The organism is Agromyces albus, from assembly GCF_004134825.1.
GTDB classification, from domain to species: Bacteria; Actinomycetota; Actinomycetes; order Actinomycetales; family Microbacteriaceae; genus Agromyces; species Agromyces albus.
In genome coordinates this window covers 1-54,355 of sequence record NZ_SDPN01000025.1, presented here as the reverse complement: position 1 = coordinate 54,355, position 54,355 = coordinate 1, and the positions used below count along the sequence as shown (strand labels likewise).

55 protein-coding genes and 2 pseudogenes are annotated in these 54,355 nt (G+C 70.2%); 22 read left to right on the top strand and 35 right to left on the bottom strand.

The features are described from left to right. A pseudogene (locus ESP51_RS20645) lies at nucleotides 1-352 on the top strand (hypothetical protein); the annotation flags it as partial. Between the two features lie 29 nt (nucleotides 353-381). Here the strand turns inward: ESP51_RS20645 and ESP51_RS13370 are convergent. From ESP51_RS13370 to ESP51_RS13345, 6 genes are all read right to left on the bottom strand, one after another. Then, nucleotides 382-654 (bottom strand): hypothetical protein, encoded by a 273-nt coding sequence (locus ESP51_RS13370; protein ID WP_129521391.1) that lies wholly within the window; start codon nucleotides 652-654, stop codon nucleotides 382-384. A 2-nt stretch (nucleotides 655-656) separates the two neighbouring features. Then, nucleotides 657-1,163 carry an NUDIX hydrolase gene (locus tag ESP51_RS13365; protein ID WP_129521390.1) on the bottom strand — a complete coding sequence of 169 codons (507 nt, stop codon included), beginning with the start codon at nucleotides 1,161-1,163 and terminating at the stop codon, nucleotides 657-659. A 19-nt stretch (nucleotides 1,164-1,182) separates the two neighbouring features. After that, a complete protein-coding gene (purL, locus tag ESP51_RS13360) occupies nucleotides 1,183-3,516 on the bottom strand; it encodes a phosphoribosylformylglycinamidine synthase subunit PurL (protein WP_129521389.1) in 2,334 nt (777 codons plus the stop codon). Nucleotides 3,517-3,631: 115 nt separating this feature from the next. Further along, the gene (locus ESP51_RS13355) at nucleotides 3,632-5,062 is read right to left on the bottom strand and encodes an HNH endonuclease signature motif containing protein (protein WP_129521388.1); all 1,431 of its coding nucleotides are present in this window, start codon (nucleotides 5,060-5,062) and stop codon (nucleotides 3,632-3,634) included. A gap of 91 nt (nucleotides 5,063-5,153) precedes the next feature. Next, nucleotides 5,154-5,645 (bottom strand): cupin domain-containing protein, encoded by a 492-nt coding sequence (locus ESP51_RS13350; RefSeq protein WP_129521387.1) that lies wholly within the window; start codon nucleotides 5,643-5,645, stop codon nucleotides 5,154-5,156. 89 nt (nucleotides 5,646-5,734) lie between these two features. Beyond that, nucleotides 5,735-6,574: a helix-turn-helix transcriptional regulator gene (locus tag ESP51_RS13345; protein ID WP_129521386.1), complete on the bottom strand. Its 840-nt coding sequence runs from the start codon at nucleotides 6,572-6,574 to the stop codon at nucleotides 5,735-5,737. A 175-nt stretch (nucleotides 6,575-6,749) separates the two neighbouring features. Here ESP51_RS13345 and ESP51_RS13340 point away from each other — a divergent pair, with 175 nt between their 5' ends. Further along, a complete protein-coding gene (locus ESP51_RS13340; RefSeq protein WP_206737311.1) occupies nucleotides 6,750-7,796 on the top strand; it encodes an aldo/keto reductase in 1,047 nt (348 codons plus the stop codon). A gap of 34 nt (nucleotides 7,797-7,830) precedes the next feature. Here ESP51_RS13340 and ESP51_RS13335 read toward each other — a convergent pair whose 3' ends face one another. Continuing rightward, nucleotides 7,831-8,646 carry a shikimate 5-dehydrogenase gene (locus ESP51_RS13335; protein ID WP_129521385.1) on the bottom strand — a complete coding sequence of 272 codons (816 nt, stop codon included), beginning with the start codon at nucleotides 8,644-8,646 and terminating at the stop codon, nucleotides 7,831-7,833. 69 nt (nucleotides 8,647-8,715) lie between these two features. Further along, entirely contained in the window at nucleotides 8,716-9,177 is a 462-nt protein-coding gene (locus ESP51_RS13330) for a DUF3817 domain-containing protein (protein WP_129521384.1), read from the bottom strand. Nucleotides 9,178-9,265: 88 nt separating this feature from the next. Here ESP51_RS13330 and ESP51_RS13325 point away from each other — a divergent pair, with 88 nt between their 5' ends. Beyond that, complete coding sequence (locus ESP51_RS13325) at nucleotides 9,266-9,799, top strand: adenine phosphoribosyltransferase (RefSeq protein ID WP_129521383.1); 534 nt, start codon at nucleotides 9,266-9,268, stop codon at nucleotides 9,797-9,799. A gap of 29 nt (nucleotides 9,800-9,828) precedes the next feature. Here the strand turns inward: ESP51_RS13325 and ESP51_RS13320 are convergent, their stop codons facing one another. Then, the gene (locus tag ESP51_RS13320; protein ID WP_129521382.1) at nucleotides 9,829-10,368 is read right to left on the bottom strand and encodes a tetratricopeptide repeat protein; all 540 of its coding nucleotides are present in this window, start codon (nucleotides 10,366-10,368) and stop codon (nucleotides 9,829-9,831) included. A 124-nt stretch (nucleotides 10,369-10,492) separates the two neighbouring features. On the opposite strand from ESP51_RS13320, the gene ESP51_RS13315 reads away from it, so the two are divergent. The 4 genes from ESP51_RS13315 (at nucleotide 10,493) to ESP51_RS13300 (ending at nucleotide 14,301) form a co-directional block, all read left to right on the top strand. After that, nucleotides 10,493-10,933, top strand: a complete 441-nt coding sequence (locus tag ESP51_RS13315; RefSeq protein WP_129521381.1) for a Fur family transcriptional regulator — start codon at nucleotides 10,493-10,495, stop codon at nucleotides 10,931-10,933. 89 nt (nucleotides 10,934-11,022) lie between these two features. Continuing rightward, the gene (locus tag ESP51_RS13310; RefSeq protein ID WP_129521380.1) at nucleotides 11,023-12,525 is read left to right on the top strand and encodes a catalase; all 1,503 of its coding nucleotides are present in this window, start codon (nucleotides 11,023-11,025) and stop codon (nucleotides 12,523-12,525) included. 149 nt (nucleotides 12,526-12,674) lie between these two features. Beyond that, nucleotides 12,675-12,917: a hypothetical protein gene (locus tag ESP51_RS13305; protein ID WP_129521379.1), complete on the top strand. Its 243-nt coding sequence runs from the start codon at nucleotides 12,675-12,677 to the stop codon at nucleotides 12,915-12,917. Between the two features lie 115 nt (nucleotides 12,918-13,032). Then, nucleotides 13,033-14,301: a mechanosensitive ion channel family protein gene (locus ESP51_RS13300; protein ID WP_129521378.1), complete on the top strand. Its 1,269-nt coding sequence runs from the start codon at nucleotides 13,033-13,035 to the stop codon at nucleotides 14,299-14,301. Here ESP51_RS13300 and purQ read toward each other — a convergent pair whose 3' ends face one another. From purQ to kynA, 6 genes and pseudogenes are all read right to left on the bottom strand, one after another. Beyond that, a complete protein-coding gene (gene purQ / locus ESP51_RS13295) occupies nucleotides 14,302-15,000 on the bottom strand; it encodes a phosphoribosylformylglycinamidine synthase subunit PurQ (RefSeq protein WP_129521377.1) in 699 nt (232 codons plus the stop codon). Nucleotides 15,001-15,131: 131 nt separating this feature from the next. After that, nucleotides 15,132-15,365, bottom strand: a pseudogene (gene purS, locus ESP51_RS13290) (phosphoribosylformylglycinamidine synthase subunit PurS); the annotation flags it as partial. A 172-nt stretch (nucleotides 15,366-15,537) separates the two neighbouring features. Then, complete coding sequence (locus ESP51_RS13285) at nucleotides 15,538-15,933, bottom strand: hypothetical protein (RefSeq protein WP_129521376.1); 396 nt, start codon at nucleotides 15,931-15,933, stop codon at nucleotides 15,538-15,540. Between the two features lie 124 nt (nucleotides 15,934-16,057). After that, nucleotides 16,058-17,281, bottom strand: coding sequence for a kynureninase (locus ESP51_RS13280; protein ID WP_129521396.1), 1,224 nt, complete (start codon nucleotides 17,279-17,281; stop codon nucleotides 16,058-16,060). Nucleotides 17,282-17,313: 32 nt separating this feature from the next. Beyond that, nucleotides 17,314-18,387 carry an amidohydrolase family protein gene (locus ESP51_RS13275; protein WP_206737310.1) on the bottom strand — a complete coding sequence of 358 codons (1,074 nt, stop codon included), beginning with the start codon at nucleotides 18,385-18,387 and terminating at the stop codon, nucleotides 17,314-17,316. Between the two features lie 3 nt (nucleotides 18,388-18,390). After that, entirely contained in the window at nucleotides 18,391-19,290 is a 900-nt protein-coding gene (kynA, locus tag ESP51_RS13270) for a tryptophan 2,3-dioxygenase (RefSeq protein WP_422386849.1), read from the bottom strand. Nucleotides 19,291-19,479: 189 nt separating this feature from the next. On the opposite strand from kynA, the gene ESP51_RS13265 reads away from it, so the two are divergent. Continuing rightward, nucleotides 19,480-20,112: a TetR/AcrR family transcriptional regulator gene (locus tag ESP51_RS13265; RefSeq protein ID WP_164990514.1), complete on the top strand. Its 633-nt coding sequence runs from the start codon at nucleotides 19,480-19,482 to the stop codon at nucleotides 20,110-20,112. A gap of 6 nt (nucleotides 20,113-20,118) precedes the next feature. Here ESP51_RS13265 and ESP51_RS13260 read toward each other — a convergent pair whose 3' ends face one another. From ESP51_RS13260 to purD, 3 genes are all read right to left on the bottom strand, one after another. Then, a complete protein-coding gene (locus tag ESP51_RS13260; protein ID WP_129521394.1) occupies nucleotides 20,119-20,961 on the bottom strand; it encodes a VOC family protein in 843 nt (280 codons plus the stop codon). A 99-nt stretch (nucleotides 20,962-21,060) separates the two neighbouring features. Further along, nucleotides 21,061-22,005, bottom strand: coding sequence for a phosphoribosylaminoimidazolesuccinocarboxamide synthase (locus ESP51_RS13255; RefSeq protein WP_129521374.1), 945 nt, complete (start codon nucleotides 22,003-22,005; stop codon nucleotides 21,061-21,063). 74 nt (nucleotides 22,006-22,079) lie between these two features. Continuing rightward, entirely contained in the window at nucleotides 22,080-23,393 is a 1,314-nt protein-coding gene (gene purD / locus ESP51_RS13250) for a phosphoribosylamine--glycine ligase (RefSeq protein WP_129521373.1), read from the bottom strand. Between the two features lie 105 nt (nucleotides 23,394-23,498). Here purD and ESP51_RS13245 point away from each other — a divergent pair, with 105 nt between their 5' ends. The 4 genes from ESP51_RS13245 (at nucleotide 23,499) to ESP51_RS13230 (ending at nucleotide 25,303) form a co-directional block, all read left to right on the top strand. After that, nucleotides 23,499-24,065: a signal peptidase II gene (locus tag ESP51_RS13245; RefSeq protein WP_241843160.1), complete on the top strand. Its 567-nt coding sequence runs from the start codon at nucleotides 23,499-23,501 to the stop codon at nucleotides 24,063-24,065. A gap of 34 nt (nucleotides 24,066-24,099) precedes the next feature. Beyond that, entirely contained in the window at nucleotides 24,100-24,480 is a 381-nt protein-coding gene (locus ESP51_RS13240; protein ID WP_129521371.1) for a sterol carrier family protein, read from the top strand. 23 nt (nucleotides 24,481-24,503) lie between these two features. Continuing rightward, entirely contained in the window at nucleotides 24,504-24,881 is a 378-nt protein-coding gene (locus tag ESP51_RS13235) for a hypothetical protein (RefSeq protein ID WP_129521370.1), read from the top strand. A gap of 62 nt (nucleotides 24,882-24,943) precedes the next feature. Beyond that, nucleotides 24,944-25,303, top strand: a complete 360-nt coding sequence (locus ESP51_RS13230; RefSeq protein WP_241843159.1) for a hypothetical protein — start codon at nucleotides 24,944-24,946, stop codon at nucleotides 25,301-25,303. Nucleotides 25,304-25,337: 34 nt separating this feature from the next. Here the strand turns inward: ESP51_RS13230 and ESP51_RS13225 are convergent, their stop codons facing one another. The 3 genes from ESP51_RS13225 to ESP51_RS13215 all read right to left on the bottom strand — a co-directional run bounded on the left by ESP51_RS13225 (nucleotide 25,338) and on the right by ESP51_RS13215 (nucleotide 28,603). Then, nucleotides 25,338-26,228 (bottom strand): alpha/beta fold hydrolase, encoded by an 891-nt coding sequence (locus tag ESP51_RS13225; RefSeq protein WP_129521369.1) that lies wholly within the window; start codon nucleotides 26,226-26,228, stop codon nucleotides 25,338-25,340. Nucleotides 26,229-26,295: 67 nt separating this feature from the next. Then, on the bottom strand, nucleotides 26,296-27,753 hold the full coding sequence (gene purF, locus ESP51_RS13220; protein WP_129521368.1) for an amidophosphoribosyltransferase: 1,458 nt from the start codon (nucleotides 27,751-27,753) through the stop codon (nucleotides 26,296-26,298). A 118-nt stretch (nucleotides 27,754-27,871) separates the two neighbouring features. Continuing rightward, the gene (locus ESP51_RS13215; RefSeq protein ID WP_129521367.1) at nucleotides 27,872-28,603 is read right to left on the bottom strand and encodes a glutamine amidotransferase; all 732 of its coding nucleotides are present in this window, start codon (nucleotides 28,601-28,603) and stop codon (nucleotides 27,872-27,874) included. A gap of 239 nt (nucleotides 28,604-28,842) precedes the next feature. Between ESP51_RS13215 and ESP51_RS13210 the strand changes: the two genes are divergently transcribed. Continuing rightward, nucleotides 28,843-29,793: a trypsin-like serine peptidase gene (locus tag ESP51_RS13210; protein ID WP_129521366.1), complete on the top strand. Its 951-nt coding sequence runs from the start codon at nucleotides 28,843-28,845 to the stop codon at nucleotides 29,791-29,793. Nucleotides 29,794-29,868: 75 nt separating this feature from the next. On the opposite strand, the gene ESP51_RS13205 is transcribed toward ESP51_RS13210, so the two are convergent. Together ESP51_RS13205 and ESP51_RS13200 are read right to left on the bottom strand one after the other, a co-directional pair. Then, on the bottom strand, nucleotides 29,869-30,303 hold the full coding sequence (locus ESP51_RS13205) for a hotdog fold thioesterase (protein ID WP_129521365.1): 435 nt from the start codon (nucleotides 30,301-30,303) through the stop codon (nucleotides 29,869-29,871). 13 nt (nucleotides 30,304-30,316) lie between these two features. Then, entirely contained in the window at nucleotides 30,317-30,928 is a 612-nt protein-coding gene (locus tag ESP51_RS13200; protein ID WP_129521364.1) for a zinc-binding alcohol dehydrogenase, read from the bottom strand. Between the two features lie 69 nt (nucleotides 30,929-30,997). Here ESP51_RS13200 and purM point away from each other — a divergent pair, with 69 nt between their 5' ends. From purM to ESP51_RS13185, 3 genes are read left to right on the top strand one after another with little or no spacing between them, the layout of a single operon-like run. Next, nucleotides 30,998-32,104, top strand: a complete 1,107-nt coding sequence (purM, locus tag ESP51_RS13195) for a phosphoribosylformylglycinamidine cyclo-ligase (protein WP_129521363.1) — start codon at nucleotides 30,998-31,000, stop codon at nucleotides 32,102-32,104. A gap of 4 nt (nucleotides 32,105-32,108) precedes the next feature. Next, nucleotides 32,109-32,864: an LLM class flavin-dependent oxidoreductase gene (locus ESP51_RS13190; RefSeq protein ID WP_129521362.1), complete on the top strand. Its 756-nt coding sequence runs from the start codon at nucleotides 32,109-32,111 to the stop codon at nucleotides 32,862-32,864. Continuing rightward, a complete protein-coding gene (locus tag ESP51_RS13185) occupies nucleotides 32,861-33,286 on the top strand; it encodes a hypothetical protein (protein WP_129521361.1) in 426 nt (141 codons plus the stop codon). Before ESP51_RS13190 ends, ESP51_RS13185 begins: the two co-directional genes overlap by 4 nt. A gap of 45 nt (nucleotides 33,287-33,331) precedes the next feature. On the opposite strand, the gene ESP51_RS13180 is transcribed toward ESP51_RS13185, so the two are convergent. Beyond that, nucleotides 33,332-33,532, bottom strand: coding sequence for a DUF3073 domain-containing protein (locus tag ESP51_RS13180; RefSeq protein WP_129521360.1), 201 nt, complete (start codon nucleotides 33,530-33,532; stop codon nucleotides 33,332-33,334). Nucleotides 33,533-33,758: 226 nt separating this feature from the next. Here ESP51_RS13180 and ESP51_RS13175 point away from each other — a divergent pair, with 226 nt between their 5' ends. Further along, the gene (locus ESP51_RS13175) at nucleotides 33,759-34,934 is read left to right on the top strand and encodes an NAD(P)-binding domain-containing protein (protein ID WP_129521359.1); all 1,176 of its coding nucleotides are present in this window, start codon (nucleotides 33,759-33,761) and stop codon (nucleotides 34,932-34,934) included. A gap of 12 nt (nucleotides 34,935-34,946) precedes the next feature. Here ESP51_RS13175 and ESP51_RS13170 read toward each other — a convergent pair whose 3' ends face one another. Next, nucleotides 34,947-35,381: a DUF1801 domain-containing protein gene (locus tag ESP51_RS13170; protein ID WP_129521358.1), complete on the bottom strand. Its 435-nt coding sequence runs from the start codon at nucleotides 35,379-35,381 to the stop codon at nucleotides 34,947-34,949. Between the two features lie 9 nt (nucleotides 35,382-35,390). Beyond that, a complete protein-coding gene (locus ESP51_RS13165; RefSeq protein WP_241843158.1) occupies nucleotides 35,391-37,499 on the bottom strand; it encodes an APC family permease in 2,109 nt (702 codons plus the stop codon). A gap of 306 nt (nucleotides 37,500-37,805) precedes the next feature. Here ESP51_RS13165 and ESP51_RS13160 point away from each other — a divergent pair, with 306 nt between their 5' ends. After that, complete coding sequence (locus ESP51_RS13160) at nucleotides 37,806-38,483, top strand: copper resistance CopC family protein (protein WP_129521357.1); 678 nt, start codon at nucleotides 37,806-37,808, stop codon at nucleotides 38,481-38,483. Nucleotides 38,484-38,533: 50 nt separating this feature from the next. On the opposite strand, the gene crcB is transcribed toward ESP51_RS13160, so the two are convergent. From crcB to ESP51_RS13135, 5 genes are all read right to left on the bottom strand, one after another. Beyond that, on the bottom strand, nucleotides 38,534-38,902 hold the full coding sequence (gene crcB, locus ESP51_RS13155) for a fluoride efflux transporter CrcB (RefSeq protein ID WP_129521356.1): 369 nt from the start codon (nucleotides 38,900-38,902) through the stop codon (nucleotides 38,534-38,536). Beyond that, the gene (locus ESP51_RS13150) at nucleotides 38,899-39,318 is read right to left on the bottom strand and encodes a fluoride efflux transporter FluC (RefSeq protein WP_129521355.1); all 420 of its coding nucleotides are present in this window, start codon (nucleotides 39,316-39,318) and stop codon (nucleotides 38,899-38,901) included. The genes crcB and ESP51_RS13150 overlap by 4 nt, the downstream gene beginning before the upstream one ends. Before the next feature lie 9 nt (nucleotides 39,319-39,327). Further along, entirely contained in the window at nucleotides 39,328-39,843 is a 516-nt protein-coding gene (locus tag ESP51_RS13145) for a GNAT family N-acetyltransferase (protein ID WP_129521354.1), read from the bottom strand. Nucleotides 39,844-39,919: 76 nt separating this feature from the next. After that, the gene (locus ESP51_RS13140) at nucleotides 39,920-40,534 is read right to left on the bottom strand and encodes a PadR family transcriptional regulator (protein ID WP_129521353.1); all 615 of its coding nucleotides are present in this window, start codon (nucleotides 40,532-40,534) and stop codon (nucleotides 39,920-39,922) included. Next, complete coding sequence (locus ESP51_RS13135) at nucleotides 40,531-41,394, bottom strand: DUF4097 family beta strand repeat-containing protein (protein ID WP_129521352.1); 864 nt, start codon at nucleotides 41,392-41,394, stop codon at nucleotides 40,531-40,533. The genes ESP51_RS13140 and ESP51_RS13135 overlap by 4 nt, the downstream gene beginning before the upstream one ends. 340 nt (nucleotides 41,395-41,734) lie before the next feature. Here ESP51_RS13135 and ESP51_RS13130 point away from each other — a divergent pair, with 340 nt between their 5' ends. Continuing rightward, nucleotides 41,735-42,496, top strand: coding sequence for a MerR family transcriptional regulator (locus ESP51_RS13130; protein ID WP_129521351.1), 762 nt, complete (start codon nucleotides 41,735-41,737; stop codon nucleotides 42,494-42,496). 227 nt (nucleotides 42,497-42,723) lie between these two features. Here ESP51_RS13130 and yczE read toward each other — a convergent pair whose 3' ends face one another. After that, nucleotides 42,724-43,443 (bottom strand): membrane protein YczE, encoded by a 720-nt coding sequence (gene yczE / locus ESP51_RS13125; RefSeq protein WP_206737309.1) that lies wholly within the window; start codon nucleotides 43,441-43,443, stop codon nucleotides 42,724-42,726. A gap of 61 nt (nucleotides 43,444-43,504) precedes the next feature. Here yczE and yczR point away from each other — a divergent pair, with 61 nt between their 5' ends. Continuing rightward, nucleotides 43,505-44,950, top strand: coding sequence for a MocR-like transcription factor YczR (yczR, locus tag ESP51_RS13120; protein WP_129521350.1), 1,446 nt, complete (start codon nucleotides 43,505-43,507; stop codon nucleotides 44,948-44,950). Nucleotides 44,951-44,963: 13 nt separating this feature from the next. Here yczR and ESP51_RS13115 read toward each other — a convergent pair whose 3' ends face one another. Continuing rightward, the gene (locus ESP51_RS13115; protein WP_129521349.1) at nucleotides 44,964-46,481 is read right to left on the bottom strand and encodes an MFS transporter; all 1,518 of its coding nucleotides are present in this window, start codon (nucleotides 46,479-46,481) and stop codon (nucleotides 44,964-44,966) included. A 100-nt stretch (nucleotides 46,482-46,581) separates the two neighbouring features. Here ESP51_RS13115 and ESP51_RS13110 point away from each other — a divergent pair, with 100 nt between their 5' ends. After that, nucleotides 46,582-47,229: a TetR/AcrR family transcriptional regulator gene (locus tag ESP51_RS13110; protein WP_129521348.1), complete on the top strand. Its 648-nt coding sequence runs from the start codon at nucleotides 46,582-46,584 to the stop codon at nucleotides 47,227-47,229. A gap of 511 nt (nucleotides 47,230-47,740) precedes the next feature. On the opposite strand, the gene ESP51_RS21090 is transcribed toward ESP51_RS13110, so the two are convergent. Further along, nucleotides 47,741-49,681 carry a beta strand repeat-containing protein gene (locus ESP51_RS21090; RefSeq protein ID WP_241843157.1) on the bottom strand — a complete coding sequence of 647 codons (1,941 nt, stop codon included), beginning with the start codon at nucleotides 49,679-49,681 and terminating at the stop codon, nucleotides 47,741-47,743. 86 nt (nucleotides 49,682-49,767) lie between these two features. Further along, on the bottom strand, nucleotides 49,768-50,916 hold the full coding sequence (locus tag ESP51_RS20635) for a hypothetical protein (RefSeq protein ID WP_164990513.1): 1,149 nt from the start codon (nucleotides 50,914-50,916) through the stop codon (nucleotides 49,768-49,770). 118 nt (nucleotides 50,917-51,034) lie between these two features. Between ESP51_RS20635 and ESP51_RS13100 the strand changes: the two genes are divergently transcribed. Beyond that, on the top strand, nucleotides 51,035-54,343 hold the full coding sequence (locus ESP51_RS13100; RefSeq protein WP_129521347.1) for an efflux RND transporter permease subunit: 3,309 nt from the start codon (nucleotides 51,035-51,037) through the stop codon (nucleotides 54,341-54,343). Nucleotides 54,344-54,355: the final 12 nt, after the last annotated feature.

The following is a 54,355-nucleotide window of genomic DNA, read 5'->3' as shown; positions in this document are numbered from 1 at the left end:
CCTCGGTGCGCTGCTGGTCACGAGCGAAGGGGCGCTGCTCGCCGCCGGCCGGGTGATCCGCGCCGAGCGGCCGGCGCGGCGGAGCGTCACGGCGAACGCCGTCGCCGAGCAGCGGGCGTACCGCGCCGCTGCCGTGGCCGGCGGGTTCGCCGAGGGTGAGACGGTGAACTTCGATGCGCGCCCGATCGAGCTCGACGCGACGGCGCTCGCCGAGGCATCCGACCCCCTCGTGCTCGACTCAGGCGAGGTGTTCGTGCGCTGGAGCGCCGCGCAGCCCGACGCGCTCACGCCGCTCGAGCGCTACCTCGCCGATCGGGTCGACCTGCTGGTGAACCCGCCGTCGGGTGCGTGAGCCGCGACAGCCTGCCGTCGGATCGGCCTTCAGCGTTCGCCGGGCGTGCCCGCTTCGGCGCCGCCGACCTCCTGCTCCTGCACCGACTCGATGATCGAGTCCTGAAGGCCGCGCTGGCCGGTGTGCAGCTCCTGGTACTTCTCGCCGGCGCTCATGATCGGCCCGAACGCGTGCCGGAAGCGCGACCGGGTGCCGCGCGGGGCGCGGACCCAGCGCACGATCACGCCGATGACGATCGCGAGGCCGAACAGTGCGATGGGCACCATGAAGACGACAGCCGGGAACTGGAGCTCGGATGCCATCTTCAGAACCCGTAGGGGGTGATCGGGGCGAGCGTGCCACGGCGCATCGCATCGAGCACGGCGAGCTCGTGCGGCACGACCGGCTCGGGCAGCGCGTCGAGCGGGAACCAGCCGAGCTCGGCGGCCTTGTCTTCGAGCGGGCGCGGCTCGCCGACCCAGGCGGTGGCCGAGAAGAACACGTCGAGGCGCTCCTCGATGGCTCGGGCTCGACCCCTCACCCCGCCGGTGCGGTGCATCACCGTGAGGGTCGTGAGCGTGGCCGGGTCGACGTCGACGCCGAGCTCCTCACGCGTCTCGCGAACCGCCGCCGTGAGCAACGACTCGCCCTGCTCGACGTGCCCGGCTGCACCGCACGCCCAGTGCTCGTCGAAGTACCCGGTGCCGCGACGGAGCTGGAGGAGCACCTCGTCGCCGCGACGGAGCACGACGTAGACCGCGGGGATCAACGAGAACCGACCGTGCGACGCGGCGTACTCCTCGGTGTAGGAGACGCCATCGGAGACGGTCACGGTCGCGGCATCCGCTCGCTCAGTACCCGACGACCGGGCCGAACGCGTCGGAGAGGGTCGCACGGTTCGCGCCGCGCAGTTCGTCGATGCTCACCGTGAAGAGGCCCTGCACCTCGAGCGCGCCCGACGTGGCATCGGTCACGCCGATGCGGCGAACGGGGTAGTCGCGGCCGTCGCAGAGGCCGCGGAACTTCACGTCGTCTTCGCGCGGCACGGTGACGATGACGCGGCCGGCGGACTCGGAGAAGAGTGCGGTCGCGGCGTCGATGCCGGCGTCTTGCGTGACCTCGTCGAGCACGACCCGGGCGCCGACGCCGAAGCGCGAGACGGCTTCGGCGAGGGCGATCGCGAGGCCGCCGTCGGAGAGGTCGTGCGCCGAGTCGATGAGGCCCTCGACCGCCGCGGCGTTGAGCAGGCCCGCGAGGCGCTGCTCGCCGGCGAGGTCGACGAGCGGCGGGTGGCCGCCGAGGTGGTCGTGTACGAGGCCCGCCCACGCGGAGCCGTCGAGCTCGGCGCGGGTGTCGCCGAGCAGGTAGATGTTGTGGCCGTCGTCCTGCCAGCCGCTCGGAACGCGGCGAGCCACGTCGTCGATGACGCCGAGCACGGCGATGACCGGCGTCGGGTGGATCGGCAGGTCACCGGTCTGGTTGTAGAAGGAGACGTTGCCGCCCGTGACGGGGATGCCGAGCTCGAGGCATCCGTCGCTCAATCCCTCGACGGTCTCGGAGAACTGCCACATGACCTCGGGGTTCTCGGGGGAGCCGAAGTTCAGGCAATCGGAGACCGCGGCCGGCACGGCGCCCGTGACGGCGACGTTGCGGTACGCCTCGGCGAGGGCGAGCTTCGCGCCCTGGCGCGGGTCGAGCTGCGAGTAGCGGCCGTTCGCGTCGGTGGCGATCGAGACGCCGAGCCCCGACTCCTCGTCGACGCGCACCATGCCCGCGTCGTCGGGGTAGCTGAGTGCCGTGTTGCCGAGCACGTACTTGTCGTACTGGCTCGTGACCCACGCGGCATCCGCCTGGTTCGCCGAGCCCACGAGCCGCAGGAACTGCTCGCGGATCTCGTCGGGAGAGGCGGGGCGATCGAGGTTCGCGGCGGTGTCGGCCTGCAGCGCGTCGATCCACGTGGGGTAGCTGACTGGCCGCTCGTACACGGGGCCGTCAACTGCGACGGTGCGCGGGTCGACGTTCACGATCTCCTCGCCGTGCCACATGATCGACAGGCGCCCGGTGGTGGTGACCTCGCCGAGCACGCTCGTCTCGACGTCCCACTTCTTGACGACCTCGAGGAAGCCGTCGAGCTTCTCAGGACGCACGATGGCCATCATGCGCTCCTGGCTCTCGCTCATGAGGATCTCTTCGGGCGTGAGCGTGGGGTCGCGCAGGAGCACGTCGTCGAGCACGATCGCCATGCCGCCGTCGCCGTTGCTCGCGAGTTCGGAGGTCGCGCACGAGATGCCGGCGGCGCCGAGGTCTTGGATGCCCTCGACGAGGTCGCCCGCGAAGAGCTCGAGGCAGCACTCGATGAGCACCTTCTCGGCGAAGGGGTCGCCGACCTGCACGGCGGGGCGCTTCGTGGGGCCGCCCTCGGCGAAGGTGTCGGACGCGAGGATGGATGCGCCGCCGATGCCGTCGCCACCGGTGCGGGCTCCGAAGAGCACGACCTTGTTGCCGGCGCCCTTCGCGTTGGCGAGGTGGAGGTCTTCGTGGCGCATCACGCCCACGGCCAAGGCGTTCACGAGGGGGTTCGCCTGGTAGATCGGGTCGAACCAGGTCTCGCCGCCGATGTTCGGCAGGCCGAGGCAGTTGCCGTAGAAGCTGATGCCCGACACGACGCCGTGCACGACGCGCGCGGTGTCGGGGTGGTCGATCGCACCGAAGCGCAGGGCGTCCATGACCGCGACCGGCCGCGCACCCATGGAGATGATGTCGCGCACGATGCCGCCGACGCCCGTGGCCGCGCCCTGGAACGGCTCGATGTAGCTGGGGTGGTTGTGGCTCTCGATCTTGAACGTGACCGCCCAGCCCTCGCCGATGTCGATGACGCCGGCGTTCTCGCCCATGCCCACCATCAGGTTCTTCTTCATCTCGGGCGTGACCTTCTTGCCGAACTGGCGAAGGTAGATCTTGCTCGACTTGTAGGAGCAGTGCTCGCTCCACATGACCGAGTACATCGCGAGCTCGGCGCTCGTGGGCCGGCGACCCAGGATGTTGCGGATGCGCTCGTACTCGTCGGGCTTGAGCCCGAGCGCGGCGTACGGCTGCTCCTTCTCGGGCGTGGTCGCGGCGACCTCGACGGTGTCGAGCCGGGTCGTCGCGGGCGCAGGAGTCGTGGCGGGAGTCTGAACGGTCACAGGTGGCGAACTCCAGAGAAGGGCGGCGAGGCGGATGCCGCGGGCGGATGCCTGACCGTGCAAGTCTACCGGGCGGCGAATGAGCGCAGACCGGGTGCGTGCCCGACCACGCGGGTCATGCCGCACGGTGTGCCAGAAGGTGCCGGGCCGCGACGTTGCCGGGCCGCGGTCTCTGCTCGGGATCGAGGTGCGGCGGAGGGATGAACCAGCTGCGACGATCGCGAATGACGATGCGCCACCCGTCGTCGTGCACTCGATGATGATGATGACTGCAGAGCATGATGCCGTTCGCGAGATCGGTGGGGCCTGAGTCGCGCTTCCACCACGCGATATGGTGCGCTTGGGTATGCGATGGCGGCCGATGGCAGCCGGGCCATGCGCAGCCACCATCGCGCTCGACGAGCGCGATCTTCTGGGCCGGCGAGAACAACCGAGCGGTGCGGCCGAGATCGAGCACTTCGCCAGTGCCACTCAAGATCATCGGAGTCACACCCGCCGAAGCGGCGATCTCGCGAGCGGTCGAGGCGGAGACCGGCTGGTCGATGCCATCTATCGTGGCGTGACCGTGGCCCGACTCGAGCGCATCGAGGTCGATCCTCGTGATGACGACGGCGGTGCGGAGCGCCGGCGGTGCGTCGGCACTCGAGAGCGAGAGCCGTGCGATATCAGCGAGGGCGTCGGCGTTCAGCTGCGCGATGGTGCGATCCTCTGCTGGAACGCGATCGTCGCCGGCCTGAGCCCCGTCGGCGGTATCGGTATCGAACGGCCGCTTCGCGTCGCGAGCCCGGTGGAGCTCGGCGCCCACTAACGCCTCGATGGCGAGCTTGATCGGGGCGCCGTTGGCGGGATCGAACGCGCCGCGAAGGTTGATCATCCCCGCGGCGTCTTCCCAGATCGCGAGTGAGCGGCGAGCCCGGAGCTCATCTTCACGCGGCTTCACGCCGTCGGGGTCGAGATGGGCCTCGAGCTGCTTGATCAGGCGCCCCAACCCGTCGATTCCGACGATGGGCGCCCGATCGACGAGGAGCTGCTCCGCCGCATCGAGCGCGTCACGGGCGACTCCCGGCGTGATGCGGTCGAGGAAGCGCCGGATCAGGTCGGCCGCGCCGACGCAGAGCACGCCCGACTCCAAGGAGCCGGCAATATGAGGATGGCGAGGCGGAAGGGATGCGCCAGAAAAAGAGGCGCGCCGCGCCGTTGCCTCTCCGACAGCGACGAGCCGTGCGGCATCCGAGTGCCTTCCGCCCGTCGCCTGTGCGATGAGTCGCTCGGCCGATCCGAAGCCGTGCTGTCGCGCGAGATCTGGCCCTTCGATGCCGCCGCGGGAGCGCTCGGCAACCCCGGCCGCGCATCGGGCCTGCAATGCCTCGACGCGCCGACCGAGACGAGCCAGCGCTTCGGTCGCGCGCACGAGGCCGTCGTCGCCCATGGCGCTGACATCAGCCTCGGGATCTTGCGAAGGGCGGAGGAGTGCTCCCGCCCACGCGTCGAGCACATCGCCGCACGCAACCTCCAATTCGCGGAGGGCGGCGGGCGCTTCGGGCATAGCCCAATTCTAGCGGAAAATGAGCCGAGATTCGAACGTATGTTCGAATAAATTCATCCAGTGAAGTGAGCCGTGTGGGCCCCGCACCCGGTCAGAACACCAGCCCGTGCCGCTCGACCAGCGGCATCGTCGCCTCGAAGTCCACCTCGGCGCCGTACTCGGCTGCGAGAGCGGGAAGCGTGTCGGGGGAGTACTCGCCGCCGGGCTCGGCGAGGCGGCGGAACATCGTCTCGATGCCGCCGGGCACGATGATCTCGAGCACACGGAGCTCGTCGTCGCCGGCATTCCAGAAGGTGTGCCAGCGTCCGCGCAGCTTGGTGATGAGATCGCCCGGCGACGCCGTGATCTCGATTCCATCCTCGATCACCCCGAGGGTGCCCGCCAACACGAACGTGTATTCGTCTTCTCGGCTGTGCCGGTGCATCGGGGCAGCCAACGACTTCGGGCCCAGCACGTGCTCGACGAGCGCAAGGCGGCCGCCGGAGCCCGCGCTCTCGAGGAGGTACCGGTCGAGCAGTCCGGGCTCGCCGGTGACGTCGCCTTCACCTGCGCGGACGATGCGGGGCCCTGCTGGCGTGTCCATACCGCCGATGATATGGCTGGGGCATCCGCGCGGCACCACGTTTCGTTCGAATCGCGCTACTCCGCCCCCGAGAACGCCGACGCCCGCGGCTACCAGCTGCTGAGCAGGCGAAGCGCCGAGTCCGATGCGGATCCCTCCTCTGCCGTGTAGGTGATGAGCACTTGATCGGGGTCACCGGGAATGTGGAAGCTTTCGTGGTCGAGCACGAGCTCTCCGACGAGCGGATGCCGCAGCCACTTGCGCCCGTGGGTCTTCTCCAGCACGTCGTGGCGACGCCACCACTCCCGGAACGCTTCGCTGCGCTGCTGGAGCTCCTCGACGAGCTCGGAGAGTTCGTCGTCGTGCGGATGCCGCGCCCGGGCCATGCGGAGGTAGGCGACCGTCTCCATCCCCTTGATCGTCCAATCGGCGTAGAGGGCCTGCACGTCGGCGTGGAGGAAGATCAGCCGCCCCCAGTTGCGCTCGCGGTCGGGGAGGAGTTCGAAGTCGACGAAGACATTGCGTGCCATGCGATTCCAGGCGATGACGTCGCAGCGTCGGCCGACGACGTAGCCCGGAACCGTGGTGGCGCAATCGAGCAGCCGCTGCAACGTGGGCCGCACTCGCTCGACCGTGCCCGACTGGGCTTCGGGCGAGCGCTCGCGTGCCGGAGCGCTGCTCACGAGCTCGCGGAGGTAGCTCCGCTCGGCGGTGTCGAGCCTGAGCGCCAGCGAGATCGCGTCGAGCACGGGCTCCGAGACGTTGCCCACTCGCCCCTGCTCGAGCTTCGTGTAGTAGTCGACGCTCACCCGGGCCAGCTGTGCGAGCTCCTCGCGCCGGAGGCCCTTCACGCGCCGAGCACCCTCGAAACGCTCGAGGCCCACGTGTTCGGGCTGCAGTCGCTCGCGTCTGCTCCGGAGGAACTCGGAGAGCTCGGACCGTCGATTCATACGGTCGATTCTCCGGCAGGCCGCCGACAACAGCGTGGCTCTCCCGGTACCACCCATGTGCCGCACGGGCGTGGCTCTCTCCCGGTACCAGCCATGTGCGCCACGAGGGTGGCTCTCCGAGTCCCCGGTTCGACGCGGTCTGGCTGGGCCACCGCGCCGTTCCTAGCGTCGAAGCATGACCAATCACATCGCAGACATGCCCATCAGTCGCCTCGGCTTCGGCGCCTGGGCCGTGGGCGGGGCCGGCTGGCGCTACACCTGGGGCCCCACGGACGATGCCGAGTCGATCGCGGCGATCCACGCCGCCGCCGAGCACGGCGTCACCTGGATCGACACCGCCGCCGTCTACGGGCTCGGCCATTCGGAGGCGCTCGTCGGTCGAGCGGTCGCCGCGCTCGCCGAGGCGGACCGTCCGTTCGTGTTCACCAAGGCGGGACTCGTCTGGGACGACGCACATCCGGATGCCGCACCCAGCCGTGTCATGCGGCCCGAGAGTCTCCGCCGCGAGGTCGACGGCTCGCTGCGCCGGCTCGGCGTCGATCGGATCGACCTCTACCAGGTGCACTGGCCGGACACGGGCGAATCCCTCGATTGGAACGGCGACGGCGGGTCGGCGTCGCCCAACGCGACGCCGCTCGCGGAGTACTGGGCCGAGATGGCCGCATTGCGGCAGGAGGGCAAGGTGCGCGCGATCGGGCTCTCGAACCACGACGTCGCGCAACTGGATGTCGCACACGCGATCGCCCGGATCGACGCGATCCAGCCGCCGTTCTCCGCCCTGGACCGGAGCGCGGCCTCGGAGGTGCGCTGGGCCGCGGAGCACGATGTCGCCGTGATCACGTACTCGCCGATGCAGTCGGGCCTGCTCACCGGCGCCTTCTCGGCCGAACGCGTCGCCGCCCTCTCGCCCGACGACTGGCGACGCGGCAACCCGGCGTTCACGGTCGAACTCGAGCGGAACCTCCGCGTCGTCGAGGCACTGCGACCCATCGCGGCCCGCCGCGGGGTCTCCATCGGCGCGGTCGCGGTGGCGTGGGTGCTCGCGTGGCCGGGCATCTCGGGGGCGATCGTCGGCGCGAAGACCCCCGCGCAGGTCGCCGAATGGGCCCCCGCAGCCCGGCTGGAGTTGGATTCCGCCGAGCTCGCGTCGATCGCCGCCGCGCTCGTCGGCTCCGAGGCCGGGATCGGCCCGGTGGGTCCCGCGGCGACGCCGGCGGTGTGAGCAGTCGCGCGTTCACCGGAGGCCCGCCCCGGCGCTACTCCGCCCGCGAGAACGCCGACGCCCGCTCCACCTGCTCGCGCGTGAGCGGCACCCCCGTGTACCGCTCGAACTGCCGGGCCGCCTGCAGTGCGATGACCTCGGCACCCGAGATCACGCGCTTGCCGGCCGCGCGGGCGGCGGTGACGAGCGGCGTCTCTGCAGGGAACGCCACGACGTCGAACACCGTCGAGGCCCGCTCGATGAACTCGGGCGAGAAGGCCTGGGCGTGGGCCTCGGCACCGTGCATCCCGATCGGGGTGACGTTCACGATGACGTCGAACGACGGCGCCGGGTCGTCGGCGACCCAGTCGTACCCGTACTTCGCCGCAAGCGCCGGCCCGGCCTCGGCGTTGCGCGCCAACACCGTGACGTCCGAGAACTCGGCGCCGCGGAACGCCGCGACGACCGCCTTCGCCATACCTCCCGAGCCGCGCACCAACACTCGCGAGGCCGGATCGAGCCCGTGCTCGGCGATGAGCGCCGCGATCGCCTCGTAGTCGGTGTTCGAGGCCGTGAGCCGGCCGCCGTCGTTCACGATCGTGTTCACCGACTCGATCGCCGCAGCAGACGGCTCGATCTCGTCGACGAGCGGGATGACCGCTTCCTTGAATGGCATCGACACGGAGCATCCGCGGATCCCGAGGGCACGGATGCCGCGCACGGCACCCTCGAGATCGTCGGTCGTGAAGGCCTTGTAGATGAAGTTCAGGCCGAGCTCGTCGTAGAGGAAGTTGTGGAAGCGCGTGCCGAGGTTCGACGGGCGGCCGGCGAGCGAGATGCAGACCGACATGTCCTTGTTCAGGATGGGCATGTCATCAATGGTGCCGGATGTCGCGCCGCGACGGTGACTCCGGATGCTGCGGCTGCAGCATCCGCTCGCTTACGCCTCGCGACCGCCGGGCGGGCCGATCACGAGCAGCGCGGTGAACACCGCGGCGATGCCGAGCACCGCGACCACGGTCAACAGCACCGGACGCGCGAGGAACCAGCGCAACAACGTGTTCACCCAGTTGCCGTCGGCCGGGTGGTCGGTGCGCTCGTCGCGCCAGCCGCCCTCGAGCCGGCCGCGGCGAACGAGCCACAGGTCGAACGGAACGGTCGCGTAGGGCACGACCGCGGTGACGACGGCGACGGCGACGAGGCCGACACTCCAGCGCTGGTTCACGCCGACGAGCACCGCCGAGAACGCGTACGCGAGGAACACGAAGCCGTGGATCGACCCGCCCACGAGCACCGCGGCATCGAAGCCCGCCGCGTACTTCAGGATCATCGCGACGATGAGGATCGTCCACGTGACGGCCTCGGCGATGGCGAGGATGCGGTAGAGGCGCTTCGGTGACACGGATGCTCCAGGGGTCGGCGTTCGCGTCCGTCAATCCTCGCAGGCGCCGAGCGCCGGTCGCGCCGGTCGCGCGCGATACTCTGAGCCGGTGATCGAGCAGTCAGCAGGCGAGCTCGTCGCGAGCCGCATCGCGACCATTCCAGACTTCCCCGAACCGGGCGTGACGTTCCGCGACCTCACTCCCGTATTCGCGAGCGCGCCCGCACTGCATGCGCTCGCCACGGGCCTGACCGACCCTTTCGCGGGTCGTTTCGACGAGATCGGCGGGGTCGAGGCGCGCGGATTCCTCATCGCGGGCGCGGCCTCGGCCCTCACCGGGGCCGGCGTGCTCACGGTGCGAAAGGCCGGCAAGCTCCCTCGCGCCGTGCTCCGCGAGGAGTACGACCTCGAGTACGGGCGCGCGGCGCTCGAGGTGCACGAGGGTGAGCTCGCTCCCGGAGCCCGGGTGCTCATCGTCGACGACGTGCTCGCCACCGGCGGCACGGTCGCCGCGGCGGCGCGCCTCGTCGAGCGCGCGGGCTGGCAGGTCGCGGGCATCTCGGTCGCCCTCGAGCTCACGGCGCTCGGCGGTCGCGCCGCGCTCGGCGATCGCTACGAGATCTTCTCGCTGCTGCAGTACTGAACCGAACGGAGGCCGCGGCTGCGCCCAACTCAGCCGGCCCGGCGCTCCGCGTCGAGCTGCTTGAGGTAGGCGGCGTTGCCGCGCAGCGCGGCCTCGTACCTCACCACCTCGGGAATCCGCAGGCCGTCGGCGACGAGCTCGAGCAGCTCGCCCACGGCGCCGTCGCTGCGGCCCGCCGCGTGCAGGGCGAGGGCGTGGAACGCCCGCACCGAGGCGGAGTCGGGATACTCGGCGAGCGCCCGATCGAGCGCCACGAGCGATTCGTCGTAGCGGCCGAGGATGCGCAGCGTGCTGCCATATTGCATGAGGCACTTCCGCAGCGAGTCGCCCGAGAGGCCGGCCGCCATCGCGGCCTCGTAGTAGCCGAGCGCCGTCTGCTCCTCGCCCGCGGTGTCGTACGATCCGCCGACCTCGTAGAGCACCTCTGGGTGACCCGGGTGCTCGGCGAGGAGCGCGAGGAACGCGTCGATCGTCGGCTGCATCTCGTCGCGGTCGCGGCGGTCGAAGATCTGACGGATGGTGGACTCGAGTTCGGGCGTGAGGGGTTCAGGCGTCAACGGGTCGGTCATTGCTCCATCATCGCGCCGGGGACGCGTGGTTTCGATACGCGTCGGGCTTCGCCCGGCGCTACTCGACCACCGGAGGTTCCCTCAGTTGTTTTGAGTAACTCAAAACAACTGCTACCGTGGGGACATGTTGACCGACGTCGCTCCCGACCGCCAGGAGGCGGCCGCCCACCTGCGGGAGGCCGGCCTCAAAGTCACCGAGCCGAGGCTCGCGGTGTTCGGCGCCATCGAGCTCGGTGAGCACATCGATGCCGACGAGATCTTCCGCCGCGTCACGCGCGAGCTGCCCAACACGTCGCTGCAGACGGTCTACGGCGTGCTCGCTGCGCTGAGCGGTGCCGGCATCCTGCGCAAGATCGAGCCGGCCGGGTCGCCTGCGCTCTACGAGAACCGCATCGGCGACAACCACCACCACCTCGTCTGCACGAGCTGCAACGCCGTGGTCGATGTCGGCTGCGTCGTCGGCGAGGCCCCGTGCCTGACGCCGTCCGAGACCCACGGGTTCCAGATCGCGACGGCCGAAGTCACCTTCTGGGGCCTGTGCCCCGATTGCCGCGCCCTCACCTGACCGATCCGCCCCGAACCGGCCGACCAGCGCCGGTCCATCCGCCGACCTGTCGAACGACGGCGGTCGAACACCGAAGAGAGAAGGAAGCAATGGCCGAACACACGACCACGCAGACGGGAACCCCCGTCGCGAGCGACGCCCACTCGCTGACCGTCGGCGCCGACGGCGCCACCGTGCTCCACGACCGCTACCTCGTCGAGAAGCTCGCGCAGTTCAACCGCGAGCGCATCCCCGAGCGCATCGTGCACGCCAAGGGCGGCGGTGCCTTCGGCACCTTCGAGGTGACGGCGGATGTCTCGGCCTACACTCGAGCCGCCGTGTTCCAGCCCGGCTCGACCGTCGAGACCCTCGCGCGCTTCTCGAGCGTGGCCGGAGAGCAGGGCTCGCCCGACACCTGGCGCGACGTTCGCGGATTCTCGGTGAAGTTCTACACGACCGAGGGCAACTACGACATCGTCGGCAACAACACGCCGGTCTTCTTCATCCGCGACGCCATCAAGTTCCCCGACTTCATCCACTCGCAGAAGCGCCTGCCGGGTTCGGGCCTGCGCGACGCCGACATGCAGTGGGACTTCTGGACCCTCTCGCCCGAGTCCGCGCACCAGGTGACGTACCTCATGGGCGACCGCGGGCTTCCCAAGTCGTGGCGCGAGATGCAGGGCTACGGCTCGCACACCTACGAGTGGATCAACGCCGCGGGCGAGAAGTTCTGGGTCAAGTACCACTTCCGTTCGCAGCAGGGCGACCTGCACCTCGACGCCGAGACCGCCGAAGCGATCGCCGGCGCCGACGCCGACTACTACCGTCGCGACCTGCACGACGCGATCGAAGCAGGCAACCACCCCGCGTGGGACCTCCACGTGCAGGTCATGCCTTATGACGACGCGAAGCAGTACCGCTTCAACCCGTTCGACCTCACCAAGGTCTGGCCGCACGCCGACTACCCGCTGATCAAGGTCGGCACGCTCACGCTCAACCGCAACCCGCAGAACTTCTTCGCCGAGATCGAGCAGGCCGCCTTCTCGCCGGCGAACACCGTGCCGGGCATCGCGATCAGCCCCGACAAGATGCTCATGGCCCGCGTGTTCTCCTACCCCGACGCGCAGCGCTACCGCGTCGGCACGAACTACAACCAGATTCCCGTGAACGCGCCGCACGCGGCATCCGTGCACAACTACTCGCAAGACGGCGCCCAGCGTCACCACTACAACGCGCCGAGCGCGCCGGTCTACGCGCCGAACTCCTTCGGCGGCCCCGTGGCCGACGCCGAGCGAGCGGCCGAGGGCGGCTGGGAGAGCGACGGCGAGCTCGTGCGCACGGCCTACACGCTGCGTTCCGACGACAGCGACTTCGGCCAGCCCGGAACGCTCTACCGCGAGGTCTACGACGACGCGGCCAAGGCCCGCCTGCTCACGACCCTCGCCGGCCAGGCCAGCGCGATCACGATCGACGAGATCCGCGAGCGCTTCTTCCAGTACTGGACGAACGTCGATGGCGGCCTCGGCACCGCGCTTCGTGCGGCGTATGCCGCGGGCGTGAACGCCGACGCGCCGCAGCAGCCCGAGGCCGACGACGACGACGCCGCCGCGTAGTCAGACCGAACCTCTCCGATCGGGCGGGTGCCCGGGTTGCGCGGATGTCGCGGCTCGGGTGCTCGTCTGGTCGGAAGACGCGATGCCGGGGTGGCAGCCCCGGCATCGCAACGACCCAGATCCCCGAACTCCCGACCAAGGAAGCACCGATGAACCACGGATCCGCTCCAGCCTACGCCTCCGCCCACCTCCAGACCGCGACGACGACGGCCCCGCCCGCCTCGCCGTCCGGGCGATTCCCCCAGCCCGTATTGGGTCACTACGTCTCGGGCGTCACGCCCGCCGAACCCGGCTTGTACGTGTCGGGCGTCGTGCCCGGCACGCCCGCGTCCTACGTGACGGGCGTCCGCGCTGATCATGCCCCGGGGTGCTACGCCGATCGCCACGCCTGACGGAACGCTCTGAAGGGCGCGGGACGGGGCGGGGCGGCTGACCGGCCGCTCCGCCTCGCCTGTCAATCGGCTGGATCTGCTTGGCCTCGGCCGAGGGCTTCGCAAGGCTGGAACGATGTCACCCACCTGGCAGTCCTGGTCGGCCTTCGCGATCGCCCTGCTCGCGGTCGTCGCGGCGGTGCTGATCATCTCCGCGATCGCCTCAGCGATCGTCCGCGCCATCGCGCGTCGTCGCGACTGGGCGAAGATCCTCATCCGGCGCGTCCGCTGGCCGTTCCGAGTGATGCTCCTCGTCGTCGGGCTCTGGATCGCCGTGGCGGTCTCCTTCGCCGGTCAGGAGTGGCGCCCGGGCGTCGACCACGCCCTGCTCATCGCGGTCATCGCCGTCGGCGGATGGCTCGCGTGCCAGGTGTTCCTGCTCCTGACCGACCTCGGCATGCAGCGCTACCGCGTCGACGTCGCCGACAACCGCGTTGCCCGCCGCGCGAGAACGCAGCTGGCGGTCCTCCGTCGCCTCGTGGTCGTGATCGTCGTGGTGATCGCGCTCGGCGTCATCCTGTTCACGTTCGACAGCGTCCGCGCGCTCGGCGCATCCGTGCTGGCCTCGGCCGGCATCATCTCGATCGTCGCGGGCCTCGCCGCGCAGTCGGTGCTCGCGAACCTGTTCGCAGGCATCCAACTCGCGTTCAGCGACGCTATCCGGGTCGACGACGTCGTGGTCGTCGAAGAGGAGTGGGGTCGCATCGAGGAGATCACCCTCAACTACGTCGTCGTCGGCCTGTGGGACGACCGGCGGCTCGTGCTGCCGTGCACGTACTTCACCTCGCAGCCCTTCCAGAACTGGACCCGCACGACGAGCCAGCTCCTCGGGTCGGTCGAGCTCGACCTCGACTGGCGCGTCTCCCCTGCGGCGATGCGCGACCACCTCGACGCCATCCTCGAACGTACCGACCTGTGGGACGGCCGGGCGAAGGTGCTGCAGGTGACCGACGCCGTCGGCGGCCTCGTGCGGGTGCGGATCCTCGTGACGGCGATCGACGCACCGACCCTGTTCGACCTGCGCTGCTACGTGCGCGAGGAGTTGGTCCACTGGATCCAGCGGACGCACCCCGAGGCCGAGCCTGCGCAGCGGATGCTCCTGCAGCGCGGCGGCGAGACGGGGCGAACGGATGCCCCGCCGAAGCCCGAATCGGCGCCGGCATCCGATCACGGCGCAGGCGACGGCGATCGCTCGGGACTGTTCACCGGAACGCGCGAGGCGGAGGAGCGAGCGGCCCAGTTCACGCAGGCGATCCCGGTCGTGAACCCGCCGTCGGCCGACGAGCCGGCCCGTTCGACGATCGAGACCACCGAGGAGTGGCCGCGCGCGGTTCGTCGGCCGTGACTACGCCTCGACGAGTGCCTTGCGCACGACGCTCGTGAAGAACCCGAGCCCGTCGACGCCCGAGCGCATCGCGAGCGACGTGTCGGGGCCGAAGCCGGGTTCGACGGCATGCTCGGGGTGCGGCATGAGGCCCACGACATTGCCGCGTTCGTTCGAGATGCCCGCGATGTCGCGGAGCGAGCCGTTGGGGTTCACGTCGACGTAGCGGAACACCACGCGTCCTTCGCCCTCGAGCCGGTCGAGCGTGTCATCCGACGCGATGAACCCGCCCTCGCCGTTCTTCAGGGGGATCGTGATCTGCTGGCCGGCCTCGAAGTCGCTCGTCCAGGCGGTGTCGGCGTTCTCGACCGAGAGCGCCTGGTCGCGGCAGATGAACGAGCCGTGGTCGTTGCGGATCAGTCCGCCCTCGAGCAGGTGCGCCTCGGCGAGCATCTGGAAGCCGTTGCAGATGCCGAGCACGGGCATGCCGCTGTTCGCGGCATCCACGACCTCGCTCATGATCGGCGAGAGACTCGCGATCGCGCCGGCCCGCAGGTAGTCGCCGTAACTGAAGCCGCCCGGCAGGATGAGCGCGTCGACGCCCTCGAGGTCGTGCGAGCCGTGCCACAGGGCAACGGGCTCGCCGCCAGCGAGTCGAACGGCGCGCTGTGCGTCGCGGTCGTCGAGCGAGCCGGGGAACGTGATGACGCCGATGCGCATATGGGTCGGCCTCCTCAGTGCGTCTCGCCGGCGGGCGCGCCGAATCCGTCAGAAAGCACCGTGCCGTCGTGCGTCTCGGATGCCGCGTGCGTCGCCTCTTCGGCGAGCTCGGCGTTCGACTGCTCGTAGTGGATGCCCACGACGTCTTCGATCACGGAGTTCGAGAGGATCTCCTCCGCGATCTCCTTGACGCTCGCCTTGAGTGCGTCGTCGATCGGACCGTCGACGGTGAGCTCGAAGCGCTTGCCGATGCGCACGCCGGTGAACCCGGTGCGACCGGTGCGGGCGAGGGCGCCGGCGAGGGCCTTCCCCTGGGGGTCGAGCAGTTCGGCCTTGGGCATCACGTCGACGACGATGGTTGGCACCGCGGTTCTCCGTCCGGTGTCGGGGGTCTGGATGCCTCGATTCTATCCGGGCTTGCTGCGCGGCTCGTCCGCCACGTGCTCACGATCTCTGCGCCGCTTCGATTGGCAGATCGGGCGCGCGCGAACGCACGCCGGAGCGCCGTTGGGCGCGCGGGCGCGTTCGCCGGCGTGGTCAGCGCCGGGTGATCGCCTTCACGACGGTGACGACGCCGATCAGGGCGGCGGCTCCGATCGCGATCACGAGGCCGGGGTTCTCGCGGTAGCGTTCCTTCACGTAGGCGACGCCCTCGTTGACGCCCTCTCTGGCACTCTCCACCGCGGCCGTGGCCTGGTGCGAAATGGTGTCGATCGTGTCGGCGAGCTCCGCCTTCTTGGCGTGCGCGGTCGCGGAGAACGCGTCAGCGGCATCGCTCGCGGTGTCGGAGATCTTGCCCGCTGCTCCGAACGCGGCATCGGAGAGCCGTGCCGCTGACTCGGTGGCGGTGTCGCCCACTCGGTCGGCTGCGCCTCGCGCCGCCTCTGTAGCTGCCTTCGTCGCTTCGTCGATATTGCGGTCGGCATCGGTCATCGTGCCACATCCTTTCGTCGTGCGATTCGGCCATCGTACGCTCGGGCCATCCCATCCGCCTGAACGGGCGGCGGGCTTGCCAAGCCGGCGGCGTGGCTGGTAATGATCGCTACTCGACCACCGGCTACGCGAGTCCCGCGCGCTCGAGCAGCACCGTTTTCAGGGTGTCGCGGGTCGCCGCGAGGCCGCGGTGCACCTCCTCGAAACTCGTCGAGAGCGGCGAGAGTCCGATCCGCAGCCCGCCGGGGTCGCGATAGTCGGGAATCACGTCACGCTGCCAGAGCCGCGCGGTCACCTCGCGCATCGCCGGGTGCTGCAACGTCACGTGGCTGCCGCGCTGCTCGGGGTCGAGCGGCGAGGCGAGGGTCACGCCGAGCGGGGCGAGCCACTCGTCGGCGACGGCGATGGCGAACGACGTGAGCGCCACCGACTTCGCGCGGATCGCCCGCATGCCGGCTTCCTCGATCATCGCGAGCGTCTCCTCCATCGCGAGCATGCCCACGATGGGCGGCGTGCCGCTCACGAATCTGCGGATGCCGGGCGCCGGCGCATACTCGGGGCCCATCGCGAACACGTCGGCCGCGCCCATCCAGCCCTGGATCGGCTGACGGATCGCCGCCTGCAGGTCGTCGCGCACATACGCGAACGCGGGCGAGCCCGGGCCGCCGTTCAGGTACTTGTACGTGCATCCGACCGCGAGATCGAAGCCCCAGAGGTCGGCCTGCACGGGAACCGAGCCCGCCGAGTGGCAGAGGTCCCAGAGGATGAGCGCGCCGGCGTCGTGCGCGATGCGGGTGAGCTCGCGAGCGTCGGCGAGGTAGGCCGACCGGTAGGCGACGTGGCTGAGCACGACGAGCGCCGTCGCGGGGCCCACCGCGTTCGCGAGCTGCTCGGGCGTGACGCCGCCGCTCGTGTCGACGTCGATCCAGCGCAGCCGCACGCCGCGTTCCTTCGCGATGCCGTCGAGCACGTAGCGGTCGGTGGGGAAGTTGTCGGTGTCGACGACGATCTCGTTCCGGCCCGGATCGCGCGCGAGCTGCGCATCGACGGCGGCGCGAGCGAGCTTGTAGAGCAGCACGGTCGTCGAGTCGCCGATCACCGTCTGGCCGGCCTTCGCATCGATCACGGCCCGGCCGATGCGGTCGCCGATCTCGTACGGCAGCTGCATCCAGGCCTCGTCCCAGCCGCGGATGAGGCGGCCACCCCAATCGTCGCGCAGGAACCGCTCGACCCGCTCGATCGCCGCCAGCGGCGGCCGCCCGAGCGAGTTGCCGTCGAAGTACACGACGTCGCCCGCGGCGCCCACGAAGCGCTTGCGGTAGTGGGCGAGCCCGTCGGCGCGGTCCATGCGGCGCGCGAAGGCGAGATGCGGGTCGAGGGTCACCGGAGCTCCAGGTCTTCGATCGGAACGATCACGGCCGACGCGAGCCACTCGGGCACCTCGTCGAGCGCGGCGGGCGGCGTGCCCGGTATGAACGTCGCGATGCCGTCGAGTGGCACGTCGGGGCCGGGCCACGGGTCGGTGATGGCGGCGACGAGATCGGATGCCCCGAGCCCGGCGCGCACGAGCGCGACGAGCTCGTCGGGGTTCACCCCGAGCGGCTGGTCGCCGTTGCCGAGGTCGGTGCCGTAGAGCACGCGTCCGCCGGAGGAGCGGAATCGCGAGAGGTTGTCGAGCGCGCAGTCGAGCTCGGTGGAAGGCTCGCCGTGGCTCGTCACGTGCAGCGTCGAGATCCAGCACTGCCCGCGCGCTGCGGCGCGCGCCACGAGCTCGTCGTCGACGCGCTCGGTGAACGGCGTGTGCGCGAGGGCGTCGACGCCGGCCTCGATCGCGAGCCGCGACATCCCCTCGCCCTCGACGTGGGCGACCACGGGCAGGCCGCGCGCGTGCGCCGTCGCGACGATCACATCGAGCGTCGCGCGGTCGAACACCGGCCCGACCGCCGAGTTGAGGGCGACCTTGATGACGGATGCCCCGAACGCGAGCTGCTCGTCGATCGCCGTCTGCACGGGCGTCGGCAACGACGAGCGACCCGCGCCCTCGACAGCCTCGAGCTCGCGCACGCTGCCCTCGGCGGCCCACGACCGCCCGGAGGGATACCCACCGGGTGCTGTGAGGAACTCGCCCGCGAAGTCCACGTGGGGCAGGCCCTCGCGCTGGGCGTACGACGCGATGTCCTCGAGCGGCCCGCCGAGGTCGACCACGCTCGCGATGCCGGTGTCGCGGAGCGCATCGGCGCCGATGATCATGAGGTGCACGTGGTGGTCGCGGAACGGCGGCAGCATCGTGCCCGGCTCGCCTGGGTGGTCGCCGCCGAGCGACCGGCGCGCGGGGCGGGCGAGCGGACCGAAGTCGAGCGGCGAGCGCGACGCGTGCCGGGCGACCGATGCCCGCACCTCGGCCGCATCGTCGCGGGCCGACGCGTGGGGTTCGGGTTCAGCGACGTGCGACATCCGTCACCCGGGGATCTCGGTGCGAACGGCGTAGAGCTCGGGGAAGAACGTGAGCTCGAGGGCGCGCTTGAGGAACGTAGCGCCGCTCGAGCCGCCGGTGCCGGTCTTCGAGCCGATGATGCGCTCGACCGTCTTCAGGTGCCGGAACCGCCAGAGCTGGAAGTTGTCTTCGAGGTCGACGAGCTCTTCGCACGTCTCGTAGGCGGCCCAGTGCTCCTCGGGATTCGCGTAGATCTGCCCGAACATCGGCACGAGCTCGGGCACGAAGGTCCACGCGGTGGTGACGTCGCGTTCGAGCACCTCGTCGGGCACCGCGTAGCCGGCCCGCGCCAGCAGCCGCAGGAACTCGTCGTAGAGGCTCGGCGTCTTGAGCGCCGCTTCGAGCATCGCGCTCGCCATGGGGTCGGCCTCGAAGACCTGCAGCATGCGCTCGTTCTTGTTGCCGAGCACGAACTCGACCGCGCGGTACTGGTAGGACTGGAACCCGCTCGCGTTGCCGAGCACGCCGCGGAACTGGCCGTATTCCGTCGGCGTGAGCGTGGCGAGCACCGACCACTGCTCGGTGAGCGTGCGCTGGATGTGCTTCACGCGGGCGATGCACTTGAGCGCCGGCGCGAGCTGGTCGGCGCGCAGCAGGTCGCGCGCGGTCTCAAGCTCGTGCAGCACGAGCTTCAGCCACAGCTCGGTGGTCTGGTGCTGGATGATGAACAGCAGTTCGTCGTGGTGCTCGGGCCGGCTGATCGGCCGTTGCGCCGAGAGCAGCGTGGGCAGGTCGAGGTAGCCGCCGTAGCTCATGCGGTCGCTGAAGTCGGTGACGACGGATGCCTCGATGCGCCGCGTGTTGCCGATGACGGGCTGCTCGGCGTCGTCGCTGGGTTCGGGTTGTTCGGCGGGTTGGGCCACGACTTCAGCCTAGCCGCGCACCCTCGCAAGCCGAATGGGCGCCGTCAATGGGGATGCCCTGCCGGCGCGGGTTGCAGCCGGCAGGGCATCTGCCGCTCAGCTCCCCCGAACGAGCGGCCATCTCCCGCAGACAAATAGTGCGGAGGATGCTCTCCGTATCGTAGTCGGCAGTACGGTGAGGATGTGAACTTGAGCGCAACACCGCGTCGTGACGCGCAGCGCAACCACGAGCGGATCCTGGCGGAGGCGCGCATCCTCTTCGCCGAGCGCGGTATCGAAGCTCCCTTCGACGAGCTCGCCACGCGCGCCGGCGTGGGCGCCGGCACGCTCTACCGGCACTTCCCCACGCGCGATGCACTCATTCGCGAGCTCTACGATTCCTCGATCGAGATGTTCCACCGCCTCGCCCCCGAGATCCTCGGTGCACCCACGGGCTGGCGCTCGGTCGAGCTCTTCGTGGAGCGGCTCGGCGAGTGGGTCGCCTCCTCGCCGTATCTGCCCGCCGTCATGCGCCGCGTCGCCGAGGTCGATCCCGAGCACCGCCCGGGCCTCGAGTTCGAGTCGGCGATCGAGGAGTTCGTCGAGCGTGCCAAGCGCGAGGGGTCGCTCCGCCCAGACGTCTCAGGCGTCGACCTCAACGTGCTCGTCAACATGCTCGGCTCGCTCGGGCAGTTCGGCGGAGACTACCTGCCCTACTGGCGACGGCAGCTCACCGTCATCCTCGACGGCCTCCGCGCGCGCCCCGACTCGACGCCGCTGCCCGGCGTCTCCCAGGACTTCGAGGACTTCCACCGGATGGCGCACGAGCGCACAGCGCCGTAGGCTGCCTCAGCGGGCGGCGCGCACCTCGACGAGGTTCGACCACGGGTCGTCGAATGCGATCGAGCGGCCGTTGTCACGCGTGGGAACGCCGAAGTGCGACATCCGCTCGCCCAACTCGCCGAGGTCGTCTGCGCCGGGCACGACGATCTCGACCTTGCCGAGGCCGAGCGCGAGGCCGCGCTTGCCGGCGCCGGCGCTGTTCCACGTGTTCATGGCCATGTGGTGGTGGTAGCCGCCCGCGCTCACGAACAGGGCAGACGATCCCATGCTTGCGGTGGTCTCGAAGCCGAGGCGGTCGACGTAGAACTCGCGCGCACTCGCGATGTCGCCGACCGACAGGTGCACGTGGCCGACGATGGCGCTGCCGAGCCCGGTGCCCGCCGCCGCGGCATCCGCTGCCGTCTCGGTCAGGTTCGCGCGCAGGTACTCGTTCGGGTCGAGGAAGACGGTGGCCATCTCGATGGAGCCGTGGGTCCAGCTCCACTGCGAACGGTCGCGGTCGAAGTAGAGCTCGACGCCGTTGCCCTCGGGGTCGTTGAAGTAGAACGCCTCGCTCACGAGGTGGTCGGCGCTCCCGGTGAATGCTGCGGGGTACTTCGCGGCGACCGAGTAGACGGCCGTCGCGAGGGCCTCGCGGGAGTTGAAGAGGATCGCCGTGTGGAAGAGGCCGGCGCTGCGCGGTGCGGCGTGCTTCAGCTCGGGGGCGAACTCGAGGATGACGATCGGCGTCGTGCCGCGTCCGAGTACCGCCACGGGCCCGTCGTGGCGCAGCAGCTCGAGGGTCACGCCCTCGCGGTAGTAGCGGATCATGCCGTCGAGGTCGCCCACCCGCAGCGTCACGGCACCCATGCCCGTGTCGGCAGCGAGGAGTCCGCTCGTCGGCCGCTCATTGGTTGTAGTCACAACTAATGATAACGGATGCCGCCGCCGCGGCATTCCCGCCGGGAACTACCCGCCTTGCGTCAGCCGATCCACGAGGGCCCGGTACCGCTCCGCCGTCTGCTCGACGATCTCGTGCGGAAGCGTCGGCGGCTCCTCGACGGCCTCGGGGTCCCAGTTCGCGGCGAGCCAGTCGCGAACGATCTGCTTGTCGAAGCTCGCCATGCGCAGTTCGGGGGTCTCGGCCGTGGCGTACGCCTCGGCATCCCAGTACCGGCTCGAGTCGGAGGTGAGCACCTCGTCGGCGAGCGTCACGATGCCGATGGCGCGGTCGGCGCCGAACTCGAACTTCGTGTCGGCGAGGATGAGGCCGCGCTGCTCGGCGATCGCTGACGCGTGCTCGAAGATCTCGAGCGAGAGCTCCCGCAACTGCTCGGCGACGACGTCGCCGACGAGTTCGACGGTGCGCTCGAACGAGATGTTCTCGTCGTGCTCGCCGAGCGGCGCCTTCCACGCGGGCGTGAAGATCGGCTCGGGCAGGCGGTCGCCGTTCGAGAGCCCATCAGGCAGCGGGATGCCGCCGATGGCGCCCGTCTCCTGGTACTCCTTAAAGCCGCCGCCGGTGATGAAGCCGCGCACGACGCACTCGATAGGAAACATGTCGAGCGTGCGGCACAGGGTCGCCCGTTCGGCGAGTTCGTCGGGCACCTCGGGCAGCTCGAGCGCCTCGAGACGATCGTCGAGCGGATGCGCCAAGTGGTTCGGCACCTCGGGAAGCTGGTCGAACCACCAGCGGGTGAGCTTCGTGAGCATCGCGCCCTTGCCGGGGATCGCGGGGCTGAGCACCTCGTCGAACGCACTCACGCGATCGCTCGCGACGACGAGCACGACGGGCGAGTGGCTCAGCGGGTCGCCGGTCCAGCTGTCGTCGTCGTCCATCATCTTGGTCGGCACGTAGAGATCGCGCACCTTGCCCGAGTAGACATGGGTCCAGCCGTCGACGGTTTCGCTCACGGACTCAGTGTAGGCCGGGCGCCGAACGGCGGCGGGCGGCCGTCATCCCTTGACAGCGTCAAGCAGTCACGCGGTCACTCCGCGACGCGCGCCGCGATGTCGGTGCGGTATTGGGCGCCGTCGAGCCGGATGTGCGCGAGCGCCTCGTAGGCACGGCGGCGCGCCTCGGCGAAGTCCTGTCCGACGGCCACGACGCTCAGCACCCGGCCTCCGGTCGCGAGCAGGGGCGACGTGCCCCGGGCCTCGGTCGCGGCGCCGATGGCGGTGGCAGCGTGGGCGAGGTGCACTCCGGGCACGGATGCCGCGGCGTCGAGTCCCTCGATCACCCGGCCGGTCTCTGGCGCCTCGGGATACCCCTCGCTCGCGAGCACGACCGTGACCGCGGCATCCGATCGGAACACCGGTCGGGGCAGCCCGCCGAGACCGCCGGTGGCCGCGGCGAACAGCAGGCCCGAGAGTGGCGTGTCGAGGCGAGGCAGCACGACCTGGGTCTCGGGGTCGCCGAAGCGCGCGTTGAACTCGATCACGCGGATGCCGCGCGATGTGAGGATGAGGCCGGCGTAGAGCAGGCCGATGAACGGCGTCTGCTCGGCGGCGAGCTGGCGCACGGTGGGCAGCGCGATCGTATCGATGACCTCGTCGACGAACGCCTTCTCGCTTCCGAAGCGGTCGTCGAGCCAGGGCAGCGGCGAGTACGCGCCCATGCCGCCGGTGTTCGGGCCCTGGTCGCCGTCGCGGAGGCGCTTGTAGTCCTGCGCGGGCGAGAGGGGCAGCACGTGGGTGCCGTCGGAGAGCAGGAAGAGCGAGACCTCCTGGCCGTCGAGGAACTCTTCGACGAGCACCGGGCCCTGCTGCAGGTAGTGGGCGGCGTGCGCGAGCGCCGCGTCGCGGTCGTCGGTGACCAGCACGCCCTTGCCCGCCGCGAGGCCGTCGGCCTTCACGACATAGGGGGCGCCGAACTCGTCGATCGAGCGCTCGACCTCCTCGAGCGTGTCGGCGAGGCTCGCGCGGCCGGTGGGCACGCCCGCGGCCTCCATGACGCGCTTCGCGAAGGTCTTCGACCCCTCGAGGGCGGCGGCCGCCTTGCCGGGGCCGAACACGGCGATGCCGCGGGTGCGCAGGGCGTCGGCGACGCCCGCCACGAGGGGAGCCTCGGGGCCCACGACGACGAGCTCGATGTCATTCTCGAACGCATAGTCGGTGACGAGCACCGGGTCGGTCGGGTCGAGCGCGATCGTCGTCACGCTGCCGCGGGCCGACGACGTGGGGGATGCTGCGATGCCCGCGTTCCCGGGTGCGGCGATGAGCTCGTGCCCGGCCTCCTCGTCGAGCAGGGCGAGCATGATGGCGTGCTCGCGCGCGCCCGATCCGAGGACGAGGATTCTCACCGGTTCAGGCTACCCCAGCGATTTCGGCCGCTCGTCACGCGTTCGTCAGGGTGCTCCACCCTGCAACGCACGAAGCGGCGCGCACCGGCGGCGATAATGGGGCGGGTGAGCACCGATGAGCCGACGAGCGCGGACGACCCCACGAGCGCGGATGACGCGACGAGCGCGGACGACCCGACCCCTACCGGTCGCCGGTTGTTCTGGTTCACCCTCGTCGTCGCCGCCCTCGTCGTGCTCGTCGACCAGGGCACCAAGTTGTGGGCGGAGACGGCGCTCGCCGACGGCCAGACGGTCCCGGTGATCGGTGATCTCATCCGCTTCGTGCTCGTCTACAACCCGGGTGCCGCGTTCTCGATCGGCACCGAGTTCACGTGGGTGCTCGCGGTGCTCGCCGCCGCCGCGGTCGTCGGCCTCGCCTGGTTCGCGTGGTCGCTGCGTTCCGTCGGCTGGATGGTGGCGATCGGCCTCGTGCTCGGCGGCGCGGCCACCCACCTCGGCGACCGGCTGTTCCGCGAGCCCGGATTCGGTCGCGGCCACGTGGTGGACTTCATCGGCTACGGCAACCTCTTCGTCGGCAACGTCGCCGACATCGCGATCTTCTCGGGCGCCGTCCTGATCCTCCTGCTCACGCTGCGCGGCATCGCCACTGGCAGGTCCGCCTCGGTGTCCTGAGCCGCACGCGCGCGCTCGATGGGAGAATCTGCTCATGGCACGAGCGAGGATCGACGACGAGTCGGGCAGGGCGGCGCTCGCCGCGGCGACGGGCGGCGATGGGGCAGCGGATGCCGCGGCATCCGTCGATCGCGCGACCCTCGCGCTCGCCGTGCGCTACACGCTGCAACTGCTCGCCGAGCAGGCGCCGGGCGGCACCGTCGAGGTGCGGGTGCCGCCGTTCGGGGCGGTGCAGTGCATCGAGGGGCCCAAGCACACGCGCGGCACTCCGCCGAACGTGATCGAGACGGATGCCGCCACGTGGCTCGCCCTCGCCACGGGGGCCCTCGCCTGGGCCGATGCGCGAGCCGCCGGCCGCGTGCACGCCTCGGGGCAGCGCGCCGACGTGAGCGCGCAGCTGCCCCTCTCGCGTTAAGCGCACCCGGTAGGCTCTGCGCCGTGACCATCGCCGCCATCGCCCTCTGCGTCGTGCTGGGCCTGCTCGCAATCTTCCAGCTCGCGCTCATCGCGGGAGCGCCGCTCGGGCACTTCGCGTGGGGCGGCGCCGACCGCGTACTGCCCGCCTCGAAGCGCATCGGCAGCGTCGTGTCGATCGTGCTCTACGCCGCCTTCGCGTGGATCTTCCTCATGAAGGCGGGGCTCGTTGCGGCCGTGCTTCCGGAGCTCGCCGTCGACATCGCGGCGTGGGTGATCTTCGCGTACTTCGGCCTCGGCATCGTCATGAACGCGATGTCGCGCAGCAAGCCCGAGCGCTCGACGATGACGCCGGTCGCCGCGGTGCTCTTCGTGCTGTCGTTCTTCGTCGCACTCGGCTGAGGGCTCAGCCAACCGGCTCGCGGCCCGCGGAAGCGCCCGGGTCCGGATGCGACAATGGACGGGTGAGCGACGCTTCGAACTCCCCCGAATCCCTCGAGCCCGGCGCAGGCGGCCGGATCGAGCCGTTCGAGACGACCGACGTCACGTCTGACACCGTGAGCGTGCGGCGATCGCCGCGCTACCCCCGGTTCCTCGCGCTCGGGGCGGTCGTGGGCGTGGTGGCCGCGCTCATCCTCACGGTCGCGTTCCCCGAGAACCCCGAGTTCGACAAGGGGCAGGTGTTCGGATTCCTGTTGCTCGCGTGCGGCACGATCGGCGTCGCCCTCGGCGCCCTCGTGGCACTCGTGATCGACCGAGTGCTCGCGGGCCGCGCGGCATCCGTCACCATGGAGCACCAGTCGACCCACCGCATCGACGAGTAGCGGGCCGGCCGCGGGCCGGTCGGTTAGGGCGGCCTCAGAGCAGGCTCTGCACCGCCTCGGCGAACGCGCGCGGCGCCTCTTGCGGCAGGTTGTGCCCGATGCCCGGCAGTTCACGGAAGGCGTACGGGCCGGTGAACCACTCGCGGCCCTCGGCCCCGCTCGGACCGCCGATGCCGTCGGCGCCGCTCTCGAGCACGACCGTCGGAACCGGGATGGGCGGCTCGGCGGCCATTGCGCGCTCGATCGCCGCATAGCGGGGGTCGCCCGCGACGAGCCCGTACCGGTGGCGGTAGGAGTGGATCACGACGTCGACGAAGTCGGGGTTGTCGAGGCTTGGGGCGCTCGCGCGGAATGCCGCCGCGGCATCCGTCCACTCGGGCGACCAGGTGGTCCACAGCAGCTCGCAGAGCTCGTGGCGGTGCAACTCGAGGCCGCGGCGACCGCGTTCGGAGTGGAAGTAGAACACGTACCAGTACGTGGCCTCCCACTCGGGGCGCGCCGGCTCCATTGCGCGCGCAGGGTTCAGCACGTTGTAGCCGCCGACCGTCACGAGCCCGGTGACACGCGACGGATGCAGCGCCGCGACGATGCACGACGCGCGTCCGCCCCAGTCGTAGCCGCCGACGACGGCTCGTTCGATCTCGAGCGCGTCGAGGAGGTCGAGGAGATCCTGCGCGAGGGCGCCCTGCTCGCCCGAGCGCAGCGTCGCGGCATCCGTGAATCTCGTCGGGCCGAAGCCGCGCAGGTACGGCGCGATGACCCGGACACCGGATGCCGCGAGCAGCCCTGCGACCTCGTCGTACGCGCGCACGTCGTACGGGAACCCGTGCGAGAGCACCGCGACCGGACCGTCGGGCGGCCCCGCCTCTTCATACGCGATCTCGAGCACGGGCGTGCGGACGGTGCCGCGGCTGGTGAACCCCATCACGCCAGTCTGGTGCAGAGTGGTCTCGATACGCGTCGCCTTCGGCGGCGCTACTCGACCACCGGGGTTAGGAGAGCTGCGTCTTCTCCACCCACGCGAGGTACTCCTCGGTGACCGTGCCGGTGACGTAGTCGCCCGTGAAGCACGACATGTCGAGCTGCTCGATCGAAGTGCCCTCGGTGATCGCGGCCTGCAGGTCGACGACCTCCTGGTAGATCATGTGGTCGGCGCCGAGCTCGGCCGCGATCTCGGGAATCTTGCGGCCGTAGGCCACGAGCTCGCGGCGCGAGGGCATGTTGATGCCGTAGACGTGCGGGAAGCGCACCGGGGGAGCCGCGGACGTGAACGTGACCTGGTTGGCGCCGGCCGCGCGGGCCATCTCGACGATCTCCTTCGAGGTCGTGCCGCGCACGATCGAGTCGTCGACGATGAGCACGTTCTTGCCCTTGAACTCGGTGCCCATCGCGTTGAGCTTCTGGCGCACCGAGCGCTTGCGCTCGGCCTGGCCGGGCATGATGAAGGTGCGGCCCACGTAGCGGTTCTTGTAGAAGCCCTCGCGGTACTCGATGCCGAGCTTCTGCGCCACTTGCATGGCGGCCGGCCGCGACGAGTCGGGAATGGGCATGACGACGTCGATGTCGCCCTTGTCCATATGGGTGGCGATCGTGTCGGCGAGCCGGTTGCCCATGCGCAAGCGTGCCTCGTAGACCGAGATGCCGTTCATCACCGAGTCGGGTCGCGCGAGGTAGACGTACTCGAACGAGCACGGCACGAGGCGCGGGTTCGTGGCGCACTGCTTCGAGACCATCTCGCCGTCGAGGCCGATGAAGATCGCCTCGCCCGGCTCGACGTCGCGCACGACCTCGTAGTCGCCGTTCTCGAGCACGAGGGACTCGGATGCCACGATCCACTCGGGCTTGCCGGCTTCGGTCATGCGCCGGCCGAGGATGAGGGGGCGAATGCCGAAGGGGTCGCGGAAGGCGAGGAGGCCGTAACCGGCGATGAGCGCGATGACGGCGTAGGAGCCCTCGACGCGGGCGTGCACCTGCTCGACGGCTTTGAACACCTGATCGGTGTCGAGGTCGAGGCCCTTGATCTGGCCCTGCAGCTCGGTGGCGAGCACGTTCAGGAGCATCTCGGTGTCGCTCGTGGAGTTCACGTGCCGGCGGTCGATCGAGAACAGGTCGCTCGAGAGCTCGCGGGTGTTCGTGAGGTTGCCGTTGTGCACGAGGATGATGCCGTAGGGCGCGTTCACGTAGAACGGCTGCGCTTCCTCTTCGCGCTCGGCGGCGCCCTTCGTGGTGTAGCGCACGTGGCCGAGGCCGATATTGCCGATGAGGGAGCGCATGTCGCGCGTGCGGAACGCCTCACGCACCTGCCCGCGCGCCTTCGTCATGTGGAAGACGGGGCCGTCGGCGGTGGCGATGCCGGTGGAATCCTGGCCGCGGTGCTGCAACAGGAGGAGGCTGTTGTAGATCTGCTGGTTGACGGGCTCGGTTGAGACGATGCCGACGATGCCGCACATGCGAAGCGATGGCTCCTCGGGGGTGGAAGGGGCGTCCGAGCTGGACGCTTTCCATCCTCCCACACGTGCGGCGGCGAGCCGGCTGGGCGGCCGTCGGTGCTCATCCGAGCGGATTCGGCTACCGGGCGTGGCGCTCGACGAAGCTCCGGAGCATCCGGCTCGGGTACGACACGGGGGCGCGCCGTACCGCGGCGATCGTCGTCTCGAGCTCGTCGGCGGCGAAGTAGCCATGATTCGCGTAGGCGTGGATGCGCAGGATGATGCCGTCGACGTCGAGCTCGGGGTGGAACTGCGTCGCGTACACGTTCGCACCCACCCGGAACATCTGCACCGGGCACGTCGGCGACGACGCGAGCAGGGTCGCCGAGTCGGGCAGCGAGCGGATGGCCTCCTTGTGGCCGACGAAGGCGTTGAACGTCCGAGGCAGCCCGGCAAGGATCGGGTCGGATGCTCCGGAATCGGTCAGGGTGACGGGCACGACGCTGATCGGCTCGGCGTAGGTGCGATCGATCGGCGCGCCCTGATGGACGCCGAGGGTGCCGACGCCGTAGCAGGCGCCGAGGAAGGGGAAGTCCCGGGCGACCACCTCGTCGAGGAGGGCACTGAACTCCGCCTCGACGCGGTGCTGCACCGGCGTCTTCCGCTCTGGCGGATCGGAGGCGTTGAACGGGCCGCCGCCGACGAGGATTCCCGAGATCGTGTCGAGGTCCAGCCTGGGCATGGGCGCCGCCTCGAGCCGCACCCGGACGAGTTCCCGCTCGTCGAGTCCGGCGTTGCGGAGGAAGAGGGCGTACTCCGCGTCGGCAGGCTGGTCCTCCGCGCGCGTGGCGAGGAGGACGAATGGCTTCACGAGTCCACGATATTCGCGCGACGCGCGAGCGCCGAATGGAAGAGACTATCCGGCCGGCGGACCGCCGGGGCGGATTCTTCGGTTCCGCGCCGATGTTCGTCGATGTCCACGAACTCCGCCTCGGCCTCTCCCCCTGATCGGGGGACCTATGACACGCTCTCGGGCATTCCGTTCACCGCGGCCCCGGTGCAACCGGAACATGGGGGATCGGGCCGCTGGCATAGAGAGGGCACGCGTCCATGAAACTCACCTCACTCCGCACCGGGCTCGTCGGTGCCGCGCTCGTCGCGAGCGCGCTGCTCGCCGCGCCGACCGCGGCCGTCGCCGCACCGCCATCTGGATCGCCCGGCGTCGATCATGTCGGCGTCCCGGCAGCGGAGACGGCGACCGCCGCCGAATACTGGACCCCCGACCGAATGCGCGGGGCGACGCCGGCCGACGTGCTGGTCGCGGACAAGGTGGCGTCGACGCCCGCGAGCGAGGTCGCCAAGGGCGCGCCGGTCACGTACGGCAAGCCCGCTCCCGCCCCCGACGTCGACCTGTTCGCGACGAGTGAGGCGGCCGTGCCGAACATCGGCAAGGTGTTCTTCACCCTGGGCGGCCGCAACTACGTGTGCTCGGCGAACTCCGTGAGCGCGACGAACGGCAGCGTCGTCTCGACCGCCGGCCACTGCGTGCACAGCGGCAAGGGCAAGTTCGCGAGCCGCTGGATCTTCGTTCCCGCGTACGAGAACGGCGCGGCCCCCTATGGCCAGTGGGCCGCGACGTCGTTCTCGGCGCCCACCCAATGGACGAAGGGCGGCGACATCACGTATGACACGGCCTTCGTGAAGGTTGCGCCGTTGAACGGACGCACGCTCGCGCAGACGGTCGGCGCTTCCGCGGTCGCATTCAACCAGGCGCGCGGACTCGCATACGAGGCGTTCGGATACCCCGCCGCCGCCCCGTTCGACGGGCAGACGCTGAAGTCCTGCGCCGGCACCGCCACCGCCGACCCGTATGGCCAGACGCAGTCGCAGGGCATCCCGTGCGACATGCCCGGTGGCTCGTCGGGCGGCCCCTGGTTCCTCGGCTCGGGGGCGCAGAACTCGCTCAACAGCTTCGGATACAACAACATCCCGAACATGATGTTCGGGCCGTACTACGGCTCGGTCGCGCAGACCGCCTACGCGACCGCGGCCGCGTCCTGATCGCCTGACGATCGCCCCGGTGTCGCTCTCGCGGCACCGGGGCGAACATCGGGCTGCGCCGATCCTCCAACCCGCTCAGTACTGCGACGGCGTCGAGAGCACCGCGAGCGTGCACCGCGAGATGCACACGAGCTTGCCCGCGGCATCCGTGATCCTGATCTCCCATACCTGCGTCGTGCGGCCGCGGGCGATCGGGCGCGCCTCGCCGTAGACCCAGCCCTCGGCCACCGGCCGAATGTGGTTCGCGTTGATCTCCATGCCGACGCAATAGTTCAACGCGGGGTCGACGGTGAAGCTCGAGCCCCAGCTCGCGAGGGTCTCTGCGAACGCGACGGATGCCCCGCCGTGCAGCACCCCGCCCGGCTGCCGGGTGCGGTGGTCGACCGGCATCCGCCCGCGCAGCACGTCGTCGCCGAGGTCGGTCATCTCGATGCCGAGCGCGCGGATGAGCGCGTGCTCGCCGCGGGAGTTCGCCCACTCGATCGACGGCTCTCCGAACCAGATGCTCATGCCTGCGAGCCTGTCACGCGAGTTCGGCGATGATCGGGTGGATCGCGTCGTCGAACGCCGAGGCATCCGACCGCAGGGCATCGGTGACGGCCACCGTCATCGCGCCGATCCACCACACGCCCGTGGTCGTGAACGGGATCACCTCGACGTTCAGCTCGAAGGAATGCGCGCGCCGGCCGACCTCGCGCTCGTGCTCGGCGATCGTGCCCGCGTAGGCGCGGTACGAGTCGCCGCGTCGCGCTGCCGACGCCGTGCGATAGCCCTGGTGCGCCCATTCGGCCCACGCGCGCGCCGCTTCGGCGTGCGGCACGATCGCCTGGGCGAGCACCTCGGCGCCCGAGACGGGCAGTGCGACGTCGGTGCCGTAGGCGTCGACGAGTTCGAGGGGGACGATCGACGGATGCGCCTCGGGCTCGACGGTCATCGCCCACCAGGCCCGCCACTGCCGCTCGAGCAGATCCTGCTGGTCGACCTCGAATCGGGTGCCCACCGCGCCGACGTCGCGGAGCCGCGGCAACTCGACGGGAGAGGCGATCGCGAGCACCTCGCGAAGATAGAGCGCAAGAAGAACCGAGCGACTCGCATTCTCGCGAATCACCCACGACGGCGTGCCACCCGCCTGCATGATTCAAGTTTAGTCCTGCGCATGCCCCGCAGACCCGGGCGACGCGCGGTGCCCGGGTACGCTTGACAGGTGACCTCGAACTCGTCCTACGCCGCTGCCGGAGTCGACACGCATGCAGGCGACCTCGCCGTCGAGCTCATGAAGGAGGCGGTGGCCAAGACGCACGGCCCGAACGTGCTCGGCGGCGTCGGCGGTTTCGCCGGCCTCTTCGACGTCTCGTTCGTCAAGGACTACGCGCGTCCGCTGCTCGCGACCTCCACCGACGGCGTCGGCACGAAGATCGCGATCGCCCAGGCGATCGACAAGCACGACACGATCGGCCAAGACCTCGTGGGCATGGTCGTCGACGACATCGTGGTCGTGGGCGCGAAGCCGCTCTTCATGACCGACTACATCGCGTGCGGCAAGGTGGTGCCCGAGCGCATCGCCACGATCGTCGCCGGCATCGCCCGGGCGTGCGCCGACACCGGCACCGCGCTCGTCGGCGGAGAGACCGCCGAGCACCCCGGCCTCATGGGCGTCGACGACTACGACGTCGCAGGCGCAGCGGTCGGCGTCGTCGAGGCCGACCGGCTCCTCGGCGCCGAGCGGGTGGGCGCGGGCGACTCCGTCATCGCGATCGCCTCGAGCGGCTTGCACTCCAACGGGTTCTCGCTCGTGCGACACATCCTCCAGCAGGGCGGCATCGACTTCGCCGACACCGCGGAAGACCTCGGCACCACGTGGGGTGAAGCGCTCCTCGAACCCACCCGGCTCTACACGCGCCCGCTCGTGCGCCTGCTCGGGCACGGGCGGCTCGGCACGGCCGTGCACTCCCTCTCGCACGTGACGGGCGGCGGCATCGCCGCGAACCTCGCGCGCGTGCTGCCCCGCGGCTCGTGGGTCGAGCTCGACCGGTCGACGTGGTCTCCAGCCCCGGTGTTCCGGGTGCTGAGCGACCTCGCCGGCACGTCGCTCGAGAGCGCCGAGGGCACGTGGAACCTCGGCATCGGCTTCTTCGCGGTCGTGGCGAGGGATGCCACGGCCGACGTGATCGCCGAGCTCGACGCACTCGGACTGCCGTCCTGGCAAGTCGGCACGGTCTCGATCGGCGATCGCGATCTCGCGGGCTTCGAGCAGGGCGCGAAGGGCGTCGACGGCGGAGCGGTTCGGCTCGTCGGGTCCTACGCCGACTGATCGAATGCGCGCGGCGCTCTCCATCGGGCTCTCGGGAGCGACCGATGCCCGCGCCATCCGCGCCCTCGCCCCGCGCATTGAACGGCTCGGCTTCTCGGGCCTCTGGCTCAACGACGTGCCGAAGGGCGATTCGCTTGCGGGCCTGCGCGTCGCGGCATCCGTCACCGGCACCCTGCGGCTCGCGACCGGGGTGATCCCGCTCGATCGGCGACCGGCCGACAGCCTCGACCTCGGCGGCCTCCCCGCGGAGCGCACGACGCTCGGCATCGGGTCGGGTGCCGCGCGGCATCCGCTCGGCCTCGTCGAACGCGGCATCGCGACGCTGCGAGCGACCGAGGCGGCGATCGTCGTCGGCGCGCTCGGCCCGCGGATGCGTCGACTCGCCGCCACCCGTGCCGACGGCGTGCTCTTCAACTGGCTCACTCCTGACGCCGCCGCCCGAGCGCACTCGGAGCTCCGCGCCGCGGCCGGCGACCGAGACGTGCGCAGCGTGCTCTACGTGCGCACGATCACCGATGAGCGTGCGCGCTCCGCGCTGGAGCGCGAGGCCGACCGTTATGCGTCGGTGCCGTCGTACGCGGCGAACTTCGAACGGCTCGGCATCAGCGCGATCGACGCGACGATGCACCGCCCTTCAGGCCTGCGCGCCTTCGATGTCGTCGACGAGATCGTGCTTCGCGCCGTGACCGCGACCGGATCGCTCGAAGAGCTCGAGCGCTTCGTCGAGGATGCGGCAAGCTGGCGGCTGGAGGCCGAATGATCTTCGCGCGGAGCAACGCAGTGCTGACCTGGGTGTACGTGGCCGCATTCGGCATTCCGGCGGTGCCGATCTCCGTGTGCCTGCTGCAGAACGGCACGCTGCCGTGGTTCCTCGACCTCTTCACGATGTACGGCGGCCCCCTGTCGGACCGGCTCGAGGAAGGCCCGCTCGCGGCGCTCCTCGTCGCCTACCTGCTCGTGACGATCGCGGCCGCGTTCGCGGCATGGCTCGTCTGGCTCGGACGCCGGATGGGCGCCGTGCTGAGCCTCGCGCTGATTCCCGTCGAAGCCGTGTTCTGGATCGGATTCGCGCTGCCGTTCCCGTGGCTGATCGGCGCCGCTCGGGTGGCGCTCATCGCCCTGGCATGGGCGTCGCTCGTTCCGTGGGATCGTGACGGCGACGCAAACCGCGCGCCGTCATGAGCACCACAGCGGGTGGGGATGCCGGGGCCGATCGGCGGCGAGGGGCTACGCGCGCCGTTCGTCGCCGGCGAGGAAGGTGTCGCCGTCGTCGGTGTAATCCGACCACTTGGCGACTTCTTCCTCGTATTCGTCATGTACTGAGCCGGTGAGCTCTCGCTCAAGCGCGTTGTAGTCGGTGTTGGGGCTGAAGTACTTCAGCTCCCGAGCGACCTTGGTGTGCTTGGCTTTCTGACGGCCGCGCCCCATGCGTGACCCCCTTACGACTTCAGGCCGGGTGGGATGGTTTCTTCACCCGGCGCGCATCTGATAATGAATAATCCTGTGGTCAGTTTAGCACCGCCATCCGACCCCAAGCGGTGCCCTCCACAAGCCATGGCGTACGCTCTCCGCAGGCCCTGACGCGCAATCCGGCGCAGTCGGGCCCACGTGCGTACTGCGCGTATACAGCAACCCGTGTTGAGATTGTCAGGTGATGCAGAGTCCCGAGCGCGTGAAGGTCGTGGTGATCGGCGCCGGGCAGGCCGGCCTGTCGGTCGCCTACTACCTGCGCCGCTTCGAACTCGTCGCCGAGCAGGACTTCGTGATGCTCGATCGGGCACCCGGAGCGGGCGGCGCGTGGCAGCACCGCTGGTCGTCGCTGCGGCTCGGCACCGCCCATCGCGTCAACGACCTGCCCGGAATGGCCGAGATCGGCTTGAGCTTCGACACCGCCGACCGGAATCTTCCCGCGAAAGAGGTCGTCGCCGACTACTACGGCAGGTTCGAGGAGCACTTCGACTTGCGCGTGCGCCGGCCGATGAACGTGCGGTCGGTCTCCAACCAGGGCGTCGACCTCCTCGTCAGCTTCGAGGACCTCACGCCGCAGCCGCTCGAGGAGGAGCAGAAGGCGCGTGGGCTGTTCGGCCGTCGGCGCAAGACCTTCGAGGCGGCTCCGGCCCCCGCGGTTCCTCGATTCGAACTGCAGACCCAGTTCCTCGTGAACGCGACCGGCACGTGGGGTTCACCGTTCGTGCCCTACTACCCGGGCATGGCCGACTTCCATGGCCGGCACGTGCACACCTCCGACTACACCGAAGCCGCCGACTTCCGCGACAAGCACGTCGTCGTGGTCGGCGGCGGCACGTCGGCGATCGGCTTCATGCTCGAACTCGAGGAGGTCGCAGCCGGACTCACGTGGGTCTCCCGCCGCCCGATCGACTGGCTCGATCGCCAGGAGCTCGATCTCGAGGGCGCTTCGGCTGCGGTCGCTCGGCAAGACGAGGCGGCCCGATCAGGTCGGGCCCTGCCGAGCGTCGTGAGCGGCACGGGAGTGCCGAGGAGCCGTCGCATCGCCGCGGGCATCGAGCGCGGCCTGCTCGTGGCTCGGCCGATGTTCGACCGCATCGAGGCCGACCGGGTGGTCTGGGACGGCGACGAGGGCGGCATGGCCCGAGCCGACGTCATCATCTGGGCCACGGGCTTCCGCCCCGACCTCCGGCACCTCTCGCCGCTCAAGCTGCGCGAGAAGACCGGCGGCGTCACCGTCGGGCAGGGCGCGGCATGGAACGATCCGCGCATCTTCCTCGCGGGCTACGGCCCGCAGGCGTCGACGATCGGCGCGAACCGCGCGGGCCGTATGATCGCTCGCCAGATCATGGCGATGATCTAGCGAGCGGATGCCTCAGTCCGCGGCAGTGCCGCCCTCGCGGGCACGCCGGCCCCAGACGCCGGCCGTGACGGTGGCGTACGAGTCGCGCACCACTCGCTCGAGCACGCCGAGGTCGATCTCTTCGAGGTCCTTGAGGTAGAGGCATCCGACGCCCGTGGTGTGCGGGCCGAGCTTCGCGAGCAGCTCGGAGTGAGCGCCGATGCCGTCGGCGAGGTAGACCGTCGACGCCGCCTTGCGCGGCGAGAAGCCCGTCGCAGCGGCATCCCCCTCGCGGCCGCTCGCGTACTTGTAGTGGTACTCGCCGAAGCCCACGATCGACGAGCCCCACATGCGCGCCGGCTCACCGGTGGCCCGCCCCATGAGGGTGAGCAATGTCTCGGCGTCGCGGCGCCGCACGGGATGCGTCACCCCGTCGAGGAACGTTCGCACCGCGGCATCCGTTGCCATGGGCCGATCCTAGCGCCCGCGCTTCTGGCCGTCCGAGGAGATCGGGCGCCTGGGCACCGGACGAACCGGCTCGCCGCGGCGGTCCTGGCCGGGCAACGGGCGCGAGCGACGGCCGTAGATGAGGTCGGAGGAGTCGAGCAGCCAGGGCACGAGTGAGACCGTGACGCCGTGCACGAGCAGGAGCTTCTGGCGGATGCGGCGTGCTTTGTGGTTGTGCAGCAACGACTCCCACCAGTGGCCCACGATGTACTGCGGCATGTACACCGTGACGACCTCGCTGCCGTGTTCCTCGCGGCGCGACTTGATGTACTGGATGAGCGGGTAGCTGAGGTCGCGATACGGCGAGTTCAGGATGCGCAGCTTCACGTGGATGTTCTGCTTCACCCAGTCCTTCTTCAGTCGCTTCGTCTCCTCTTCGTACAGCGAGACGTGCACCGCCTCGAGCGAGTCGTGGCGGGCCGCGATCGCGTAGTCGAGCGCCTTCAGGGTGGGCTTCTGCATGCGGCCCACGAGCACGATGGCATGATCGCCGGCCGAGCCGAAGGTCGTGGTGGGGTCGACCTCGATCTCCTTCTCGACGTCGCGGTAGTAGCGGTGCACGCCGAGCATGAGGGTGAAGAGGATCGGCATCATCACGAACACGATCCAGGCGCCGTGCGTGAACTTCGTGACCGTCACCACGATGAGCACGACCGCGGTCATCGCCGCGCCGATCGCGTTGATCGCGAGCGCACGCCAGATGGCGCCGCGGGTGATGGGCGCACTCCGGTCGTCGGCGTCACCCCTCGACGACCGCGGCGACTTCGACGACGTCGGCTTTCGGGGCGATCGCAGTTCGCGCAGCCAGTGGCGCACCATGCCGGTCTGGCCGAGGGTGAACGAGACGAACACGCCGATGATGTAGAGCTGGATCAGCACCGTGAGGTTCGCCTGGAAGACCACGAGGATCACGGATGCAGCGAGCGCGAGAATGAGCACGCCGTTCGAGTAGATCAGCCGGTCGCCGCGTGTGGAGAGCGACTTCGGGGCATACCCGTCCTGCGCGAGCACCGAGCCGAGCAGGGGGAACCCGTTGAACGCGGTGTTCGCGGCGAGGAGGAGCACGAGCGCCGTCGCCGCCTGGATGAGGTAGAAGAGCGCCGTGTCGTCGCCGAACGTCGCCGACGCCACTTGTGCGATGAGACTGCGTTGCGGCTCGGTGGCGCACTCGGCCCATCCGATGAGATGGCACGGATCCTCGGCGTAGTGCACCTGGGAGATGAGGGCGAGCGCGGTGAGTCCGGCGAAGAGCACGATCGCGATGCCGCCCATGAGCACGAGCGTCGCCTGGGCGTTGCGGATCTTCGGCTGCCGGAACGCCGGCACGCCGTTCGAGATCGCCTCCACACCCGTGAGCGCGGAGCATCCGCTCGCGAAGGAACGCAGCAACAGGAGGATGATGCCGGCTTGCGTGAGCGACTCGGACTCCACGACGAAGCCGGCCGACTCGGAGACCGGCGCATCGCCGAGGAACGTGCGCGTGAGGCCCACGACGATCATCACGAAGACGCTGGCGATGAAGAGGTAGGTCGGCACGGCGAAGGCGCGGCTCGACTCGCTCACGCCGCGGAGGTTCACGGCCGCGAGGATGATCACGAAGACCACCGCGAGCTCGACGCGGAATGGATTCAGTTCGGGGATGGCCGAGATGATGTTGTCGACGCCCGACGCGACCGAGACGACGACCGTCATCACGTAGTCGACGAGGAGGGAGGATGCCACGACGAGGCCGGCCTTCTCGCCCAGGTTGCGGTGCGCCACCTCGTAATCGCCGCCGCCCGACGGGTAGGCGCGGATGAGTTGCCGGTACGACGCGACCACGGTCACGAGCAGCACGATGACCGCGACGGCCACCCACGGCGCGAAGCTCAGGAAGGCGAGGCCGCCGACCATGAGGATCATGAGCAGCTCCTGCGGCGCGTACGCCACGGAGGAGAGCGGGTCGCTCGCGAAGATCGGCAGGGCGAGGTGCTTCGGGAGGAGCTCCCCCTCGAGCTTCTCGGTCGGCAGCGGGTCGCCGATGATCCAGTTCTTCGGCGACTTGAGTTCAGCTGGAGGGGCTTCCGCCTCGTCTGTCACGGCGGATGACACTACTCCTGTTGCGCTGGGAGTCAAGTCGGCTGATCAGCGACGGATTCCGCCGTTGCTAGAGTTGAGCCGATTTCCGAACTCACTCCGGGGGCCTGACGTGAACCGTGCGACGCAGCTCGCGCGTGGTGCTGCCACCGCGTCGGTCGCCCTCCGCTCGACTCCCGTGCGCACGGCGCTCGCCGTGATCGCGAGCCAGGAGCCGGATGCCCCGGCACGGCCGCGCAGCGCACATTCACCCGCGTCGCGCACCGCCGGCACAAACCCCCGGGCACGAGGAGAGGAACTCCCTTACACATGACCAACGAAACCCCCATCTCGACCGCCGCGACCTCGATGGCGACCAGCGCCGACGCCCCCGCCGACCGCGCACGCCGCCTGCGCGCGCTCGTGCTCGCCGGTGCTGCGCTCACCGCCGCAGCGCTCTTCGCTCTCGCCGACACGTCGCCCGCCCTCGCCCACGACGAGCTCATCGGCTCGAGCCCCGAGCAGGGCGAGGTGCTCGACGCCTCGCCTGAGGCCATCGGCCTCAGCTTCTCGAACGACATCATCGAGGTCGGCACCACCGTCGTCGTGGTCGACCACCACGGCGAGGAGATCTCGGTGGAGGAGCCCGTGATCGCGGGATCCGAGGTGACCGTCGAGCTCCCCGCCGATCTCAGCGGCGACTACCAGGTGCGCTGGCGCGCCGTCTCGTCAGACGGTCACCCCATCGAGGGCACGATCGACTTCGGCGTCGGCGCCGAGGCCACCGGCGTGTGGGAGGAGCAGCCGCCGCACACCGACGACGCCGACGGCGCCGATGCCGACGGCGAGAACGGCGGCACCGACGAGCAGGCCGATGACGCCGCGGCATCCGATGCGGGCGTCTGGCTCGTCGTCGCCATCGTCGCGGGCTCGCTCCTCGTTGCGGCGCTCATCGCCGGCATCATCACGTCGGAAGTGCGCCGCCGTCGCCGCCGCAACGCGGCCTGAGCAGACGATGAGCGAATGCCGCGGCCACGCGCTGCGGCATCCGCTCACCCTCAGCGGAAGGCGAGGTACATGCCCGCGGCCGCCGCGATGCCGAGGGCGAGCGTCACGACGACGTTGAGGATCGCGGCGCGCCATCGCCCGCCGTCGAACAGCTCGATCGTCTCGACGCTCCACGTGCTGAACGTCGTGAGTCCGCCGCAGAAGCCCGTGACGAGCACGAGGCGCAGATCAGCGTCGAGGGCGGCGCGCTCGGCCACCCCGATGAGCGCGCCGGCGAGCGCCGACCCCAGCACGTTGACGATGAGGATGCCGCCGGGCAAGTGACCGGGCCGCACCGGGAAGGCCCGCGCGAGCGCGTACCGGAGCACCGCGCCCACCGCGCCCGCGCCGAGCACCGCGGCCACGACGAGCGGGGTCACAGCGTCTCTCCGGCGTCGGTGACCTCGGTGGGCATCGGGCGGTGCGCGATGATCGAGCCGATGCGCAGCCCTGCCGCCGCGAGCGCCAGGCCGCCGACGACCGAGACGAACAGGTAGAGCACGCCGAGCCACAGCTCTCCCGCGCCTGTGAGGGCGATGAGCGAGACCATCACCGCCGACAGGGTCGTGAAGGAGCCGATGAGGCCGGAGCCGAGGCCCGCCTTCAGCCACGTGGGCGTGCCGGGCCGGGTCCAGAGCCCGCCGACGAGCCACCCGAGGGCGAAGGAGCCGAACAGGTTCACGACGAAGGTCTCGACGGGCAGTTCGCCGTCGGCGTGCGGGAACGCGAGGTCGAATCCGAGCCTGAGCCCGGTGCCGATGAGTCCGCCGACGGCGACGGCGAGATACGCGCGCACCCCTCGAGACTAGGCGAGCGGGCGATCGGCGAGCCCGACGACCCAGTCGTTCGTATGCAGGATCAGGCCCGGCGTGATCTCGAAGTCGACCTCGCCGAGCAGGGTGAAGCCCGCCTTGCGGCAGACGGCGTTCGACGCCGGGTTGTCGACGCGAGGGTAGGCGTGCACGGGGAGCGTCTCACCGGCGGCCCGCGCGACGTCGAGCATCGCGACCACCGCGGCGGGCGCGATGCCTTGGCCGCGATACTCGGATTCGACCGACCACCCCGCCTCGAGCACCGGCACGCCCTCCTCGTCGCGGCGCCAGTATCCGATGGTGCCGACGCCCTCGGGATGCCCCGGGATCACGATGCGGAACTGGAACCCCGTGCCCTCGCGCCACATGCGCAGGTACCGCTCGTGCCGCGCTCGGAGCTGCTCGTCGTTCTCAGGACCGCCGAGCTGGTCCATGAGCTCGTGGGTGTTGCTGCGGCGCAGGAGGTCGAGGTCGTCCTCCGACCACGGCAGGAGGGTCACGTCGGGCATGCGCCCATGAAAGCACGCCGCACCGACATGTGCACGCGGCATCCGTCGATCACAACGGATGCCGCGTGCACCGGGTTCAGCGCTCGGCGAGCGTCGCGAGCACGTCGGCCCGCACTTGCGCGAGCCTGGCCTTCAGCAGGGTCACCGACTCGGGGCTCACCCGGCCGCGGTGCGCGTGCGTGCGCAGGTCGGTGCGGAGCTGCTGGCGGAACTCGTTGATCGCGAGCTCGGCCTCGTGCAGCGCCCGATTCGATTCGGAGCTGAGGTTCATGGTCGCGGTCGTCGCCGACTTCGCGGCGCGCTTGGCCTCGCGGGCGGCACTCGCGAGCTCGGCGCGCAACGAGCGCATGGCCTCGTCGACCTCGGCTCGCACGCCGTCGGCGAGGCGGCGCACCGAATCGGTGACCTCGTCTTCGATGGCGTCGAGCTCGTGCCGGCGCGCCTCGAGCTCTGCGCGACCGGCATCCGTGATCTCGTAGACCGTCTTGCGGCCATCGGCGGACTTCGTGACGAGCCCCTCCTCCTCGAGCTTCGAGAGGCGCGGGTAGATCGTGCCGGCGCTCGGGCTGTAGGTGCCGCCGAAGCGATCGGAGAGTGCCTGGATGAGCTCGTAGCCGTGCCGGGGCTGCTCGTCGAGCAGGGCGAGGAGGTAGAGCCTGAGGCTCCCGTGGGCGAAGACTGGCGGGGTCATTCGGATGCCTCGCCGTTCGCCGATCCCGCGTCGCCGGTCGTTCCCGCACTCGCCGGGGCCTCACGGCGCATGACGGAGATGTTGCCCGAGACGCTGTTGGCGCCGAGGTCGAGCCACGTGCCCGCGAGCTCCCCGACGATGCGCTCGAACCCCTTGCCGAACATGCCCTTCACCGACATGTCGTCGAGCAGCACCGTTCCGCCGACCGTGTTGATGCGGTAGCGCGCGCCCGATCCGGCGGCGAAGCGCACGGTGAGGTCGCCCGCGACGGTGTTCGTGTCGATGCGGTTGGGCGTGCCCTGGGTGTCGACGATCATGTTGCCCGACACGGTGTCGGCGTTGAACGTGGTGATCTCGCCCGTCGCGACGATGTCGCCCGAAACGCTGTGCGCCGTGATGCGGCCGACGTGGTTGCCGGCCGAGAGCTCGCCGCTCACGCTCGAGAGCTCGACGTCGCCCTCGTGGTCGTCGAGCACGAAGTCGCCCGAAACCGTGCTGAACCTGCCGTCGCCCGTGAAGCCCGAGACGAGGCCGTTGCCCGAGACCACGCCGAGCTTCATCGCGACATCGCGCGGGGCGAGGATCGAGACGTCGGCCTTCGCGCTGCCGACGAAGCCCTTGAAGGCCTCGATGAAGTTGTCCCAGCGGAGTTGCGGGTGGTCGATCTCGAGCGAGTCGCCGTCGATCTGCACCAAGAGCTCCTTGCCCGTGACGTTCGAGATCTCGACCCGCGCGCCGGGCTCGTCGTGGGCGATCACGTCGATCTTGCCGCCGATGAGGCTCGCCTTCAGCTTGCGTACGAGTTCGAGGTCGATGACCCGGGATTCGCCGGGGGCGATGACCCATTTCTCGATGGCCATGTCGTGTACTCCTTCGTTGGTGCGGGAAGCGGATGCCGCAGCATCCGTGCCCTCTCGCGATATATCGCGTCTTGTCTGTGAACACGATATATCGCGTCTTGCATCGGCGCAAGTGCGGCCTGCGTGCAGAACTCCGGATGCGCACGGCGACTCGCCGCGGCGGCGACGCCTGATACGGCGTGTTGCCTGCGAATCCGGAATTGCGCCCCGCGAACGCCGGACTGGGAGCAGATTCGCTACTTGACCTTGACGCAGCGTCAACCTCTAGCGTGGCTTTCGCGAGGCTGAACGGCCTCGTCGGTCGCGAGACACGAGACACGAGACACGAGAGGAGGCAGTCGTGGACGACTGGTCGATCCAGGAGATCGCGAAGCTCGCCGGCACGACGAGCCGCACGTTGCGGCATTACGACGACATCGGCCTTCTTGCGCCGAGCCGCATCGGCGGCAACGGCTACCGCTACTACGACGACCGGGCGCTCGTGCGGCTGCAGCGCATCATGCTGCTGCGCGACCTCGGCCTCGGCCTGCCGGTGATCGCCGAGGTGCTCGACCGCGAGGCGAGCGCCCAGCACGCGTTGCTCGGCCACCTCGAGTGGCTGCGCAACGAGCAGGAGCGACTGGCGCGGCAGATCGCGTCGGTCGAACGCACCATCGGAGCATTGGAAGGAGGTGAACGACTCATGGCAGATCAGATGTTCGACGGCTTCGACCACACCCAGTACAAGGAGGAGGTCGAGCAGCGCTGGGGCAAGGATGCGTACGCGAAGAGCGACGCGTGGTGGCGCGGCTTGAGCGCCGACGAGAAGGCGGCGTGGCGGGAGCGCGCGACCACGCTCGGCACCGACTGGATCGCGGCGTTCGAGCGCGGCATCGATCCCGCCGGCGACGAGGCCCAAGCGCTCGCGCAGCGCCACTTCGAGTGGCTGCGCGGCATCCCGGGCACGCCCGGGGGCGGCGCGGGCGGCCCGACGAAGGAGTACTTCCTCGGCCTCGCCGAGATGTACGTGGCCGACGATCGCTTCGGCGCGAACTACGGCGGTCCGGCCGGCGCCGAGTTCGTGCGCGACGCGATGACCGTCTACGCCGAGCGCAACCTCTGATAGGGGCGGCCGAGGGGCGCGTTCCGGTGGAGCGATCGAATTCAGTCACTCCACTGGAACGCGCTCACTCAGGTGCGTGGGCGCACTCGGCGATAGCCGTCGCGCGCCCAGTCGACGACCGTGGCGGCGATGCCGGCAAGTGCGAGTGCTGCGAGCAGCGACATCGTGGCGATCATGGCCGGCTCCTTTCAGGCGATGAGGATCGATGCAGAACGGAAGGGCGACGGTCAGGCGGGCGAGCGTCCCGGCGCCGGCGCAAGGGTGACCGCTTCGGCCGCGTGAGCGCGCACGGTCGGCTTCGCGCGCGTGCCGACGCGGTCGGCCGGCATCCGGCCGGAGCGCTTCACCGAAAAGAGCGGCATCGTGTACCCGCACAGCGGCCCGATGAGCAGGGCGAAGGCGAGCGTGCCGATGCCGACGTTGCCGCCGAGCAGCCAGCCGGCGGCGAGCACGGTGACCTCGATGCCGGTGCGCACGATCCAGATGCGCCATCCGGTGACGCGGTGCAACCCGGTCATGAGGCCGTCGCGCGGGCCCGGGCCGAAGTGCGCACCGATGTAGAGCCCGGTCGCGATGGCGAGCACGACGATCCCAGCGGGCAGCAGTAGGGCGCGCACCCAGAGGTCGAGGCCCGGAGGAATGAGCCAGAGGCCGACATCGGCCGCCGGGCCCACGAGCAGGGAGTTCACGATCGTGCCGAAGCCGGGCTTCTGCCGGATGGGGATCCAGAGCAGCAGCACGACGCCGCTCATGAGCACGGTGATGAGCCCGAAGCTCAGGCCGGTCTGCTTCATGATGCCCTGGGTGAGTACGTCCCACGGGCCGACGCCGAGCTCGCCGCGCACGATGAGCGCGATGCCGAAGCCGTAGAGGAACAGCCCGACGAAGAGCTGCACGAGACGGCGGATGAGCAGAGGGGTCGGGTCGGCGGTGCGGCGGCGAATCATGATGCAATCCAATTCCATGATTGGCCTTCCCGTATAGAGCCAATTGGCCTAAAGTGGCCTTATGTCGGACTTGGCTCTCACCGCGCGATCGCTCGAACTCCTCCTTGGTGACTGGCGTGGCGCGGGCAGCGCCTACGAGGCCCTCGCCGACCGCGTGCGGCTCCTGATCCTCGACGGGCGCATCCCGGTCGGCACTCGACTCCCCGCCGAGCGCGACCTCGCCGAGCGGCTTGCGCTCAGCCGCACGACCGTCACGGCGGCCTATCGTCACTTGCGCGAGCACGGGCTCGTGCAGAGCGTGCGCGGCTCCGGCAGCGTGGCGCGGCTGCCCGGCGCACCCGCGATCCTCCCCGCGCCGCCCGCTGCCGACTACATCGACTTCTCGAAGGCGGCGCCGCCCGCGCTGCCGTGGCTGGCGGATGTCGCGCGGCTAGCCATCGACGACCTGCCGGGCGAGCTCGGCGACGCGGGCTTCGACCCGCTCGGCAGGCCCGCGCTGCGCGCAGTCATCGCCGACCGGTACACGGCGCGCGGCCTGCCGACATCGCCCGAGCAGATCATGGTAACGATCGGCGCGCAGCACGCGATCGCGTTGCTCTCCCGTGCCGTCATCAGTCGCGGCGACCGGGCGATCATCGAGGCGCCCACGTATCCGCACGCGTACGAGGCGCTGCGCGCCGCAGGTGCTCGGCTCGTGCCGGTCGCGGTCGCCCCGCATGACGCGGGCGCATTCGGTGAGGGAGACGAGACCGAGGCGCTCGAGCAGGCCATCCGGCACAGCAATCCCTCGGCCGCCTACCTGATGCCCGACTTCCAGAACCCGACCGGCCGGTCGATGAGCGTCGACCAGCGTGAGCGCGTGACCGACGCGGCGGCACGGCAGGGCACGGTGCTGATCGCCGACGAGACGACGGGTGAGCTCGACGTCGACCGCGCCGCGTCGTACCTGCCGCTCGCCGCATACGGCCCCGCCATCATGGTGGGCTCGGTCGGCAAGACCGTGTGGGGCGGGCTGCGCGTCGGCTGGATCCGGGCCGACCGGCCGCTCATCAGCCGCCTCCTCGCGGTGCGCTCGCCGGGAGACCTCGGCACGCCGATCATCGAGCAGCTGCTCGTCACGCGGCTGCTCGAGGAGCACATGGACGACATCCTCGAGTTGCGGCGCGAGCAGCTCCGCTCCGGTCGCGACCGGCTCGAGGCGCTGCTCGCCGACGCCTTCCCTGAGTGGCACGTGCCGCACGTCGACGGCGGCATCGTGACCTGGATCGGGCTCGGCGCGCCCGTCAGCTCGCAGCTCGCGCTCGCTGCTCGGCGTGAAGGCCTCATCGTGGCCGCCGGTCCGCGCTTCGGCATCGACGGCGCGTTCGAGCGATTCCTCCGCCTGCCCATCTGCTACTCCCCCGAGACGACGGATGCCGCGGTGCGGGCGCTCACCCGCGCCTGGCGGTCGCTCATGCAGGCGCCGATGTCCGAGCCCGAGCCCGAGCTGCTCGCCTCCGTGGTCTGAGCGGCGACGCGCCTCAGCCGACCGCCACCGGGACCTCGTCGCGGGTCTCCGACGAGGTGGAACGCGGCGTGGCGACCGACAGGCCGTCATCTCTGCGGCGGAAGAGCAGGGCCGCCAGCACCGCGCCGAACGTGAAGAATCCGGCGCCCCACCAGTACGCGGTCGCAAAGCTGTGGATCGCGGCATCCGCGATCACCGCATCGGTCGTTGGGGTGTGCGTTGCGAGGTAATCGGTCACGGCGGTGGCCGCGAGCGTGTTGAGCAGCGCGGTGCCGATCGAGCCGCCGACCTGCTGGCTCGTGTTGACCATCGCCGATGCGACCCCCGCGAACGAGCCGTCGACCCCGAACGTCGCCGTCTGCATCGACGCCGGCATGATCGAGCCCATGCCGAAGCCCAGGATCATCAGGGGAGCGAGGATGTCGGCGGCGTAGGTGCTCTGCGCGCCGAGGTGCGTGAGGGAGACCATGCCGGTCGCGGCGAGCAGCATGCCGACCGGCACCATCACCTTCGGGCCGAAGCGCGGCAGGAGGAGGTTCGTCGACAGCTGCGCGGCGAGCACGAGCATGGCGATCATCGGCAGAAACGAGAATCCGGTCTGCATGGGCGAGTAACCGAGCGACGTCTGCAGGTAGTAGGTCACGAAGAGGAAGATGCCGAACATTCCCGCACCGGCGATGAGCAGCGATGCGTAGGCGGCGCCGCGGTTGCGGTCGAGCACGATGGAGAGCGGCAGGAGCGGGTGTGCAGCGCGTCGCTGCCAGAGCACGAACGCGATAAGCAGTACGCCGGATGCCACGAGCATTCCCCACGTGAGCGGTGACTCCCAGCCCTCGGCCTCGGCGTTCGAGAATCCGTAGACGAGCAGGAAGAGCGCACCCGAGACGAGAACGGTACCGGGAAGGTCGAGCTTGGGGCGTGGGCCTGTGCGAGGCGCAAGGCGCACGAAGACGACTGAGCCGACAACGGCGATCGCAGCGATGACGACGTTGATGTACAGGTTCCAGCGCCAGTCGAGCTGTTCGGTGAGGAACCCGCCGAGCAGGAGGCCGATCGCGCCGCCCGCACCCGCGATCGCCCCGATGATCCCGAAGGCGCGGGCCCGCTCCTTGGGGATCGTGAAGGTCGTCGTGAGGACGGCGAGGACCGTGGGTGCGAGCAGCGCGCCGAACGCACCCTGGAGCGCGCGCCCGCCGACGAGGATGCCGAAGGTCGGCGCGGCGCCGGCGAGGGCGGATGCCGCCGCGAAGCCGATGAGACCGATGATGAACGTGCGCCTGCGCCCCCACAGGTCGGACAGGCGGCCGCCGAGCAGGAGCAGGCTGCCGAACGCGAGCGAGTACGCGGTGATGATCCATTGCCGGTCGCCGTTCGAGAAGCCGAGGTCGGCCTGGGCGGCGGGCAGGGCGATGTTCACGACGGTTGCGTCGAGCACGACCATGAGCTGGGCGAGGGCCACAGTGGCGAGGGTCCACCAGCGGCGGGACGACGGAGCGGACGACGTCGACGGTTCGGCGGGAGCGAGAGACATGACGGCCACTATATACGAGACTCAACAGTTTCGGATATGAACAGTTCTTGAAGTAACATGGCAGCAACATGCGACGCTCGAGACACGGAGATGACCCGCGATGACGCAGCTCGACCCTTCGGCCGAGGTCGATCGCATCGCGACATCCGCGAAGCTCGGCCGGAAGCGCGACCACACCCGCGATCCCGAGATCCTCGACGCAGCGATCGACGTGCTCGCCGAGAACGGGTTCGACGGCATGACCATCGACATGGTGGCCGCACGCGCGAAGGCGGGCAAGGCGACCATCTACCGACGCTGGCCGTCCAAGGCCGACCTCGTGCTCGACGCGGTCGCATGCATGAAGGCGGGCGAGATCGACTTCGAGCGGCTTCCCGACACGGGGACCTTGCGCGGCGATCTCGTCGCGATGATCCGCCCGCGCTCGATCGAAGAGGCAGAGCGGAAGATGCGGATCATGGCGGGGCTGTTCGGCATGCTCTCGAGCTCGCCTGAGCTCGCCGATGCCGCGCACGCGGCGATCATCGAGCCGCGTGCGGCGGTGAACCGGATGTTCCTGCGCCGCGCAATCGAGCGCGGTGAGATCTCGCGCGACTGCGACGTCGAGATGCTGGCCAACCTGATACCGGCGATGGCCGCGTTCCGGCTGCTGCTGGAGAGGAAGCCGGTCGACGCCGAATTCCTGGTCTCACTCATCGACGGCGTGCTGCTTCCGGCGGCGGGGCTGGATCGGCGGCCCTCGGCGTAGTTGCTCTCTCGAGCGACGAGGATGAGGCGGGGCGACGGCGGGGGGCACGGCCGCTGCCCCGCCTGGCCGCCAGGTGGGCTTCTGGCGGCGACCGCGCCATCGGGTGTGGCGGCGCGGAGCTTGAGGGCGATCTGCCCCGGGGTGACCCGGCGCTTCTCGAAGTCGTAGGGCGAGGGTGAGGCGGGGCGACGGCGGGGGGACTGCCGCCGCCCCGCCTGGCCGCCTGAGGGGTGTCTGGCGGCCGACCGCGCCACCGGGTGGCGACGCGGAGCTTGAGGGCTTCTGGTCCGGGGTAACCCGGCTCTCTTGAGTTGTGGAGCGAAGGTGAAGTACGGGGCGGCGGCGGGGGGACTGCCACCGCCCCGACCGGCCGCCTGAGGGGTTTCTGGCGACCTACCGTGCCGCCCTAGGGACGGCACGGAGCTTGAGGGGGCGCGGAGCCTGAGGGGGCACTGAGTGCCGCGGGGTGCTCCGGCACCGCCCTCAGGGCGGCGCCGGAGCTCACCGTGATTTACCGGCGCACTGCGAACCGGCGGAAGCCGACGAGCAGGAGCCCGGCGAACAGCGCGAAGGCTGCCACACCGAGACCCGTGAGGTCGGTGCCCGTGGCGGCGAGAGTCTTGGCCGCTACCGGGGTCGTCGTGCCTGACGCCACCGAGGAGGCGCTGCCGCGATCACCCGGCGTCGCCGGGTCGGTCGGGTCGGTCGGGTCGGTCGGGTCCGTGGGATCCGTCGGGTCCGTGGGATCCGTGGGGTCCGTGGGGTCCGTAGGATCCGTGGGGTCCGTGGGATCGGTCGGATCCGTGGGATCCGTGGGGTCCGTCGGGTCCGTCGGGTCCGTGGGATCCGTCGGGTCCGTGGGATTCACGATCGTCGTCGGGCCGTCGGTCGAGCTGTCGCCGACCACCGAGATGGCGTTGCCGCCGACGGTGATGGGCACGGACAGACCGGTTACGAGCTGTGTTCCTCCGAGCAGCCCGCCCGATCCATCCGTTGTGGCCGAACCGCCCCCGGTTCCTGTGGCCACGGCCGTTTCGGCATCCGACGACTCACTGTCGCCGACGCCTGAGATCGCGTTTCCGCCGACCGTCACCGGGAGGCCGAGCGACGGCAGCACTTGCGTGCCGCCGGCGATCCCGTCCTCGCCGGAGGTGGTGGCGTCGCCGCCGCCCGAGCCGCCGGAGGCGACCTGGGTCGTTGCGCCGTCGGTCGTCGAGTCGCCGATGCCGGAGATGGCGTTCCCGCCGACCGTCACCGGAACGTTGCCGCCGATGATCGCCTGGGTGCCGCCGGCGATGCCGTCTTCGCCCGAGGTCGACGCGTTGCCTGCGTCACCCGAGCCGCCGGATGCGACTGCGGTGTCGGCGCCGCTGCTGTTGCTGTCGCCGATGCCGGAGATCGCGTTGCCGCCGACCGTCACCGGGACGTTGCCGCCGATGATCGCCTGGGTGCCGCCGAGGATGCCGTCTTCGCCCGAGGTCGACGCGTTGCCTGCGTCACCCGAGCCGCCGGATGCCACCGCGGTGTCGGCGCCGCTGCTGCTGCTGTCGCCGATGACCGAGACGGCGTTGCCGCCGACCGTGACGGGTACGCCGAGACCGCCGACCACCTGGGTGCCGCCGGCGATGCTGTCGGTGCCACTCGTCTCAGCCGAGGAGGCCTCGCCTGAGCCCGAGCCCGAGCCGGATGCCACCGCGGTGTCGGCGCCGCTGCTGCTGCTGTCGCCGATGACCGAGACGGCGTTGCCGCCGACCGTGACGGGTACGCCGACGCCGCCGACGACCTGGGTGCCGCCGAGGATGCCGCCGAGGCCCGAGGTCGACGCGCTGCTTGCGTCGCTCGAACCGCCGGATGCGACCGCCGTGCCGGCGCCGTCACTCGACGAGCCGCCGATGACCGAGATGGCGTTGCCGCTCACGGTGATCGGAACCGACAGGTTGACGAGCCCCTGCGTGCCGCCGAGCAGCGAGCCGGAGCCGCTGGTCTCAGCTGTGGCCGCTGGAGCCGCCGGAGCCGCCGGAGCCGCCGGAGCCGCCGGAGCGACCGCGGTGCCGGCATCGCTCGACGAGCTGTCGCCGATGACCGAGATGGCATTGCCGCCGATCGTGACCGGCACGGAGACGTCGATGAGCGCTTGCGTGCCCGAGGCGACGCCACTGTCACCGGAGGTGACGGCGACGGGTTCGGCGGGGGTTGCTGCGACGGGTGCCGGAGCAGCGGCGGCACCGCTGTCGACCGCAGTCGCGGCATCCGACGACGACGAGTCCCCGAGAAGGGAGATCGCGTTGCCGCTGAGCGTGACCGGGAGTTCGATCGAGATACCCGCTTGGGTTCCCGACAGGATGCCGTCGTCGCCGCTCGTGTCCGAGGCATGTGCGACGCCGGCTCCGAGGAGCGAGAGCCCCCCGGCGAAGAGGGTCGCGTACAGCGCCCTCAAAGCCAATCGTTTCATGAGTAGATCTCCTGACTGATGGGTTGTGTCGCTCCCAGGCGGGAGCGATGACCGTTTCCGCCTTCGATGAGGCGGAGCGGTCCCCGTCAGTCAGGGGATGAATCGGTGCCGCTGACCGGTGACGACGGCAGCTCGTCGTCGACCGAGTTCAGCACCAGTGACGCGAGTGCGTCGAGTTCGAGCGCGGCGAAGGCCGCGTCGGAAGCTCCGGATGCCCCGGCGCCGGCCGAGCCGGCAGCGGAACCCGAGGGTGCAGGCGCGCCGGGCGTGCTCACGGGCGGCTGGTCGCCGCCTGACGGAGCGCCGTCACCGGGGGGTGTCGTGGTGGGAATCCCCGAAGGCGGGGTGGATGTTTCGAAGGAGTCGAGCGAGGCGGCCGCGGTTCCGCGCGGTGCATCGGACAGCGTCGTGACCGGCGGGATGCCGGGTGGACTGCCGCCGCCGGGCGACGTGGGGAGCACTTCGCCGGGCGAGCCCGGCAGGAGTGGGAGGTCGGGCAGGAACGGAATCAGCCCGGTGCCGTCGGTGGGCAGCTCTCCGATCGTTCCGACGACGCCGCCGACGACCGTGTCGAGGGTGTCGTCGACGACACCGGTGACCGGGCCGAGCACACCGCCGAGCGTGTTGTCGCCGAGGATTCCGCCCACGATCGGGAGGCTGCCGACGACGCCGTCGAGGAGTCCCGTGACGGGAGTGAGGATGCCGCTGACGGTGTCGCCACTGGCGAGCTCTGTGACCGCCCCGGTGAGACCGTTGACGAGCGTTCCGACGGCGATGTTCACGCCGGAGATCGTGCTGTTCGCGGCATCCGTCACGCCGCCGACGATGGCCACGGGGGCGGCAGGAGGTGCCGGCGCCGGGGCGGCAACGGGTGCCGGAACGGGCGCGGGAGCCGGGGCGGCTACGGGTGCCGGAGCAGGCGCGGGAGCAGGTGCCGGCGCAGGACCAGGTGCCGGCACGGGAGCCGGTGCAGGTGCAGGTGCAGGTGCAGGAGCCGGCGCGGCAGGCGCGGTGCCGACGACCGTGCCGAGCGTGTTGCCGACGGTGGTCGTGACGCCGCCGAGCAGCGAGCCGACGCTTCCGAGCAGACCGTTGGGGTCCTGCTCGTCGGCGGAGGCGCTCGAGGAGCTCGCGAAGAGGCTCACGGCGAGCCAGGCGACTGAGAATCCGGTGGCCATGAGGGCAAGACGAAGCCCGGGCATGCGCCGCTGAGCTTCCACCTTGGAATCCGTCATAAGCCCCCGCTTTGTCGATTGGCACCCTACCTCGCGTTTCGCCGGGCCGTCTATCCCCCCAGACGGGGGATCCGACGTTCCGCAACATGACGATCCTTCAGACTGCAAGAATCGTGCAATGCATCTGCTTGCCGCGCTCAGCATGAAGAATCGCGCGCTCATCGCCCTGATCACCGTCGTCGTCGCGATCTTCGGTGGCATCTCGCTCTCGAGCCTCAAGCAGGAGCTGGCGCCGTCGATCGAGTTCCCGCAGCTCTCGATCGTCACGTCGTATCCCGGTGCGTCGCCCGATGTCGTGAACACCGACGTCTCGACCCCGATCGAGTCCGCGATCCAGGGCATCACCGGACTCGAGTCGACGTCGACGACGAGTTCCACCGGCCTCTCGCGCGTCATCGCGAGCTTCACCTACGGCACCGACCTGGCGTTCGCCGAGCAGAAGCTGCTCTCGTCGGTGAACCGCATCGCGGGCGAGTTGCCCGACGACGTCGACCCCCAGGTGCTCGCCCTCAGCCTCGACGACTTCCCCGTCATCCAGGTCGCCGTCACGGGCGCCGACGACGTGAGCGCGCTCTCCGACGAGATCGATCGCACGACCCTCGGCGAGCTCCGCGACCTCGACGGGGTGCGCGACGCGACCATCGTGGGCGACATCGGGCAACGGGTGACGATCACCCCGATTCCCGAGGAACTCGCCGCGCACGGCATCACCGAACAGTCGATCCGCGATGCGCTGGCGCAGAACGGCCTGCTCGTGCCCGCCGGCGCGATCAGCGAAGGCGGCTCGACGTTCGCCGTGCAGGCCGGCGCCGTGCTCGAGAGCGTCGAGGACATCGCCGCCCTGCCGGTGCTCGGTGCGACCGAGCAGCAGGAGACTCCGGATGCCGCGGGGGGCGCCCCCGACCCCGACGCCGACCCCGACGCGGCCGAACCCGCCACGGTGACCGTGCCGGTGGCGGTGACGATCGGCCACGTGGCATCCGTCGCCCTCACCGACAACCCGGTCACGAGCATCTCGCGGGTGAACGGCGAGCCCGCCCTGACGATCGCCGTCACGAAGCTGCCCGCAGCCAACACGGTCGAGGTGTCGAACGCCGTGCGCGCGTTGCTGCCCGACCTCGAGGCGGGGCTCGACACCACCAACCCCGGCGCGACGTTCACGGTCGTCTTCGACCAGGCGCCCTACATCGAGCAGTCGATCGAGTCCCTCGCGACGGAGGGCATGCTCGGACTGCTGTTCGCGGTGATCGTGATCCTCGTGTTCCTGCTGTCGGTGCGGGCGACGCTCGTGACGGCGATCTCGATTCCCACGTCGGTGCTCATCACGTTCATCGGCCTGCAGGCCGCCGACTACACGCTCAACATCCTGACCCTCGGCGCGCTCACGATCGCGATCGGGCGCGTGGTCGACGACTCGATCGTCGTCATCGAGAACATCAAGCGCCACCTCGTCGAGGGTGTCGACAAGGTGTCGACGATCGTGCACGCGGTGCGCGAGGTCGCCGGCGCGATCACGGCGTCGACGATCACGACCGTTGCGGTGTTCCTGCCCATCGCCCTCGTCGAGGGCGTGACGGGCGAGCTGTTCCGGCCGTTCTCGCTCACGGTGACGATCGCACTGCTCGCCTCGCTGCTCGTCTCGCTCACGATCGTGCCCGTGCTCGCGTACTGGTTCCTGAAGCCCGCGAAGCTGCACAAGCATGAGGACGAGGCGGATGCCGCGGCCGCGGCGTTCGTCGACGACGTGTGGCTCGCCCCGGCCCTTCGCGACGCCGACGGGAACGCGCGCCTCAAGGTGCCCGGGAGGCCTGCGGGGTCGCGGCCCGCGGCGACACGCACGCCGGCGGTCGACGAGCTCGAGCACCCGTCGCGCCTGCAGCGCGGCTACCTGCCGATCATCGCGTGGACCCTGCGGCACGGAGTCGTGACCATCATCGTCGCCGTGCTGATCCTCGGCGGCACGATCGCGCTCCTGCCGTTCATGAAGACGAACTTCCTCGGCTCGTCGGGGCAGAACACCTTCCGGGTCTCGCAAGATCTGGCCGTCGGCACGAGCCTCGAGGCGCTCGACGAGGCGTCTCGATCGGTCGAGCAGGCCATTCGCGGCACCGAGGGCGTCGAGACCGTGCAGACCTCGATCGGCTCGAGCGGTCGCGGCATCGCGGCGGCCTTCGGCGGCGGGGCGAGCTCCATCACGTATTCCGTCACCACCGAGGAGAGCGCCGACCAGGAGGCGCTGCAGGCGTCGGTTCGGGGAGAGCTCGATGCGCTCGGCGACATCGGCGACGTGACGCTCGCCGCGTCGAGCGGCTTCGGCGCCTCCACCGACATCGAGGTCGACGTCACCGCGTCGAACGCCGAGGACCTCCAGTCGGCGACCGAGGCCATGGAGGAAGAACTCGACGGACTCGACTCGCTCGCACAGACCGCGTCGAACCTGTCGGAGTCGCGGCGCTACATCGCCATCGAGGTGCACCGTGACGACGCGGCCGCCGCCGGCTACAGCGAGGTCGCGCTCGGCGGCCTGGTCTCGGCCGCGATGCAACCGCAATCGTCGGGTTCGGTGGTGATCGATGAGAAGACGCTCACGATCTACCTCGCGAGCGACGACCCGCCAACCACGGTCGACGAGCTGTCGGCGCTCGAGGTGCCGACGCCGGAAGGGCTCGTGTCACTCGATTCGCTCGCGACGGTCGCGGAGGTCGACGGCCCGTCATCCGTCACGACCGTGCAGGGCCTGCGCAGCGCCACCATCTCGGCCACGCCCGATGACGACGACCTCGGCACGGCGAGCGCCGAGGTGTCGGCCGCGATCGCCGCCGCCGACCTGCCCGCCGGCGCGACCGCCTCGATCGGCGGCGTCTCGGCCGATCAGGCCGAGTCGTTCTCGCAGCTCGGGCTCGCGCTGCTCGCGGCGATCCTCATCGTGTACATCGTGATGGTCGCGACGTTCCGCTCGCTCCTGCAGCCGCTCCTGCTGCTCGTCTCGGTGCCGTTCGCGGCCACGGGTGCGATCGCGCTGCAGGTCGCCACGGGCATCCCGCTCGGCGTCGCCTCGCTCGTGGGCGTGCTCATGCTCGTGGGCATCGTCGTGACGAACGCGATCGTGCTCGTCGACCTCGTGAACCAGTACCGCGACCGGGGCATGAACGTGCGCGACGCGTTGGTGCACGGCGCATCCCGTCGACTGCGGCCGATCCTCATGACGGCGCTCGCGACGATCTTCGCGCTCCTGCCGATGGCGCTCGGCATCACGGGCACGGGCGGCTTCATCTCGCAGCCGCTCGCGCTCGTCGTGATCGGCGGGCTCGTCTCGTCGACGGCGCTCACGCTCATCGTGCTGCCCGTGCTCTACAGCCTCGTCGAGGGCGGGCGCGAGCGCCGCGCGGCGAAGCGCACCGGCGCCAGCGCCGGCGTCCGCGCCTAGCGCGGGAGCGCG

Coding starts and splice junctions, on each gene's coding strand:
- ESP51_RS20635 (WP_164990513.1), bottom strand. CDS start 50,916: ATGACGGATTCCAAGGTGGAAGCTCAGCGGCGCATGCCCGGGCTTCGT.
- ESP51_RS13350 (WP_129521387.1), bottom strand. CDS start 5,645: ATGGACACGCCAGCAGGGCCCCGCATCGTCCGCGCAGGTGAAGGCGAC.
- ESP51_RS13300 (WP_129521378.1), top strand. CDS start 13,033: ATGTCACCCACCTGGCAGTCCTGGTCGGCCTTCGCGATCGCCCTGCTC.
- ESP51_RS13225 (WP_129521369.1), bottom strand. CDS start 26,228: ATGGGGTTCACCAGCCGCGGCACCGTCCGCACGCCCGTGCTCGAGATC.
- ESP51_RS13160 (WP_129521357.1), top strand. CDS start 37,806: ATGACCAACGAAACCCCCATCTCGACCGCCGCGACCTCGATGGCGACC.
- ESP51_RS13340 (WP_206737311.1), top strand. CDS start 6,750: ATGACCAATCACATCGCAGACATGCCCATCAGTCGCCTCGGCTTCGGC.
- ESP51_RS13275 (WP_206737310.1), bottom strand. CDS start 18,387: ATGTCGCACGTCGCTGAACCCGAACCCCACGCGTCGGCCCGCGACGAT.
- ESP51_RS13180 (WP_129521360.1), bottom strand. CDS start 33,532: ATGGGGCGCGGCCGTCAGAAAGCCAAGCACACCAAGGTCGCTCGGGAG.
- ESP51_RS13100 (WP_129521347.1), top strand. CDS start 51,035: ATGCATCTGCTTGCCGCGCTCAGCATGAAGAATCGCGCGCTCATCGCC.
- ESP51_RS13185 (WP_129521361.1), top strand. CDS start 32,861: ATGATCTTCGCGCGGAGCAACGCAGTGCTGACCTGGGTGTACGTGGCC.
- ESP51_RS13260 (WP_129521394.1), bottom strand. CDS start 20,961: ATGGGTGCCGTGACGCTGCGGGTGGGCGACCTCGACGGCATGATCCGC.
- ESP51_RS13140 (WP_129521353.1), bottom strand. CDS start 40,534: ATGACCCCGCCAGTCTTCGCCCACGGGAGCCTCAGGCTCTACCTCCTC.
- ESP51_RS13175 (WP_129521359.1), top strand. CDS start 33,759: ATGCAGAGTCCCGAGCGCGTGAAGGTCGTGGTGATCGGCGCCGGGCAG.
- ESP51_RS13145 (WP_129521354.1), bottom strand. CDS start 39,843: ATGCCCGACGTGACCCTCCTGCCGTGGTCGGAGGACGACCTCGACCTC.
- ESP51_RS13200 (WP_129521364.1), bottom strand. CDS start 30,928: ATGCAGGCGGGTGGCACGCCGTCGTGGGTGATTCGCGAGAATGCGAGT.
- ESP51_RS13285 (WP_129521376.1), bottom strand. CDS start 15,933: ATGACCGATGCCGACCGCAATATCGACGAAGCGACGAAGGCAGCTACA.
- purQ (WP_129521377.1), bottom strand. CDS start 15,000: ATGCGCATCGGCGTCATCACGTTCCCCGGCTCGCTCGACGACCGCGAC.
- ESP51_RS13170 (WP_129521358.1), bottom strand. CDS start 35,381: ATGGCAACGGATGCCGCGGTGCGAACGTTCCTCGACGGGGTGACGCAT.
- ESP51_RS13240 (WP_129521371.1), top strand. CDS start 24,100: ATGGCACGAGCGAGGATCGACGACGAGTCGGGCAGGGCGGCGCTCGCC.
- yczR (WP_129521350.1), top strand. CDS start 43,505: ATGTCGGACTTGGCTCTCACCGCGCGATCGCTCGAACTCCTCCTTGGT.
- ESP51_RS13110 (WP_129521348.1), top strand. CDS start 46,582: ATGACGCAGCTCGACCCTTCGGCCGAGGTCGATCGCATCGCGACATCC.
- ESP51_RS13355 (WP_129521388.1), bottom strand. CDS start 5,062: ATGCCCGAAGCGCCCGCCGCCCTCCGCGAATTGGAGGTTGCGTGCGGC.
- ESP51_RS21090 (WP_241843157.1), bottom strand. CDS start 49,681: ATGAAACGATTGGCTTTGAGGGCGCTGTACGCGACCCTCTTCGCCGGG.
- ESP51_RS13315 (WP_129521381.1), top strand. CDS start 10,493: ATGTTGACCGACGTCGCTCCCGACCGCCAGGAGGCGGCCGCCCACCTG.
- ESP51_RS13205 (WP_129521365.1), bottom strand. CDS start 30,303: ATGAGCATCTGGTTCGGAGAGCCGTCGATCGAGTGGGCGAACTCCCGC.
- ESP51_RS13135 (WP_129521352.1), bottom strand. CDS start 41,394: ATGGCCATCGAGAAATGGGTCATCGCCCCCGGCGAATCCCGGGTCATC.
- purF (WP_129521368.1), bottom strand. CDS start 27,753: ATGTGCGGCATCGTCGGCATCGTCTCAACCGAGCCCGTCAACCAGCAG.
- ESP51_RS13280 (WP_129521396.1), bottom strand. CDS start 17,281: ATGGACCGCGCCGACGGGCTCGCCCACTACCGCAAGCGCTTCGTGGGC.
- ESP51_RS13370 (WP_129521391.1), bottom strand. CDS start 654: ATGGCATCCGAGCTCCAGTTCCCGGCTGTCGTCTTCATGGTGCCCATC.
- ESP51_RS13345 (WP_129521386.1), bottom strand. CDS start 6,574: ATGAATCGACGGTCCGAGCTCTCCGAGTTCCTCCGGAGCAGACGCGAG.
- ESP51_RS13310 (WP_129521380.1), top strand. CDS start 11,023: ATGGCCGAACACACGACCACGCAGACGGGAACCCCCGTCGCGAGCGAC.
- yczE (WP_206737309.1), bottom strand. CDS start 43,443: ATGATTCGCCGCCGCACCGCCGACCCGACCCCTCTGCTCATCCGCCGT.
- ESP51_RS13115 (WP_129521349.1), bottom strand. CDS start 46,481: ATGTCTCTCGCTCCCGCCGAACCGTCGACGTCGTCCGCTCCGTCGTCC.
- ESP51_RS13320 (WP_129521382.1), bottom strand. CDS start 10,368: ATGACCGACCCGTTGACGCCTGAACCCCTCACGCCCGAACTCGAGTCC.
- ESP51_RS13335 (WP_129521385.1), bottom strand. CDS start 8,646: ATGCCCATCCTGAACAAGGACATGTCGGTCTGCATCTCGCTCGCCGGC.
- ESP51_RS13305 (WP_129521379.1), top strand. CDS start 12,675: ATGAACCACGGATCCGCTCCAGCCTACGCCTCCGCCCACCTCCAGACC.
- ESP51_RS13190 (WP_129521362.1), top strand. CDS start 32,109: ATGCGCGCGGCGCTCTCCATCGGGCTCTCGGGAGCGACCGATGCCCGC.
- ESP51_RS13210 (WP_129521366.1), top strand. CDS start 28,843: ATGAAACTCACCTCACTCCGCACCGGGCTCGTCGGTGCCGCGCTCGTC.